This is a genomic window from Dyella sp. AD56, assembly GCF_002878475.1.
Classification (GTDB): domain Bacteria; phylum Pseudomonadota; class Gammaproteobacteria; order Xanthomonadales; family Rhodanobacteraceae; genus Dyella.
This window is the reverse complement of the sequence record NZ_NRDP01000033.1, coordinates 170,189-227,859: the sequence shown is the minus strand read 5'-3', so window position 1 is coordinate 227,859 and position 57,671 is coordinate 170,189. Positions and strand designations below refer to the sequence as shown.

The 57,671-nt window shown below is 61.5% G+C and carries 38 protein-coding genes (2 of these 38 running past the window's edge); 30 read left to right on the top strand and 8 right to left on the bottom strand.

The window, feature by feature from the left end:
• Positions 1–657 carry the 3' portion of an abortive infection family protein gene (locus tag DyAD56_RS20980; RefSeq protein ID WP_158241417.1) on the top strand. It extends 138 nt beyond the left edge of the window, so 657 of the gene's 795 nt are visible here — the last part of the coding sequence; its start codon lies beyond the left edge, outside the window; its stop codon occupies positions 655–657.
• Positions 658–1,359: 702 nt separating this feature from the next.
• Here the strand turns inward: DyAD56_RS20980 and DyAD56_RS20970 are convergent.
• Positions 1,360–2,151: a hypothetical protein gene (locus DyAD56_RS20970; protein ID WP_102304757.1), complete on the bottom strand. Its 792-nt coding sequence runs from the start codon at positions 2,149–2,151 to the stop codon at positions 1,360–1,362.
• A gap of 249 nt (positions 2,152–2,400) precedes the next feature.
• Positions 2,401–2,706 (bottom strand): hypothetical protein, encoded by a 306-nt coding sequence (locus DyAD56_RS20960; RefSeq protein WP_102304755.1) that lies wholly within the window; start codon positions 2,704–2,706, stop codon positions 2,401–2,403.
• 58 nt (positions 2,707–2,764) lie between these two features.
• On the opposite strand from DyAD56_RS20960, the gene DyAD56_RS24390 reads away from it, so the two are divergent.
• From DyAD56_RS24390 to DyAD56_RS24385, 3 genes are all read left to right on the top strand, one after another.
• Positions 2,765–3,187: an SOS response-associated peptidase family protein gene (locus DyAD56_RS24390; RefSeq protein WP_255409234.1), complete on the top strand. Its 423-nt coding sequence runs from the start codon at positions 2,765–2,767 to the stop codon at positions 3,185–3,187.
• A gap of 912 nt (positions 3,188–4,099) precedes the next feature.
• A complete protein-coding gene (locus DyAD56_RS20945) occupies positions 4,100–4,819 on the top strand; it encodes a DUF4145 domain-containing protein (RefSeq protein ID WP_233202784.1) in 720 nt (239 codons plus the stop codon).
• A gap of 272 nt (positions 4,820–5,091) precedes the next feature.
• On the top strand, positions 5,092–5,304 hold the full coding sequence (locus DyAD56_RS24385) for a hypothetical protein (RefSeq protein ID WP_233202783.1): 213 nt from the start codon (positions 5,092–5,094) through the stop codon (positions 5,302–5,304).
• Between the two features lie 165 nt (positions 5,305–5,469).
• Here DyAD56_RS24385 and DyAD56_RS20935 read toward each other — a convergent pair whose 3' ends face one another.
• Positions 5,470–7,278: a hybrid sensor histidine kinase/response regulator gene (locus tag DyAD56_RS20935; protein ID WP_199179072.1), complete on the bottom strand. Its 1,809-nt coding sequence runs from the start codon at positions 7,276–7,278 to the stop codon at positions 5,470–5,472.
• A 17-nt stretch (positions 7,279–7,295) separates the two neighbouring features.
• Positions 7,296–7,904, bottom strand: coding sequence for a response regulator transcription factor (locus DyAD56_RS20930; protein WP_102304794.1), 609 nt, complete (start codon positions 7,902–7,904; stop codon positions 7,296–7,298).
• A 435-nt stretch (positions 7,905–8,339) separates the two neighbouring features.
• Between DyAD56_RS20930 and DyAD56_RS20925 the strand changes: the two genes are divergently transcribed.
• The 10 genes from DyAD56_RS20925 to DyAD56_RS20880 all read left to right on the top strand — a co-directional run bounded on the left by DyAD56_RS20925 (position 8,340) and on the right by DyAD56_RS20880 (position 25,335).
• Complete coding sequence (locus DyAD56_RS20925) at positions 8,340–9,173, top strand: sulfotransferase (protein ID WP_199179071.1); 834 nt, start codon at positions 8,340–8,342, stop codon at positions 9,171–9,173.
• A 378-nt stretch (positions 9,174–9,551) separates the two neighbouring features.
• Positions 9,552–9,710, top strand: a complete 159-nt coding sequence (locus DyAD56_RS24380) for a hypothetical protein (protein ID WP_233202793.1) — start codon at positions 9,552–9,554, stop codon at positions 9,708–9,710.
• Positions 9,711–9,725: 15 nt separating this feature from the next.
• Positions 9,726–18,476 (top strand): autotransporter-associated beta strand repeat-containing protein, encoded by an 8,751-nt coding sequence (locus DyAD56_RS24485; protein WP_304529239.1) that lies wholly within the window; start codon positions 9,726–9,728, stop codon positions 18,474–18,476.
• A 349-nt stretch (positions 18,477–18,825) separates the two neighbouring features.
• Positions 18,826–19,488, top strand: a complete 663-nt coding sequence (locus tag DyAD56_RS20910) for a response regulator transcription factor (RefSeq protein WP_102304750.1) — start codon at positions 18,826–18,828, stop codon at positions 19,486–19,488.
• Positions 19,485–20,666: an ATP-binding protein gene (locus tag DyAD56_RS20905; protein ID WP_102304749.1), complete on the top strand. Its 1,182-nt coding sequence runs from the start codon at positions 19,485–19,487 to the stop codon at positions 20,664–20,666. Before DyAD56_RS20910 ends, DyAD56_RS20905 begins: the two co-directional genes overlap by 4 nt.
• A 199-nt stretch (positions 20,667–20,865) precedes the next feature.
• Positions 20,866–21,531, top strand: coding sequence for a DUF3313 domain-containing protein (locus DyAD56_RS20900; RefSeq protein ID WP_102304748.1), 666 nt, complete (start codon positions 20,866–20,868; stop codon positions 21,529–21,531).
• A gap of 179 nt (positions 21,532–21,710) precedes the next feature.
• On the top strand, positions 21,711–22,250 hold the full coding sequence (locus DyAD56_RS20895; RefSeq protein WP_158241416.1) for a paraquat-inducible protein A: 540 nt from the start codon (positions 21,711–21,713) through the stop codon (positions 22,248–22,250).
• 265 nt (positions 22,251–22,515) lie between these two features.
• Positions 22,516–23,154: a paraquat-inducible protein A gene (locus tag DyAD56_RS20885; protein ID WP_102304745.1), complete on the top strand. Its 639-nt coding sequence runs from the start codon at positions 22,516–22,518 to the stop codon at positions 23,152–23,154.
• 260 nt (positions 23,155–23,414) lie between these two features.
• Entirely contained in the window at positions 23,415–23,582 is a 168-nt protein-coding gene (locus DyAD56_RS24000; protein WP_158241415.1) for a hypothetical protein, read from the top strand.
• A 133-nt stretch (positions 23,583–23,715) separates the two neighbouring features.
• A complete protein-coding gene (locus DyAD56_RS20880; RefSeq protein ID WP_102304744.1) occupies positions 23,716–25,335 on the top strand; it encodes a family 43 glycosylhydrolase in 1,620 nt (539 codons plus the stop codon).
• 15 nt (positions 25,336–25,350) lie between these two features.
• Here the strand turns inward: DyAD56_RS20880 and DyAD56_RS20875 are convergent, their stop codons facing one another.
• Entirely contained in the window at positions 25,351–26,997 is a 1,647-nt protein-coding gene (locus DyAD56_RS20875) for an alpha-L-fucosidase (protein ID WP_233202782.1), read from the bottom strand.
• A 282-nt stretch (positions 26,998–27,279) separates the two neighbouring features.
• Here DyAD56_RS20875 and DyAD56_RS20870 point away from each other — a divergent pair, with 282 nt between their 5' ends.
• The 5 genes from DyAD56_RS20870 to DyAD56_RS20850 all read left to right on the top strand — a co-directional run bounded on the left by DyAD56_RS20870 (position 27,280) and on the right by DyAD56_RS20850 (position 38,612).
• Positions 27,280–30,267, top strand: a complete 2,988-nt coding sequence (locus DyAD56_RS20870; RefSeq protein WP_233202781.1) for a TonB-dependent receptor — start codon at positions 27,280–27,282, stop codon at positions 30,265–30,267.
• 23 nt (positions 30,268–30,290) lie between these two features.
• The gene (locus DyAD56_RS20865) at positions 30,291–32,534 is read left to right on the top strand and encodes a cellulase (RefSeq protein WP_233202780.1); all 2,244 of its coding nucleotides are present in this window, start codon (positions 30,291–30,293) and stop codon (positions 32,532–32,534) included.
• Between the two features lie 80 nt (positions 32,535–32,614).
• The gene (locus DyAD56_RS20860) at positions 32,615–34,471 is read left to right on the top strand and encodes a sialate O-acetylesterase (protein WP_102304790.1); all 1,857 of its coding nucleotides are present in this window, start codon (positions 32,615–32,617) and stop codon (positions 34,469–34,471) included.
• A 59-nt stretch (positions 34,472–34,530) separates the two neighbouring features.
• The gene (locus DyAD56_RS20855; RefSeq protein ID WP_233202791.1) at positions 34,531–36,084 is read left to right on the top strand and encodes a DUF5597 domain-containing protein; all 1,554 of its coding nucleotides are present in this window, start codon (positions 34,531–34,533) and stop codon (positions 36,082–36,084) included.
• An 8-nt stretch (positions 36,085–36,092) separates the two neighbouring features.
• The gene (locus DyAD56_RS20850; protein WP_102304789.1) at positions 36,093–38,612 is read left to right on the top strand and encodes a glycoside hydrolase family 3 C-terminal domain-containing protein; all 2,520 of its coding nucleotides are present in this window, start codon (positions 36,093–36,095) and stop codon (positions 38,610–38,612) included.
• A gap of 298 nt (positions 38,613–38,910) precedes the next feature.
• Here the strand turns inward: DyAD56_RS20850 and DyAD56_RS20845 are convergent, their stop codons facing one another.
• On the bottom strand, positions 38,911–40,077 hold the full coding sequence (locus DyAD56_RS20845; protein WP_102304742.1) for a DNA-binding transcriptional regulator: 1,167 nt from the start codon (positions 40,075–40,077) through the stop codon (positions 38,911–38,913).
• A 248-nt stretch (positions 40,078–40,325) separates the two neighbouring features.
• Here DyAD56_RS20845 and dgoD point away from each other — a divergent pair, with 248 nt between their 5' ends.
• The 5 genes from dgoD (at position 40,326) to DyAD56_RS20820 (ending at position 48,247) form a co-directional block, all read left to right on the top strand.
• Positions 40,326–41,474: a galactonate dehydratase gene (dgoD, locus tag DyAD56_RS20840; RefSeq protein ID WP_102304741.1), complete on the top strand. Its 1,149-nt coding sequence runs from the start codon at positions 40,326–40,328 to the stop codon at positions 41,472–41,474.
• An 11-nt stretch (positions 41,475–41,485) separates the two neighbouring features.
• Positions 41,486–43,000 carry a xylulokinase gene (xylB, locus tag DyAD56_RS20835; RefSeq protein WP_102304788.1) on the top strand — a complete coding sequence of 505 codons (1,515 nt, stop codon included), beginning with the start codon at positions 41,486–41,488 and terminating at the stop codon, positions 42,998–43,000.
• Positions 43,001–43,046: 46 nt separating this feature from the next.
• Positions 43,047–44,384, top strand: a complete 1,338-nt coding sequence (gene xylA, locus DyAD56_RS20830; protein ID WP_102304740.1) for a xylose isomerase — start codon at positions 43,047–43,049, stop codon at positions 44,382–44,384.
• An 82-nt stretch (positions 44,385–44,466) separates the two neighbouring features.
• Positions 44,467–45,900, top strand: a complete 1,434-nt coding sequence (locus DyAD56_RS20825; RefSeq protein ID WP_102304739.1) for a sugar porter family MFS transporter — start codon at positions 44,467–44,469, stop codon at positions 45,898–45,900.
• Between the two features lies 1 nt (position 45,901).
• Positions 45,902–48,247 (top strand): glycoside hydrolase family 31 protein, encoded by a 2,346-nt coding sequence (locus tag DyAD56_RS20820; protein ID WP_102304738.1) that lies wholly within the window; start codon positions 45,902–45,904, stop codon positions 48,245–48,247.
• 67 nt (positions 48,248–48,314) lie between these two features.
• Here the strand turns inward: DyAD56_RS20820 and DyAD56_RS20815 are convergent, their stop codons facing one another.
• Both DyAD56_RS20815 and DyAD56_RS20810 read right to left on the bottom strand, forming a co-directional pair.
• On the bottom strand, positions 48,315–50,054 hold the full coding sequence (locus tag DyAD56_RS20815; protein ID WP_158241414.1) for a S53 family serine peptidase: 1,740 nt from the start codon (positions 50,052–50,054) through the stop codon (positions 48,315–48,317).
• Between the two features lie 670 nt (positions 50,055–50,724).
• Complete coding sequence (locus tag DyAD56_RS20810) at positions 50,725–52,920, bottom strand: alpha-N-acetylglucosaminidase (RefSeq protein ID WP_102304736.1); 2,196 nt, start codon at positions 52,918–52,920, stop codon at positions 50,725–50,727.
• A 193-nt stretch (positions 52,921–53,113) separates the two neighbouring features.
• Here DyAD56_RS20810 and DyAD56_RS20805 point away from each other — a divergent pair, with 193 nt between their 5' ends.
• From DyAD56_RS20805 to DyAD56_RS20780, 6 genes are all read left to right on the top strand, one after another.
• Positions 53,114–53,923 (top strand): class I SAM-dependent methyltransferase, encoded by an 810-nt coding sequence (locus DyAD56_RS20805; RefSeq protein ID WP_102304735.1) that lies wholly within the window; start codon positions 53,114–53,116, stop codon positions 53,921–53,923.
• Positions 53,924–54,129: 206 nt separating this feature from the next.
• Positions 54,130–54,360 (top strand): hypothetical protein, encoded by a 231-nt coding sequence (locus DyAD56_RS20800; RefSeq protein WP_146010587.1) that lies wholly within the window; start codon positions 54,130–54,132, stop codon positions 54,358–54,360.
• A gap of 572 nt (positions 54,361–54,932) precedes the next feature.
• The gene (locus DyAD56_RS20795; protein ID WP_102304733.1) at positions 54,933–55,214 is read left to right on the top strand and encodes a hypothetical protein; all 282 of its coding nucleotides are present in this window, start codon (positions 54,933–54,935) and stop codon (positions 55,212–55,214) included.
• A 62-nt stretch (positions 55,215–55,276) separates the two neighbouring features.
• Positions 55,277–56,215: a PD40 domain-containing protein gene (locus DyAD56_RS20790; protein WP_102304732.1), complete on the top strand. Its 939-nt coding sequence runs from the start codon at positions 55,277–55,279 to the stop codon at positions 56,213–56,215.
• Positions 56,216–56,294: 79 nt separating this feature from the next.
• Positions 56,295–57,296, top strand: coding sequence for a DUF1028 domain-containing protein (locus DyAD56_RS20785; RefSeq protein ID WP_233202779.1), 1,002 nt, complete (start codon positions 56,295–56,297; stop codon positions 57,294–57,296).
• Positions 57,297–57,353: 57 nt separating this feature from the next.
• Positions 57,354–57,671 carry the 5' portion of an STAS/SEC14 domain-containing protein gene (locus DyAD56_RS20780; RefSeq protein WP_102304730.1) on the top strand. It continues 75 nt past the right edge of the window, so 318 of the gene's 393 nt are visible here — the first part of the coding sequence; the start codon lies at positions 57,354–57,356; its stop codon lies off the right edge, out of view.

Here is a 57,671-nt window from a genome sequence, read left to right as displayed (position 1 = left end):
TTCCTCGAAACCACGCCATTTGAACTGCACGAGGGATCAAATTTTTTCAACGACGAGTTTTCGCTGCTCTATTACGCCGCGCCACTTGAGGCTTATGTCTTGCTCGGTGAGCGAGCTGCGAACGATGCCCTAGGCTCTGTGTGCCGAGGCATTGCGGAGACCATGATGGAGCTAAAGCAGCCTGTCCGATTTATCGCAGTTGATCTCCATGCTACGTCGTCGCCGCTGCCTGTATGCACACCTAGCCTGGCCATCACGTCGGATATCGTCGAACGCTCTCTGTCGGAGAGCGAAAAAGCCGTCGTAAGCAGCGGCGGCGTTGCTGGTGTCGATCGCGCCCATACCGCATTGCACGGTTATCTGCGGGCCGTGTGCCTGGAAGCAGGGCTCACCTTCGCAGAGGACGCCGACATCACGGCGCTCTTCAAACAAATTTGGCAGCAACATCCTGCAATGCAAGACCACGGCCCTAGAGGGGACGATGTGGCTCGGGTCGGAAAGGCTATGGCGGCCATGCTCGACGCGCTCAATCCGCTTCGTAACCGGGCAACGTTGGCCCACGCCAACGACGTCTTGCTCCCAAACGCTGAGGCCATGCTGGTGATCAACGGTATTCGAACCGTGCTCCATTATCTCAACGCCAAGCTATCGCCGTGACGTGACAACTTTCCCAATGGGGAGCCCATGTGAATGGTGCACACGAAATGCACACGAACGGGCTCTAGCCCTTACACACCAACGTTTCTGTTTGCCCCCCTTGGGCACCAACAGAAGTTTCAGCGAGTCTCATGAAACGCACTAAACCCCGCATTTTGCGGGGTTTTTTGTGCCTGTCGTTCTCAGGGTGTCTCAGCAGATCCCAGAATGTTGCGTATGCTCTTGTGTATGAATATGGATTTCATACACAAGATGGTCCCTGCTGATGCCTAAGCACGCGAAACCCCTCACGGAACTGGAAGTCCGTAACGCCAGAGCGAAGCAGGGGAGCTATACGCTCGCCGATGGCAAAGGTCTCTATCTGCAGATAAGTAAGGCTGGATTAAAGACATGGGTAGTCCGCTATCTGCTTCCCGGTAGAAAAACGGCGACGCCTGCCAGCATTGGCTATTACCCGGCGATGCCGCTCGCAGATGCGCGAGTGCGAGCCATCCGGATTCAACAGGACGCCTAAGGCGGGGAGAGCAACGCCGGGAGTCCGTAAGGCGCAGCAAATTGCTATTGCTTCCGATACCGCGGATGTTGAGTTGCGAATGCGGGTCGAGGCCGAGGCCGCGCGCTGCACGTTGAAGGCGACAGCTAGACAATGGTTTGTTAAAAACAAGCCTCGTTGGGCTGAGGAAAGGGCGCTGCAGGAGTTTCTCAGGAAGGAAAGGGAGTAGTGCTATTGGGCGTGGACGGTGCGTCGAAATTGACACCAACGACCTTGACGGCGGCGAAAAGGAGTCGCTGGTATCCGCCATCTGGGTTAGCTATCTCCATGGAGCCGTGGAGATAGCCTTGGTATGCAGGTGATGGTTGCAGGGCGGTCGTGACTCTACATACCTTCCCGAGGAATAGGTGTTCCTGCGGCTTGAACGCGTCAAATTCGCCTACTGCCGTAATCATGACCCACGAACCCGCAGGTACTGCTCCTGGTTGTCCGGTACGAATGCTGCCAGGGGCATAGGCTCCGGCAACTCCATAGCCGCCCGCAAGGTATGGGGGCTGCTCTTCGGGGACTCCTGTCGGACGCTCGGTGGCATCTTTCGGGGGCTGCGCTTTGTCACTTTCTTTGGACTCGACGCGCGCATCAGTTGCGGCCTTGTCGATAGGAGATTCCTCCCCGCCCGACGCGATTGCAGCCTCGATCGATGATGCAAGATTTGCTACGTTGTTGGCCTCGATCGCGAAAACGCCTTTGGGCGTTCTGAGCGCCAGAGTAGACAGCTCTGGTTTCAGAAGTAGCGCTACCGGCACGGCGCCAAAGACCAGCAGTGCGATATAGGCGAACCCAGCGGGCTCTTTTTGGAGAACGATACTTATCGCGATCAGCATTGCTATGCAGAACGAGATAAGTCCAGCGGCCTGAGTCGCCGTCATCCGCAGCTTGATGAGCATCGTGTCAAAGAGATTGTTTGACTTCGGCTTCTCGGCCGATTTGCCCTTGTCCATTTCATTGCCCCCGTCTTTCCGTGGGGAGCATAGTAAGCCAAGAGCAGCAAGTCATGGCAAAGTCCTCGATCACCTTCAAAAGGGGCGCCTCCGGTAATTCCGGTGGCTGCTCCCCTCGTATTGGCCCGAACGGCGAGACAGCCGCCGAGCTACGGGCAAAAGGCGCGGGCGATCTTATTGGAAACGCCGACGAAGTCGACGCAACGATAAGGGCGCTGCAAGCGATTCTGCACCGAGAGCGCCAATAAGCTATTGGCGGGTGTACTTGGACTCGCCGTCGGCCGTCAGCATGGACGCTTCTTCACTTGCATAGGCCTCCCGAAGGATCGTAAACGACGTGCCGAACTTGTAGGTGAAAAGGGCCGGCACTTCCAACTTCGGGTGCAAGTCAGTCGATAGGTCAGCCCAAGCCTGATGAATCCTCTGCCAAACCGACTTAGTAATCCGTTGTGTACCGAACCACAGATACAGACTATCCCAACGGGCATTCGCGGCGCCGTTGCAATACAGCGTGTCGATGAACTGCGCGAACTCGATTTCGTGATGGCGATGCATTGGAGCAACCTTGTGTAGTGACGTACAAAAATAATAAGGCGTTCTTAAATTAATAGCAATGGATAAATTCAGGGATGGCAAAGTTTTCCACAACCTTCAAAAAGGGCACCTCCGCTACCGCTGCCGATTGCCGGGCTGGAGGAAGGCCGACGAGTTGGAGAAGCCGGGCACGTACAACGCTCGCAAGGACAAGCTCCATACGGTGTGGAAGAAGTTGTTTGGGTTCAACCATGGCGTCATCGTTGCGAGGCGTTTCTATGAGAGCGTGTCACTCCATCGCCTGCAGCATCGTGAGCTAGTGCCAGGGGAGCGGGATATCCCGGTCGAGATCCGATTTCAGCCCGAACCAGCTCAGGAAATGTTCCTCGCCTGCCTTTGGCGCTACGTTGAGCCCACCGATGGGGAAGAGGGCTTCTATTCCTTCGCCGCCATCACTCGCGACCCACCGCCCGAGATTCAAGTCGCGGGGTACGACCGCTGAATCATTGCCCTGAAGCTCGAGAACATCGACGCATGGCTTGAACCTGATCCGGGACGCTTGTCAGCCATGCACGCGATTCTCGATGATCCCATCGACGCGTGCTATCAGCACGAGCTCGCAAAAACAGGGAGAGGCACGGATGCTTGACTGGATCCATGCGCTGGCCGTTGTCGTTCTTAGCGGCATTGGTTCGCTCGCCGGCGTCTCGCTGGCGAGCTATTTCAAGAAGAAGGGGGAAATCTCGCTACGCAGGAGGATATCAGCAAGCTCACCGAAATTACGGAGGGGTGAAGGACGAGTTCACCCGGGCGACCAGAGCCGCCGACCACGAGCGATCCCTTATTCTGGCGCGCATCAACGGCCTGGAAGGGCTACCGCAGCTCATCGGTGAGCGACGACTGCAGGCCCTCCAAGAAGCTTATGCACTGGCGCGAATTAATGGTCGCCCAGCCTGAGGAGCCCGGACCCTATCCACGTGCATGTCGTTGGTGGCTGGCCAACTCTCTATACCTAGATCCTGGCGCTCGAAAGGCTTTCGCTGGAGCGGTCAATGCCTGGATGGCCATTCGCACGTACACGCGCATGGACGAGCCAATGCTTGGCGACAAGACAGGCGTGATTAAGGGGCACCAGGATGCCTCCCAGAGAATGAAGGATGCAGGCGATGCGATCGTGAAAGCCGCAGGGATTCCCCCTCTCGCCGGGGGCGAGGGGCCCGAACGTAGGGAACGAAAAGACCCCTCCGTATGGCAAACCTCGTGGTGCGTGCCTCTAGTATTGGATAAGGAAGAAAGTGACAAGGAGGAGGCGCGGCCGCAGATTATCGGTGGGTCTGGAGCGAAGGGCGGTTGATTGATCTTTTATGCGGTATCGGCTGCAATATTCGCCGATCAACGCAAGGGGAAAATTGGGATGACTGAATCGCCTTCCACGACGCGCCAAGCGTTCAACTGCCCGCATTGCCATGTATATGCGAAGCAGGACTGGTTTACACCTTACGCCGACCGAATAGCGATCAACGGTGGCCTGCCGTTCCAGCCGAATATTAAGTCAACGGATGTGCCCATGCTCGCCGACGCATGGACGCAGGCGACTGCTCAGCAGGCGTACTTTACCTACTTCAGTCGATGCCACCATTGCACGAGGGTGGCCATTTGGGTTGCTCAGAGGTTGGTATTCCCAGCGACGACCGGGCTAGCAATTGAGCCGAATCCTGACCTAAGTGTAGACATTCAAAGCGACTTCAAAGAGGCGCGCGACATCGCTATAGCGTCGCCGCGCGGCGCAGCGGCGCTACTTCGCCTCGCAGTTCAGAAGCTGTGCTCCGAGCTGGGTGGTACCGGCAAGTCAATTGACGCAGACATTAAGGCCATGGTGATTAAGGGCCTAAGTCCAATGGTTCAACAGGCGCTTGACGCTGTTAGAGTTATTGGCAACGAGCAGGTCCACGGTGGAGTAATGGACTTGCGCGACGATCTGCCTACCGTCGTCTCACTGTTTGAGCTCATGAACCTGATCGCGGAACAGCTCATTACGACGCCAAAGCAAGTCCAAGCGGTGTACGACAAGTTACCGAAAGAAAAGCGCGATGCCATTGCCATTCGAGATGCGGCGGCCAAGTCGACACCGTAGTGCGTTTCATGGCATGCACCGTTGTTCGAGTCCCTGGCGGGGACCGTAAGTGGAAATTGTGTCCACTGCACGCGGATGGCACGCAAAGACTGGTAAATGGCTATACATGTCCATCTGACGTTGCCCCCTTGGGGACCAATAACTAGTTTCGAGACGTCTGAACGAGTCCAGAAACTTCAAAGGAACCAGCTATTTAGCGGATTTTTGTGTCTGAAGTGTCCAGGCGCATCCAGGGGCACCCTTTGTAAGCCGGTAGTCTTCGGGGCATATTCGTGGCATTCGAGCTCGAACACCTTCCCGTCATTCCGTGGATGCCCCTCGTCATTGCCGATACAGCCATCCGGAAAGCTGAACCGCGCGACAAGCAGGCTGATGATGAAGAAGAGCGCAACGCACTCAGTCGTCAGCGCATTGCACATATTCTCTATGAACTGCATCGCTGGGATCGCGACCACGAAGGCTACAAAATCGGGTTCAGTCGTTGATGTAGCAACACTGACGATACAAAGAAAGAAGGCCGGAACCGTAAGGTTTCGGCCTTCTTCGTTTGGAGGTGGAATCGTCCAAGCTAGATCGGTGCGGTTGCGAATCTCGCTCATCATTCTGAGCGTGGCGCCGGACTGACGAGCGAAACAATCACGCCTTGTCGCCTAACCTGGCTGCAGAGTTTCTTCTTCGCGACCGATCACCGGCTCAACCTCTTTGATCATCAGGATACTTACCATCGCGTGATACAGCTGCACGGGCGATACCGGCTTGTGTACCAATGGAATGCCGCTGGAAGTGGCCTCACGCAGTCGCTGCGGTGCGGTGTCACCGGTCACGATGAGCGCTGGCAGTCCGCTGCCGAGTTCGGCTCGCAACGCAGCGATGATTTCCGCGCCCGTCTGGCGCTCCCTTAGGCGGTAATCGCTGATCACCAACTCTGGGCCGTGGCTACGTGCGAGTTGGAGCGCTTCGTCGTATGACTGGGCGACGAAGCAATGGCATCCCCAGCTTCTGAGCAGTTGAAGCATGCCCAGGCGCACCGCTTCGTCATCGTCGATTACCAGTATCCGTCGCCCTGCCATATAGGCCTCAGGTTGAAGCGGCAGGCGGATGGGTAGATCGAAGCTGTCTTCGCTGAAGGCGCCTTGCGCTAATGGCACGCTTACGCGGAACACGCTGCCGCGGTCGGGGCGCGAGGCTAAGGTTACAGCGTGCCCCATCGAGCGGGCTAAGCCTTCGGTAATGGCCAGGCCCAGACCGAGCCCCTTGCGTCGATCTCGCTCGGGATTCCCCAGTTGATGAAACTCGCGAAAAACTTCCTTTTGCAAATGTGGCGCGATGCCGATTCCGGTATCGAAGACCTCGATCACCACTTCGCCACCACGCTTACGGCAAGCCACCAGAATGCCGCCACGCTCGGTGTAGCGAATTGCGTTGGATACGAGGTTGCGCAGCATGAGTTCGAGTAACGCCGGATCTGAAAATATCGCCAGATGGGTTTCCCGACTGCGATAGACGATGTCCTTGAAATCGGCGTGCTGCCCTAGCTCTGTCTCCAGTTTGTTGAAGAGTGGCTGCAAACGGAACGAGCGCATGTTCGGCTTGATCACACCCGCATCGATGCGAGAGAAATCCAGCAATGTATTGAGCATTTCCGCGGATGCCTGACTTGTCGCGCGTGCATTGTCCAACACCTTGCGTTGGCTGTCGGATAGCTCGCTGCGTGCAAGCACTTCCAGAAACATGCCCTGAGCATGCACCGGTTGGCGCAGGTCATGGCTGGCGGCGGCCAGAAATTTGGATTTGGTGAGGTTGGCTTGCTCAGCCTTGTCTCGAGCAAGCTGCGCGTTATCTGATTCCACGCGTAGGAGCTCAAGCAGTTCCACGTTCTCGAAACGCAAGATGATCGTGTTTCTGATCGATTGGTGCGTATTGCGCGCCAAGGCAATCAAGCCGACTGCGTACAGTGTTATCGCAAACGCGAGCCCTCTATAAGGCGTGTCCACCATACCCAATAGCCATAACTTGCTGGCGACGACGCCCTGCATGGCGATGGCCTGGCCGATATAGACAGGTGTTACCGGCGCCAGCATGGACATGGCGTGACCGGCAATGCCGGCCATGGAGGCCATCACCAAGATGCTGCCCGCGACGCCGGCATGATCCAGCGCGATCCAAACGAGTGAGCCCCAGGCAGCTCCGGCAAGGCTGTTTAATATCACCAGGTGCAAAATAATCCTGCGGGTCTGCTCGATCGTGATGCCACGACTGACCAGATGCCGGGCATACCCAATGCCGACCAACCGGCAACCGACGACGGAGGCATACCACGTCAGCAAGATCGGCAGGCTTGTACTTCCACGTAGGAACCAGGCCAGTACGGATGCCATCAGCACACTGGAGACCAGCGAGCTTTTGACGCCACCCAGCAACAGACGAACCTGTTCGACGCGTATCTGTTGTTCGCGCAAGTCAGTGATGGGCGCGCTCAACCGATCAACCCCAAGCGTCGCGACATAAAGGCCGCCTCTGAGCGACTGGATACCTGCAATGCCGCCAAGATGGCCTGTACGTGACCGCGGATCGTGTTCTCTGAAAGGTTCAGGCGTCGTCCGATCATCTTGTTCGACAGCCCCTGGCAAAGTAGATCGAGCACCTCGCATTGACGCGGGGTGAGTTTGGCTGAGCGCACTGCTGATGCGGAGGAGGTGCCCTCCGGCGCCACTGAGTGGTAGTCCAGCAGCGCGGTGATGGTCTCCAGCATCGCATCCGGTGTTTGAGCCTTCGAAATAAATCGATGGGCTCCCCGTTCCAGCGCCTCGCGTACTGCTTCTGAGTCGTAAAGCGCTGACACCACTACGATTTTGGCCTCCGGCCATTTGCGCTTGAGCAACGCAATGCCTTCCAGGCCATTGAGTCCTTGCAGCTGCACGTCGAGTAGTAGCAGGTCGAGCGTATCCGTAGGGGTGCGTAGAGCCTCCGCAATGGAGGCGGCCTCAAAGATCTCGATGTCCTTCAGGCCGGCGGTCAGCACCATGGCAATGCCGGAGCGAAACAGCGTGTGGTCGTCGATAAGCAGGAAACGGGTGGGGCTCACGGCGTACTCATCGAACTCGAAGACCAACACTCTACAGCCGTTTTGGCGTCGATCAATCCAAATGGACTATAGGGGGCACAGAACCCTGCCTATAGTATTTGGAGTGATGTAAGTCAGGTGCAAGTCACACATTTACTCACCCGCAGCGCAGTCCGCCCGGGTGAGTTGCTGAAGTTATCGGGGGGGTTCTTGCGACCTGTTCATGGCGATGCGCTCAACTCTCCCATCGTGACAAGCCGCTTTAGTACGCAGGCGCTGGCTTCCGACAAGCAATGATTGGCTTGGCGCGAGCGAGTGGGGCATGTCGTCGATGTACCGGTTTCGCAACGGTTGCGCGCGTTTCCACCGATGCTCGATGGGACTACGTCTTTCATCTGTTCGTAGAAGGTCAAGGCGACAACGTAACGGGTATGCGCAAGAAGCGCAGCGCAGCGAATGCGCTCAGGGGGATGGATGGAGCGTCGGTTTCACTTTATTTCGGGTCTGCCTAGGTCTGGGTCTACCTTGCTGTCGGCCATTCTGCGTCAAAATCCGCGTTTTTACGCGGGCATGAGCGGGCCGATCGGCGGGGTATTCAATACCTTGCTGGGCGAACTCGGCGGGCGCAACGAATACTCGGTGTTCATCAACGATGAACAGCGCCGCCGCATGCTCAAGGGCCTGTTCGATCAGTACTACGGGCCTGAGTTCAGTGCTGACGTGGTGTTCGACACCAATCGCATCTGGTGCAGCAAGCTGGGCCAGCTTAAGCCGTTGTTCCCGCACGGCAAGGTGATCGCCTGTGTTCGCCACGTGTCATGGGTTATCGACAGCATCGAGCAGTTGATCCGCAAAAACGCCTTCCAGCCCTCATCGATTTTCAACTACCAGCCTGGTGGCACTGTTTATTCGCGCAGCGAAGGCGTTGCCAATGGCGACGGCATGGTCGGCTTTGCCTACAACGCGCTGAAAGAAGCGTATTACGGCGAAGACAGCGAAAATTTGATGTTGCTGCAGTACGAAACGCTGGTCGGCGATCCGGCGCGCGCGATTCAGGCCGTCTACGACTTCATCGATGAGCCAACCTTCACGCATGATTTTGAGCGTGTGAGCTACGACGCTAACGAGTTCGATCTGCGCGCTGGCACGCCTGGTCTACATACCGTGCGCGAAAAGGTCGCGCTGCGCGAGCGAACCAGCATTTTGCCTCCCGATGTTTTTCGACGATTTGAGAACGATGCCTTCTGGCGCGATTCGCAACTCAACTTGCGTGGAGTTCGGGTGATTTAAGTCGAACTGCGCAGCGACTGATTCGCATGCGCGGTTTTCTAAAACGTTTCTAAGTCACCGCATGAAGGGTACGGCATCGCCGTGCCCTAGGACTTCGTGCGCCATTTTTTTGAGCGAGCACGTCTCGCTAGGTCTTTAAACAGGGGATCTTTTCAATGAACCGTATTTACCGTCTGGTTTGGAATCGCTCGTTGCGTGTACTGCAGGTTGCTTCCGAGCTTGCGCATTCCTGCTCGGACAACAGTACTCAGGGTGAATCCTCTTCGCCGACTGGTCCGCGTCGTGCGCTGGCGATCGCTTGTGCAACAGCCTTGCTGAGTGTCGTCTCAGCGATAGCGCCTGTAAGCGCTGCGGCGCAGACGCAGATTGCAGGAGGCAATGGCGGCGGCGTTGGTGGCAATGTTGTTGGTGGCATCGGCGGCAGTAGCACCGGCGCCGTTGGTGTTGCCGGAACGAATGGCGCTGGTGGTAGCAACGGTTATTACGGTGGCGGTGGCGGTGGCGGTGCAGGTGCCGCTGGTGGCAACGGCGGTTTGAGCAGCAGTGGGGGAGGTGCAGCAGGCAGCGCTGGAAGCGGAACCATTACTGCTGGTGCGACGCACACGGGTGGCGCGGGTGGTTCGGGGGGGCAACGGTGCATATCAAGCCTCAAATCCCAGCACCGGCGGTGGCGGCGGTGGCGGCGGCGGTGGTGTGGGTTTTTTCGGGAACGGAGCCACGATCACTACAACGGGCACCTACGTGGGTGGCGCCGGTGGAGGCGGTGGTAATGGCGTCGTGGTCAGCGGCGGCGGCGGTGGCGGCGCCGGCGGCTTTGGAGCCCAGTTCACGACGGGCTCGTCACCTGCGGCCAGCCTGGGAGTGTCATTCCAAGGCGGCAATGGCGGCAATGGTGGTAACGGTTATTCGGGTGGCTCGGGTGGCGCCGGCGGCGTCGGTGTCAGCCTTGGCCAGAGCATCTCACTGACCAATAACGCCGTCATTAGTGGTGGCAGGGGTGGCACGGGTGGCGCGGCTACCGGCGGTGGTGTGAATGGTGCTGGCGGCGCAGGCGGTGTGGGCCTCATCGGCACCGGCAACGACTACATCGCCAATAGCGGCGTGATCCAAGGTGGCGTTGCGAATGGCGGTAGCGGTGCACAGGCGGACGCCATCGACTTCAGTGGTGGCAGCAATACGCTGGAAATTCAAGCGAACTCCCAGATCAGCGGCCACGTGGTCAGCACCAGCGGTAGCGCCAACGGTGGCGATACCTTGGTGCTCGGCGGCGATAGCAATGCAAGCAACGGCAATTCCTTCAACGCTGCGGAGATAGGCTCCGTTGGCAGCGCAGCCCAGTACCAAGGCTTCAATAACTTTCAGAAAAACGGTGCGAGCACCTGGACCTTGACGGGCACGGCGACCGGGCTCACGCCGTGGACCATCAACGTGGGCACGTTGGCTATTTCCGCTGACGCCAGCCTCGGTCTTGGCACGGGCACGTTGACATTGAACGGCGGCGCGCTGGAAACGACCGCAAACGGCACATCCAACCGTGGTGTCATATTGGGTGCATCCGGCGGCACTTTTACAACGGATGCTGGTACGAACTTCACCGTCGGCGGTGTGGTGAGCGGTACGGGGGCATTGGTCGAGAATGACCGCGGCACACTGACGCTTACGGGCATCAACACCTACACCGGTGGCACAACCATCGGCGCTGGCGTGTTGGCACTCAGCGGCGCCGGCAGCATCGCTACGTCGAGTGGTGTGTTCAACAACGGCACGTTCGATATCAGCGGCGCAGTCAGTGGCGCTTGGATTAAGTCGCTGGGCGGTGGTGGTACGGTGAATCTCGGGGCGAGGATGCTGAACCTGACCAACGCGCAGGGCGATACGTTCAGTGGTTCGATCACCGGCACCGGCGGCCTCACGCTGACCAATAGCACCGAGTTTTTGACCGGTAACAACACCTACACCGGCAGTACAACGATCAGCGGCAACTCGCGGTTGTTACTCAGCGGCAGTGGCAGCATCTCCACCTTGAGTAGTGTGATCAACAGCGGCTGGTTCGATATCAGCAACACGACCAGCAGCGGCGTTTCGATCAATTCGTTGACCGGGTTGGGTAATGTGATTCTCGGGTCGCAGACGCTGACCTTGCTCAATGGCTCTGGATTTTCTGGTCAGATCTCTGGCACAGGCGGCCTCACGCTGGCATCGGGCAACCAGTATTTGAACGGCGCCAACCTCTATACCGGCAGCACAACCATCAGTGGCGGCACGCTGTATCTCCAAAGCAGCAACGGCAGCATCGCCACGTCGAGCAGCGTGATCGACAACGGCACGCTGGATATCAGCAACATGACCACCAGCGGCACGTCGATCCAATCGTTGAGCGGTACTGGCGCGGTAAATCTCGGTGGGAAGACGCTGACCCTGACCAACGCAGGCGATACGTTCAGCGGTTCGATCATCGGAACTGGCGGCCTCACGCTGGCCGGGGGGCACGAGACGTTGACCGGCACCAGCAACACCTACGCTGGTGGTACGACGATCAACGCCGGCACGTTGAGTATTGCCGCAGACGCCAGCTTAGGTAGCGGCACGTTGACGCTGAACGGCGGTGCGCTGGAAACGACCGCGAACGGCACATCCAGCCGTGGCGTCATACTGGGTGCGTCCGGTGGCACGTTTACAACGGATGCTGGCACGAGTTTCTCTGTCGGCGGTGTGGTCAGCGGTACGGGGGCGTTGGTCGAGAATGGCGGCGGCGCACTGACTCTTGCGGGTACCAACACCTACACCGGCAGCACAACGATCAACACTGGTGTGTTGGCACTTAGCGGCGCCGGCAGCATCGCTACGTCGAGTGGCGTGATCAACAACGGCACGTTCGATATCAGCAACACGACCAGTGGCGCTTCGATCAATTCGTTGAGCGGTGCTGGTCTATTGAATCTTGGGTCGCAGACGCTGACCCTGACCCATGCGGGCGATACGTTCAGCGGTGCGATCATGGGAACCGGTGGCCTCACGCTGGCCGGGGGCCACGAGACGTTGACCAGCACCAATAGCACCTACACCGGCGGTACAACGGTCAACGCAGGTACGTTGACTATTTCCGCAGACGCCAGCCTCGGTTGGAGCAGGTTGACCTTGAACGGCGGTGCGCTGGAGACGACCGCAAACGGTACATCCAACCGTGCCGTCATACTGGGTGCGTCCGGTGGCACGTTTATAACGGATGCTGGTACGAGTTTCTCCGTCGGCGGTGTGGTGAGCGGCACGGGTTCGTTGGTCGAGAATGGCGGCGGCACACTGATCCTTGCAGGCATCAACACCTACACCGGCAGTACATTGATCAACAACGGTATGTTGGCACTCAGCGGCGCTGGCAGCATCGCCACGTCGAGTAGCGTGATCAACAACGGCACGTTCGATATCAGCAACGTGGCCGGTGGCGCTTCGATCAATTCGTTGAGTGGTGCTGGTGTAGTAAATCTCGGGTCGAAGGCGCTTACCTTGGCCAATGCGGGCGATAGGTTTAGTGGTTCGTTCAGCGGCAGCGGTAGCCTCGCGCTGGCCGGGGGCCACGAAACGTTGACCAGTAATAACAGCGCTTACACCGGCGATATCGCGGTTAACGCCGGCACGCTGACTGTCGACGGCAGCGTCGGCGGTAATGTCGATGTGAAATCGGCTGCCACTGTGGGTGGCTATGGCACGATCGGCGGCAACGTCACGATTGAGGGCGGTGGCACGCTCGCACCGGGTGACCAGAGCGTGACGCCGATGGTCGTGGGCGCGCTGAACGTAGGCGGCAATCTGACCATGCAGCAAGGCAGCGCCCTCAACATAGGGGTTGGCACTCCAGGCGCTACCCTGTCCATGCCGGGCAGCGGCGACAGCGTGAACGTGACGGGCAACCTCGCCATCAATGGGGCCACCGTCAACGTCAGCGGCGCCGCCAACATGGGGCCAGGGATGTATAGCATCCTCAAGTACGGCGGTACGCTGACGGAGACGAATGGTGGTCTTACGATCGGCAACGAACCGTCGGGAGCTGCGCTCTCTGTTCTGACGCTGACCGGCGACCACCAGATCAATCTGCTCAACACCGGATCGATGGTGTTGAATTTCTGGAACGGCAATGGTCTCGCTTCGTCGACACAGATGGGCGGTGGCAACGGCACCTGGTCAGCGATATCGCCGAACTGGACCGATGCCAATGCCGATGTGTCGGCACCGATGTCGCCACAACCGGGTTTCGCCTTATTTGCTGGCGCGGCCGGCACGGTTACCGTCGATAACAGCGCTGGCGCGGTGAGCGCCAGCGGCATGCAGTTCTTCACCAATGGTTATGTGATGAACGGCAGTGCGCTGACGCTCGTCGGCACTAACGGAGTCGCGCCCATCATCAATGTGGGTGATGGCACCGCGGCCAGCGCCAGCGATGTGGCGGTCATCAACAACGTGTTGGCTGGCAGCGCCGGTCTTACCAAGTCCGGTTACGGCACGCTGGTTCTTACCGGCACCAATACGTATACCGGCGGCACCACGATCAGCGACGGCACGCTACAAATCGGTAATGGCGGTACCACCGGTTCCATGGTTGGCAACATCATTGATAACGGCTCCCTCGTGTTCGATCACAGCGACAATGTGATCTTTACGGGTGGAATTAGCGGCAGCGGTAGCCTGACCCAACAGGGCAGCGGCAGCTTGACCCTGGCCGGCATGGGGGCGCTGAACGGCGGAGCCACGGTTGCGGCTGGCACGCTGGTGCTTGGCAGCGGAAACAAGTCTTCGGGTTATTCCATCCTCGTCGGCACGAGTGGTAGTGACGGCACATCAATGGAAGCCACCGCAACGAATGGTGGCACCGGTGTGGCCCTGGCCAGCGGAACGAAATTCACCAACGCCCTGAACGGTCAGGCCTCTGGTGGTGCAGGTGGACAGGGCGGTAGCGCAGGTATTGCCGTCGCCGGCGGCAACGGTGGCGCGGGTGGTATGGGTGTCAGTGGCAGTACGGTCGTTGTGGCGAATGCCGGCAACATCAATGGCGGCAATGGTGGTCAGGGTGGCAGCGGTGGCATTGGCAACGGGCTGCTTACTGACTCGACCGCACTCAGCATCGGTGGTGCTGGCGGAGCGGGCGGTAACGGTGGTGTCGGTGCCGGCTTGGGCGACAACGCCAGTTTCACCAACACGGGTTCCGTGAGCGGCGGCGCCGGTGGCACGGGTGGGGTCGGTGGCGTGGGTGGATTTACGCCCCCCACCGACTCGCAGTCAGGCGCGTTGATGTCGGCGGGCACCAGTGGTGCCGGTGGGCATGGCGGCGTCGGCGTGAGCATGGGCAGCAACGCGACCTTCGACAATGCCAACTACACGACGATCATTGGCGGCACCGGTGGCGCTGGTGGAAATGCGTCGTCAGGCAATGGCCCCACCGGTGCGGCCGGTAATGGTGGCGCGGGTGGCACAGCCCTGATTCTGGGCGCATCGCCGATCGTGGCCACTAATGCTGGCAACCTGCTCGGTGGTCAGGGCGGTGCGGGTGGCGTGGGCATGCCGATGGGCAATCCAGGCCAGCTTAACTCCGCCGAGGGCTTTGCTGGCTTTGCCGGTTATGCCGGCGCCAGCGGCGGTCAGGGTGGTGCCGGCGCGCTTCTGCTGGCGGGTGCGGCACTCACCAATAATCAGATCATCTATGGCGGTATCGGTGGCGCTGGTGGTGCCGGTGGGGCTGGCGGTATCGGTGGTAATGCCGTGGGCACGAAGGCCGCTGCGGGAGGCGCTGGTGGCATCGGTGGTGACGGTGGCATGGGAGGAGTGGGCGTCAGTCTGGGTCAGAACGCATCCCTTACCAACAATGGCGATATCAACGGTAGCCAGGGTGGGTCTGGCGGTACCGGTGGCAATGGTGGCGCTGGTGGTACCGGTGGTGCCCCAGGAGCCGGAGGCAACGGTGGTAACGGCGGTAATGGTGGTGCGGGTGTGAGTGGTACGGGCTTCGCGCTTACCAACTTCGGAACCATCCAGGGTGGCTATGGTGGTTACGGTGGTTTTGGTGGCAGCAACGGCACCAGCGTTGGTAACGGTGGTAAAGGCGGTAACGGCGGCGCGGGTGTGAGCGGTACGGGATTCGTCCTTACCAACAACGGGGCCATCAACGGTAATGGCGGCGGCTCGGGTGGCGACAATGCCTGGAACAGCAGAGATAAGGGCGGTAACGCTGGAAACGGCGGCGCGGGCGTGAGCGGCACCGGCTTCACCGTGACCAACAACGCGAATGCGTCGATCACTGGCGGCTACGCTGGCTCGAATGCTGGCCATGGTGCGGCCGGCCTCGCTGGTGCGGGCATCAGCGGTTCAAGTTTCACGGTTACCAATAGCGGAGCCATCACTGGCGGTAGCGGCGGTTATAGCGGTTATAGCAATAGCAGTAACGCCGCCAACGGTAGCAGCGCGGGTGGCGCCGGTATAAGCGGCTCGAGTTTTGCGCTCACGAATAACTCAAGCGGAACGATCACCGGTGGCGAAGGCAGCGGTGGCCAATACGGTGACGACGTTAATAAGGAATCTGCTGCGCCTGGCATGGGTGGCAACGGCAGCGACGGCGGCGCGGGTGTGAATGTCATTGGTACGGGTACCAGCCTCACTAACAGCGGAGCCATAACGGGTGGCGTGGGCGGTCAGGGCGGAACGGGTGTCAATGCACAGGGGGGCACCACCCGTAGCAATGGCGGTAACGGTGGCACCGGTGGTAACGGCGGCTCTGGCGTAGACGGCACCGGTTTTACCCTTACCAACAGCGCAGCGATTAGCGGTGGCGAGGGCGGTGCTGGCGGGCTGGGCCGTTTTGGCGCCAACGGCGGTAACGGTGGCAATGGGGGTAACAGCGGCGCGGGTGGTTCCGGCGTAAGCGGTACAGGCTTTGCCGTTATCAATAGCAGCGGCGGGACCATCGCCGGTGGTAATGGCGGTGCCATCGGCGTGGCTGGTGGCGGCACCAATGGTCTCGGCGGCAACGGTGGCACCGGCATCAGCGGTTCGGGCTTCACCTTGACCAACAACGGTAGCGTTGTTGGCGGCAACGGCAGCGAGAGCTCCACTAGCAGCAACGTGGGCGCTGGCGGCGTAGGCATCATCGCTACAGGTAACGCCATGGTGATCAACGCCGGCACGATTAGTGGCGGCAAGGCAGGTGTTGTTTCCGTAACTCATCCCACCGGTCCGGCGTTCGTAGTGGCCTCCGTTCCTGTTTCTGCGGCTACCGGCGCTGCGGTAAGTACCGATACCCACGTCGATGCCATTGACTTCTCCGGCGGTGGTAACACGTTGGTGATCGAAGCGGGCTCGATCATTACCGGCAACGTAGTCAGCCGCAGCGGCGCTACGCACGGTGGTGACACTCTGGCGTTGGGTGGCAGCACCAACGCGACCGGTGGCAATAGCTTCGATCTGGCGCAGCTCGGTGCCGTCGGCAGTAGTGCGCAATACCAGGGCTTCAACGTGTTCGAGAAAACCGGCAGCAGCCTCTGGTCGCTGACCGGCACCACTACGGCCGTGAGCGCATGGAGCATCGATCAGGGCACGTTGTCCCTGACGGGTAACGCTGCGCTGGGCGCAACCAGCACCATGACGGTGAACGCCAGCGGTATCTTCGATATCGCCGGTATCAGCGGCTCGGGCACAACGATCGGTGACCTCACCGGTGCGGGTAGCGTCAATCTGGGTGCCAAGACGCTGACGCTGGGTACGTCGAACAACACGACGTTCGCTGGTGTGTTGTCCGGCACGGGCGGTTCCGTAGTCAAGCAAGGCAGTGGCACGCTGATCCTCAATGGCATCAACACGGCCACCGGCGTGGCGACGGTCAATGCGGGCACGCTGGAAGTGGGTGATGCCGAGCACGCCACTGCGGTCTGGGGCGGGAATGTCACCGTCAACAGGGGCGGCACCCTGCGCGGTCACGGCACCATCGACGGCAATGTCACCAGCGATGGCACGGTGTGGCCGGGCGGCTCCATGGGTGTGTTGACCATCAATGGCAACTACACGCAGAACGCCGACGGCACCTTGCAGATCGACCTGACACCGACCGAGGCATCGCAGCTGGTGGTCAACGGCACGGCTAGCCTGGCGGGCACGCTGGATCTGATCTACGCGCCGGGTACCTATACCAACAGCACCTACACCCTGGTGCAGGCCAAAAACGTCAGCGGTACTTTTGCGACAGTGAACAGCACTGGCACGGGCCCCGCGCAGGTGACCTATACCGGTACGCAGGCCAACCTTGTGCTGACAACGACCGCGACGCCGCCGACAACTCCCACCTCGCCGGTGCGTGTGGCTCCGCGTGATGCGGGCCTGTACGGCAACCTGTTGCTGACTCAGAACCTCATCGCTCAGCGAACCTTGAGCTCGGTGCTGGATGCCTCGTTGCTGAGTCGTGCACCGTCGTGTCAGGTACAGAGCGCATCTTCGTCGGCCTGCCAGGAGGGGTTGTGGATGCAGTCCACCGGGTCGAGCCTCTCCGTGGACGGATCGAGCGGTGTGAACGCCACCGGCTTTGGTTTACTGGCGGGGGCGGATCGGGCGGTCGGCGATGTGATTCATCTCGGTGTGGAAGCGGGTGTGGGGCAGACCAACGCCACCGATCCGCTGGGCGGTAGCGGTCGCGTGCAGCAGGCTCACGCGGGCGTGTATGCCTTTGCCGATGCTGGCCCGCTGGTACTCTCGGCCACTGCCGACGTGGCCCACAACAGCTACCGTGTGTCGCGTGAAACCGGGATCGGTCATGCCGTGGCCAACCCGGATGGCAGTGCGACCTCCGCCGGTGTACAGGCCGCCTGGCCGATGCAGCTCGTGTCGTGGCAGGTGGTGCCCAAACTCGGTGCGCTGTATCAGCACCAGAGCTTGGACGGCTTCGATGAAAACCTGCCAAGCAATAACCCGCTGGCACCGGCCTTTGCGGTGCAGGGTTCACGGAGCACGGCTAACACATTGCAACCGTATGCCGCGGTGTCGTTCACAAACACGTTCCGCTTCCAGGACATCACCTATGTCCCGCAGTTCAACGTGGGCTATCGCTACAACACGCGCAGCAACAGTTCGCCGACGGTGCAGATGACTTCCGAAGACGGCACGGTGTTCGCACAGCCGGGTGTCGCGCTGGGTCGTGGGCTGGGTACCGTGGGCGCGCGCATCACGGCAGAAGCGGGGGCGTCGTGGAATGTGTACTTGGATTACCAGGGTATGTTCGCCAGCCATATGCATGACAACGCATTGACGTTCGGCTTCACCAAGCACTTCTGAGTTTAGAAAGCGAAGGGGCCATGGATGGTCCCGTTTTTCGACCGTCAATTCCGCAGTCGATGGCGGCATGCGTTGGGTGTTCGCTGCAATCGTAGTTTTCGCGAGCCGGTGCTGGATCAGCATCTGCTCGCTCGTCTCGATGAAGTTCGTGAGGCAGCAAGTCGTCGATCGCGCTACCTTGAAAAGGTCCCCAGCGCGGCCCTTCATTTGGCTTAGAGTATTGTTCTTTGGGTTGCCTAAATGCTATTTAATATCAGTGATTTAATGGATATTCGCGGCATTAATGAAATCCTAATCCGCGCAGCTCATGCTCTCTGTCCCGAAACCCGTTTCCCAAAGAGCGTTGCCCGTGAATCTGTTGCTGGTCGAGGACGATACGATGCTCGCCGAAGCCATCTGCGATGGTGTGCGGCAGCACGCGTGGGACATTGATCATGTCGGCAATGCTGGCGCTGCGAAAGCAGCGCTGGTGGATCATGCCTATGCGGCGATCCTGCTCGACATCGGCTTGCCAGGTGATTCCGGCTTGACGGTGCTGCGTTTTCTCCGCGAACGCTACGACACCATTCCCGTCATTGTCCTTACCGCGCGTGGTCAGTTGAGCGACCGCATCCGTGGCCTGGATGCAGGCGCCGACGACTATCTGGTCAAGCCATTTCAGTTGGACGAGTTGCTTGCGCGTGTCCGTGCCGTCACACGACGCAGCGAAGGGCAAGTCGTTCCCGTGCTCCGCCACGGCGAAGTGGTGCTGGACCCGATCAAGCGGCGAGTCACGCGCGCCGGTGAACATGTGGCCCTCAGTGCCCATGAATATCAGATGCTCCTGGCACTGTTGAAACGCGTCGGTCATGTGGTGACGCGTGACGATCTTGAGCGTGCGATCTATGGCGATCGCGCCGCGGTGGGAAGCAACACGGTATCCGTCTTCGTGCATCAGTTGCGGCGAAAGCTGGGTGACGACGTGATCGCCACGGTTCATGGCCATGGCTACACCATCGGAGGCGCGCCTTGAAATCGCTGCAATGGCGCATGCTCGCTGCACTCGGTCTAGTCATTGCCCTGGCGTGGGGCATCTCCATTGCGATGTACATCTCCTATCTGCACACGGGGCCTTCCACGTCGTGGCGTTCGGGTCTGTCCTCGCTGGGCGACACCCTGGTCAAGGCCTTGCCCGACGACTGGGTGCGAAAGCAGGACGACGTCGCGACTAGATTGCCTGAGGGAAAGCAGATGCCGACCAGCTCGGCGCAGCCCGTGCCCAGCGAGCCTGGCGGCTTACTCACCGCGATGGTCCTCAACACCGTCGAACTGGCCATCGTAGGCATCCTCATGTGGTGGGCGGTGGTCGCCTCGCTGCGACCCTTGCGCTCACTGTCGGAGAATCTCGCCCGACGCAAGGCATTTGACTCCGAACCGTTATCAGTCAAACAGGTGCCGGATGAACTTAGGCCGCTCATCCTGGCCTTCAATTCGCTATTGGCACGCGTAGACACGGCTATGCGTGCGGAACGTCAGTTCATCGCCGATGCAGCGCATGAGTTGCGTACGCCTCTGGCGGCATTGCATGTCCAGGCCGAAGTGGCGTTGCGTGCAGAGGCGCTGCAAGGGAAGGACGATGCGCTGCGCAAACTGCTGGGCATCTCGCATCGAACGCATCGCCTCGCCGAACAGTTGCTCGACCTGGCGCGGCTAGATGCAGGGCTCCATTCGACGGGTTTGCACGACACCGACCTGCTGGAACTCGCCGGTCACGTGATCAGCGAATTCAGCGTGCAGGCCGATAGTCGTGGCACACGCCTGCTTCTGTCGGGTACTTCGTGCATGGCGAGGTGCGATGTCGATGAGATGGGCATTCTTATCCGCAACCTGGTGGACAACGCGATCCGGCATGGTCGCGATGCCGGTACGGTGGAAATCGTCTGTGGCGATGTGATGCGGGACAAGGTGCGTCATACCTCGCTCGAGGTTCGCGACGACGGACCTGGCGTGCCTGGGGATGAGCACGCAGCGATCTTCGCGCGCTTCTACCGCGCATCGGACAGTGTTGCGCGCGGGAGCGGCATCGGTCTTTCGCTGGTCGCCGCCATCGCCGAACTCCACGATGCCCGCGTCGAAACCGGACAGGGCAGGGATGGCAGAGGTTTCAGCATTCGTATCCTCTTCCCACACACCGGATCCGGCCGCGATTGAGGGGCCGTGCCGCCCATCGGCATCGTACGGCGTCGTTGTCTGCCGGCTTGGTTTGATACGCATCCTGCCGTCACTACCCTAATCAATTCCTAAAAACCGTTCCCTAGCATGGTCGACAAGGAGCAGCGCGGATTGCGTTGTCCTTGCCTATCGATCCCGCGCGGCCACCACCATGCCGCCACAGAATCAGGAACGGACCATGCGCATCACTTACAAAGCCACGTGCTTTTTCTTCATCGGTGCCAGCGTTGCATTGGCCGGTTGCGCGTCGACGCAGCCCAAGCCTTATGCCGGTATCGATTCATCGAGCTATCTGCGCCCCAACGATCAGGCCCGGCGCGGCCACGAACCGTACGCCTACAGCACCAACGTGGACTGGAAGCACTACGACAGTTTCATCATGGATCCCGTTGCCATCTATCGCGGCTCGGACAATCAGTTCGACGCGAAGATCACTGAGCAGGACCGCCAGGAACTCGCCAGCTACATGCAGCAGCAGTTCCAAGACAAGCTGCGCCAGCGCTATGCGTTGGTCTCCACGCCAACCAGCGGCACATTGCGTATTCGCGCAACGCTCACCGGTGCCAAGGGAACGACGGCCTTCTTGTCCACATTCACGCGCATGGATGTTGGCGGTACGCCGATCAACGCTGTGCAGGCCATTCGCGGAAGGGAAGGCCTGATGACCGGCTCGGTGAGCTATGCCGTCGAAGTCTATGACGCCTCCACCGGTCGCCTTTTGAAGGCGTACGTCGACAAGCAGTATCCCAATGCGATGAACATGAAGGCGACCTTCGGGAAGCTGGGTGCCTCCCGGCGCGGCATCGACAAGGGTGCGGATGACCTGCTTGCGGGTCTCCAGTAAGTGATGTCATCCGGGCGAGGCGTCGATAGCCGGCCCCTGCCCATGATTCGTCCCCACGGCCATAGCCATGGCAAGCGCCGGTCCCCATGAAAGCTCTATCTAGCGTCGTTGTATGTACGCGTTGCGATGCGGTTTACCGACGCCCGGTACTAACGCACGGCCAAGTGGCACGATGCTGCGTGTGTGACGCGATCGTCTGGCGCTCGGTACATCCATCCGTCGACAAGTGGCTTGCGCTGACGCTGGCAACGGCCATCCTGTTCGTGCTCGCCAATACCTTTCCGGTGATCAGCATCGGAGTGCAGAACTTCCAGAGCGACGTGACTCTCTGGCAGGCAACGACCTCGCTGGCGCAAGGCATCTGGATACCTTTTGCGCTGCCAGCCACGGTCGTCGCCATCATTGCTCCCTTTCTGCAGATGGTCTTGCTTGGATGGATCCTGGTCTTTGCCTTGCACGGAAAGAGGGCGCCGGGATTTCGTCCACTCATGCGGTTTCTGCAAGTCGTCCAGCCTTGGAGCATGGCTGAGGTAGCGTTTCTCGGTGTGGTCATTGCGTGCATCAAGCTGTCCAGCATGGCCCAGGTGTCGCTGGGTGCAGGTAGCTGGACCATGCTCGGCTCGGTGTGTCTGGCAGCACTCGCCACCAAACGCGATGTGCGCTGGCTGTGGAACGTCACTGATGTGAAAGCGACGAACGTTTTGGCGGGTGCGTTGTGACCATGCGCATGACGCCGTGCGACCCGTACATGGCGGGCTTTTCCACTAACGGGAGCCTTGGTTGGGCGAGTGGATTGGCGCTGGATCATCCACGCTCTGTACGCAGACTGCGCTCACTCCTCATCGTCGCGCTTTTCGTTCTGGCCGAGACATCCCTCGGCTTTGGCACATGGCACGTCTTGCTTGCGATGGGCCGAGGCAGTGTCGTGGCCATGCGCAACATTCGGCAGGTCGCGTTGTCCCGCAGCATCAAGGATGCCATGCCGTGAATACGCAGCCACGAGCCGACCAGTTGGGCGTGATTGGATGCGATGTGTGCGGCCTCGTCCTCGCCTTTCCAAGCGATCAGCACGATGCGGTATGCCCGCGCTGTGGTACGTGTCTTCATCGCAGGCGGCGCCACAGCCTGGGAAGGGCGTGGTTGCTGCTGGTGGCAGCGGCGCTGCTTTACGTGCCGGCGAACCTCTTGCCGGTGATGAAGATCCATTTTCTCGGGCAGGTCGGGCAACCGCTGACCATTATCGGCGGCGTCCTCGACCTATGGCGCGACGGGGCTTATGACGTCGCATTCGTCGTGTTTGTCGCCAGCGTTGCCTTGCCATGTGCCAAGTTCATCGCACTGGCCGGCCTGTTGTTGTCCGTGCAGTGGCGAACCGGGTTTGCGCGCCCTGAGCGTGCAAGGCTTCACCGGTTTCTGGAGATCATTGGATATTGGTCGATGCTCGATGTCCTGGTCGTTGGCATCCTGGGTAGCCTGGTGCAGTTTCAGGCGCTGGGCGAGATCGAGCCGGGTGCGGGCATATTTCTCTTTGGTGGGTCCGTCATCCTGGCCATGTTCGCTGCGCACAGTTTTGACTCACGGCTTATCTGGGATGCAGCCGAAGCGTTGTCGACTCCGCCGTAGGGAAAAATAGCCAGCTTCCGCGAGAGCTCCGTCGCGAAAGGAGCATTAGCGAACGCAGGTGCGTGGCCTTGCGTCGAACGCTTAATCAGATCCTAAAACGGGTCGGTCATCCTCAATCCGTCGCCGCAGGGGCCTTCAGGGCTGCCTTCTGCATGCGCACCGCTCCCTCCCATGGCCGCTTGTGGCAGCCAAGAACCCACGGAAATCAGTAACGATGAAGAAGCTCATCCTGCTTGGTCTTACTTGCATGGTCCTGCTCAATGGATGCATCGCGGTTGATCGTCGCGACGATCACCGTGATCAACGGCGCGATCGTTACGACGAGTGTCGTCGTTATCACGATGCGCGGTATTGCGATGACGGGCGGCGGTGATTTCAATCACCCGCTTGTCTTCAGCCTTGGGCGCGCCATGCGCCCCACTGCTTGATGGCAACGCTGATCAGGCCCGGCGCTGGCGGGCTGAAAAAAAGTAATCGCGTGCGGCGACTTTCATAAGCGGATCATTTCCCCGCGCCATGCACAATCCAGCGATTGTGGATTGGGCATGGTGGAGAGTTTTTATGGTGGATGGTTCTCGTCGAGACGTCATCAAGCTGATGCTGGCAGGAGCGGCCGCTGCGCCGTTTTCCATGGGAGCGGCCATGGCCGCCCCACCAGCCACCCGGAAAGGTGCCCAGCAGCGCGCGGGTATCGAAGGGCAGCGAATGGCTGACCTGGGTGACGGCACCTATGTGAATCCGATCGTTGCCGGGGATCATCCCGATCCGACCATCCTCAAGGATGGCAGCGACTACTACATGACGTTTACGTCGTTCGATTCCTGCCCGGGCCTGGTGATCTGGCATTCCACCGATCTGGTGAACTGGGCGCCGGTCACTACGGCGCTGACCAAACCGTTGGGCACCGTATTCGCCGTCGATCTGTGCAAGCACAATGGGCGCTACTTCATCTACATTCCGGCCAGCGCTGGCGACCGCGGCTGGGCGTTGTATGTGATCTGGGCCGACCACATCGAAGGGCCGTGGAGCGATCCGGTCGACCTGCATATCGATGGATGCATCGACCCAGGGCACGTCGTGGGGGAGGACGGCAAGCGCTACCTGTTCGTCAACGGCATCCGCCGCGTGCGGCTCACTGACGATGGCCTTGCCGCGGATGGCAAGCTGGAGCCGGCCTATAGCCCATGGCGCTACCCCGACGACTGGATCGTGGAGGACTTCGCGCCGGAAGGTCCCAAGCTGCTGCGACATGGCGAATGGTTTTATCTGGTCACGGCCGTCGGTGGCACTGCGGGTCCGCCGACCAGTCATATGGTGATCGCGGCGCGTTCCCGCTCCATCCATGGTCCATGGGAGCATTGCCCGCGCAACCCGCTGGTGCGCACGACCAGCGCCGGCGAGCCATGGTGGTCGCGCGGGCACGCGACGCTGGTGGAAGGGCCGGCCGGCGATTGGTGGATGGTCTATCACGGCTACGAAAATGGATTCCGCACGCTGGGGCGCCAGACCTTGCTGGAGCCGATCGAGTGGACCGCCGATGGCTGGTTCCGGGCCATGGGCGGCGATCTATCCAGGCCGCTACCGAAGCCGAAAGGCGGCGTGAGCGGGCCGAACGGTTTTGCGTTGTCGGACGACTTCAGCCGTCGCAAGTTTGGCGTGCAGTGGAGCCTGTTCGATCCCAAGTCCGAGGAAATGAAGCGGGTGAGCTACGAAGCGAGCGGTCTGCGCCTGGCCGCCAAGGGCAACTCGCCGGTGGATTGTTCGCCGCTGACGTGCCAGCCAGGCGACCGCAGCTATGTGGCCGAGGTCACTCTCGATCTGGTGGGTGACGCCGAAGGCGGTCTGCTGCTGTTCTACAACCCCAAGGCCTTCGTCGGCATCGGCCTTTCGCGGCGCGAGCACGTGCTGAAGACCTTCGAGTACGCGGGGGAGCAATCCTGGATGCGTGTGCCGATGCAGGCATCCAGTCTGCGCATACGCGTGACCAACCAGGATCACGTTGTGACGTATCACTACTCGGTCGACAACGGAAAAACCTGGCAGCTACACGGCCTCCGCATGGAGGTTTCGGGAATCCACCACAACGTGTTTGGTGGATTCCTGAGCCTGAAAATTGGCGTTTACAGCGCGGGTGAGGGCAGTGTGGTGGTGCGGGATTTCACGTACCAAGCCATCGCTTGAAGGTGAACGAGCGACTCAGCGCTTGACGGTGGTGGCGTCAGGCGCTGAGGCGAGGTCGATCTCGTACACCGGGACCGCCATGCCATCGGGTTGCTGCACAGGTCTGATGGCCAGCCCCTGCGGCGTCTGCTGCCAGCGTACCGGGCGGGAAGTGCCAAGCAGGCGCACCGATCGCACGCGTTCACTTGACGCGATGTTCTTGATGACCGCCACGCCGCTCTCGGGCCAAGCCATTTCGATAGCGAAAAGCTTGCCCGGCTTCTGCGTGAAGCGGAAATCGGCGCTGGTATAGGTTGCCGCTCCCTTGTCTTCCGTGAACGAGCCCGAGCGCGGTACGGTGGGGCCTTCACCGTAGACGCGCCAAGGTTGAGTGTCGTAGATCGCCGCGCCGTTCACGGCGAACCACGCGCCGATCTCGTGCAGCACGGCCTGTTCCTGTGCGGTGATGCTGCCATCTGGCTTGGGGCCGACATCCAGCAGCAGGTTGCCATTCTTGCTGACCACGTCCGCGAGCAGGCGCACGATATCCACGGCCGGGCGGTACGTGTCGTGTTCCACGTAGCCCCACGAGCCGTTGCTGATGCTGGTGTCGGTCTGCCAGTGCTGCGGGCGGATGGCGCCGAGCTGGCCGCGTTCCACGTCCAGTGTGGCGCTGCCTTCCGGCAGGGCGTTGAGCTTGTAGTTGACCACCACGCCGCCGCGCGTGGCACCGGCGTTGTAGTAGTACGCAAGCCATTGCGCGAGCGCATTGCGGAAGGATGGATGACCCACCCACCAGTCGAGATAGATCAGATCGGGGTGGTAATAGGCTTCCAGTTCCGCCGTGCGCGCCATCCAGTCCTCGACCCAGGCCGGTGAAACGTAGGTCCAGTCCTGGGCCAGATCCTGGTCGCCGTTCAGTGAGATGTGTTGCTGGGCGGGACCGTAGAAGTCAGCGTAGGCGGGATCATTCACGTCCGAATCGATTTCCCGCCCGTGATCGAAGAACCAGGTATGTTCAGCGCGATGGGTGGACAACCCGAAGCGCAGACCTTCGTCCTTTACCGCGCGGCCGAGCGCCGCCATGACGTCGCGCTTGGGGCCCATCTGCACGGCGGTCCAGCGGGTGAGTTTGGAGTCATACATGGCGAAGCCGTCGGTGTGCTCCGCCACGCCCACGACATAGCGCGCACCGGCTTGCCTGAACAGCGTGGCCCAGGCCTTCGGATCCCAGTGTTCAGCACGAAATTGCGGAATGAAATCCTTCAGGCCCGCGTGCGCCAGGCTGCCGTACGTGGCCACCTGGTGCGCGTATTCGGCGCTGGTGCGGTCGTACATGTTGCGTGGATACCACTCGTTGGCGAAGGCCGGCACGGCATAGATGCCCCAGTGAACGAAAATGCCAAATTTGGCGTTGTCGAACCATGCCGGTTCCCGGTAATTTCGTAACGATGCCCAGTCGGGCCGGAACGGCCCCAACGCGGCACCTTCCTCCACCTTGGCCACCAGCGCGGCCCGTGCCGGCGCATAGCCTTCCGTGGCTTTTCGCCAGATCAGGTCGGCCTGTTGCGGCGTGATGGTTCCCGCTGTTGGCGCGGAGGCAAAGGATGCTTGCGGCATGCTTGCGCACAGCAGGATGAAGGCGGCCAGGCAACGCCGGGCTGGGTTGGTGCGACGGTTCATCTGCAGTTCCGTGGCTGTCGATGGCACGGAAAATTAGCAGGGGAGTACCGGTTTCAGTGCCCGATGTGGCAACCGCAAACGAAGAAACGTTACTCGCGCCCATCAATTTCGTAATTGTGTGGCGCGTGGGCGCAATCCAGCATGCGCCACCACCAAGCAGGACGTGAAGTTGCCAGGGGCGGTGAGCCAGCCTGACGCAACCACCGGGTCGTGGGGGCCTGGGGATACACAGCCTGCGGTTTCGGCCGATGGCCAATAACAAGACGGGGAGAGCTTTTGACCATGATCCAGACTGTGCACGGGAAAATCGCCTGTACGGCCCAGCATTCCTTGCCATTGGCGCGTCTTTCCGCCGCCGTGGCCATTGGCATGGCGCTGCTCTACGCGCCGCTGAACGCACACGCCCAGCAGGCAGCCACCACCCAGGACCAGACGCAGAGCCAGGCCGGGGATCAAACCAAACCTGTCGATGCGAAAGACAAGAAAAAAGCAGAAGACGCCAAAGCCAAGGACGCCAAGAATCTCGATGGCGTCACCGTGACCGGCATCCGCGCCAGCCTGGAGTCGGCGCAATCGCTGAAGCAGAACGCGGACCAGATCATGGACTCGGTCACCGCGGTCGACATCAATGCCCTGCCGGATCGCAGCGTCACCGAGACTCTGCAACGCATCAGCGGCGTCACCATTGACCACTTTCTCTCGGCCAATGATCCGGATCATCCCTCGGCCGAAGGCAGCAACGTGTCCATCCGTGGCCTTACGCAGGTGGAGTCGCTGCTAAATGGCCGCGACACCTTTTCCGCCAACAGCGGCCGCTCGCTGAACTTCGAGGACGTGCCGGCCGAACTGATGGCCGGCGTGGACGTGTACAAGAACCCCTCGGCGGAACTGATCGAGGGCGGCATCGGCGGCACGGTCAACCTGCGTACTCGCCTACCATTCGATGCGCCAGGGCAAGTGATCGGTTTCTCCTATGGCATCAACGAAGGCGACCTGTCGCAGAAGAGCAAGCCATCCACGTCCTTCCTCTACAGCAACCGCTGGAAGACGGAGAACTGGGGTGAGTTCGGCGCGTTGATCGATGTCTCCTACTCGGAGCTGGCTACCCGCACCGACGGCATCCAGCTTGAGCCGTACACCATGCGTTCCGATGCAGCGGCGACCGCCGGCAGCGGCCTGAGCACGGTCTACGTGCCCGGAGGCGCCGATTGGCGCACGCTGGATTTCCAGCGTCGCCGCATCGGTATTTCCGGCGCCTTGCAGTGGCGTCCGACCAAGGATCTGGAAATCACTTCCCAGTTCATCCGCTCGCGTTACGACATGTCCTGGCTGGAGCACGGCGCGATCTTCAGTGACACCAGCTTCGATATCGATCCGGCTAGTGGCACCACGTTCGACTACAACGGCCAGGGCGTGTTCCAGCGTGGCTCGCTAAGCTCCAACGCCTGGAGCAATAACCTGAGCAACGGTGGCGTGCGTTTTGATACGGACACGCGCTATCAGACGCAGACCACCGTCACCACCGATTTTTCGAACGGCTTCAAGTACAACATCAACGACCACATGTTGTTGAGCGGTGACGTCCAGTTCGTGAAGTCCACCAGCGACGAGCTGGATTTCACGGTGTTTCAGGCGACCTACCTGCCGGGCATGTACCTCAACACCACCGGCAGCGGTGGCATGCCGCTGGTGTCGGCCAGCCCGGCCGGCTACACCACCAATCCCGCGAACTATTTCTGGTCCGCGGCGATGGATCACCGCGAGGACGAGGTGGGCATGAGTCGCGCCTACCGTATGGATCTGGAATACAACTTTGAAGACAGCAGTTGGCTGAAGTACTTCAAGGTGGGTCTGCGCGCCACCGACCGCAGCGAGAACAACACCAGCACGCCCTACAACTGGGGCGTGATTACCGATAGCTGGGCACCGGTGAACACGCCAAGCACGGTAGCCAGCGTCAACTATTACCCGGCGAACGCATCGCTGTACTCGTTCTCGAACTTTTTCCGCGGCAACGTGAAGATTCCGACCCCGCTGTACTTCCCCGGCAGTTCGTTGGTGGAGAACTACGGCTCGGCCTACGGCATCTTGCATCCGATGGGCGTGTCATATGGCTGGAGCCCGGTGCAGATCACGCCGGCTGATCTCAATGATCAGGGCGAGAAGACCAAGGCCGCTTACGGCGTGTTGTACTTCGGCAACGAGACGGCGCTTGGCATCCCGTTCGACGGCAATATCGGCCTGCGTCTGGTGCGTACCGACGTGGATACCAGTGGCGTGGTGCAGCTTCTCAACCTCAGCGGCACAGGCGTACCCGATGCCGAGAAGGCGATTTGGAACGGTGGCTACCAGCCGCTTACTGCACGCACCCATTACCAGGATGCGCTGCCCAGCCTCAATCTGCGCTTCAAGCTGACCGACGATCTGCAGTGGCGTATCGCAGCATCCAAGGCGATCTCGCGGCCGAATTTCGCCGATATGCAGTCGTTCGTGCAGTTGGGCTATGTGCTGAACGCAAACAACAACCAGGTGACGCAGTGGAACGGCCTGGCCGGCAACCCGTACCTCAAGCCACAGCGCGCCACCCAGTTCGACACCGCGCTGGAATGGTATTTCTCGCCCACTGGCCTGCTGTACACCACGGCCTTCTACAAAGATATCCACGACTACATCGCGCAGGAAACCGCCCCGGAGACCTATCAGGGTCAGCAGTTCGAAGTCACTCGCCCGTACAACATCGGCACCGGCAAGGTGCGCGGCGCAGAAGTGGGCTACAACCAGTTCTTCGACTTCCTGCCGGGCTGGATGAGGGGCTTCGGCGTACAGGCCAACTTCACCTACGTGGACAGCGATGGTGGCGTCAACAGCGCGACCAATCCGTACACCAACGCCACCGTGACCGGCGTGGATCTGCCGATGACCGGCATCTCCAAGCGCAGCTACAACTTTGTGGCCATGTACGAGAAGGGTGACTGGTCGGCACGTCTGGCATGGAACTGGCGCTCGCGCTATCTGCTGACCACCAGTGATGCATCCACGCATCTGCCGACGTGGTCCGATAACTACGGCCAGTTGGACGCCTCCGTGTTCTATCGCCTCAACAAGAACATGCAGGTCGGCCTGCAGATGAACAACCTCAACAACGCTGTCGTACGCACTCTGATGGGACCGACCAGCTATGGCGACGGCGTGGTGGATTACCGCTTGTACAACCGCGGCTGGTTCGTCGCCGATCGGCGCTACGAGCTCGTGTTCCGCGCCACCTTCTGATCATGGCGAAGAACAGCGGGGGAATGGCAAGCAGCCGGATTCACCGGCTGTCGTTGGGGAAGACGCTGCTTGCGGTGCTGGCGCTGTGCGCCTGCACCGCAACGCGCGCCAGCGATGACGAACTGGCCTACCGCTACGCCAGCGTGCGCATCGGTGGTGGAGGCTACGTAAGCGGGCTGGTATTTCACCCGGCCGAACGCGGCCTGTACTACGCGCGTACCGACGTAGGCGGCGCCTATCGCTGGGATCAGGCCAGCGGGCAGTGGGTGTCGCTCACCGACTGGATCGAGGCGAAAGACACCAATCTGCTCGGCATCGATAGCTTGGCGCTCGACCCTTCCGACAAGGAATGGGTCTACCTCGCCGCCGGCACCTACACCACGCCGACCACAGGCAACGCCGCCGTCCTGCGCTCGCACGACCGCGGTGCCCATTTCGAACGCGCTGATTTGCCGTTCAAGCTTGGCGGCAACGAACTGGGTCGCGGCAATGGTGAGCGCCTTGCGGTCGATCCGCACGATGGCCGAGTACTGTTCCTTGGTTCGCGTGATGCGGGACTCTGGCGCAGCGACGACCACGGCGCGCACTGGTCGAAGGCCGATAGTTTTCCCGCCGTCGCTACGTCGCCCGCTGCGACCGCGACGAACAGCTGGCGCCCGCAATCCATCGGCATCGTGTTCGTGGTGTTCGAGCCTGCCAGCGGCAAGCTCGGTGCACCGACGCCGGTGCTGTATGCCGGCGTTTCCACGCGTGAAACGAGCTTGTTTCGCTCCACCGATGGCGGCCGCAGTTGGAGTGCCATTCCGGGGCAGCCCACGGGCTTGCGACCAAGTCACATGCACCGCGCCAGTGATGGCAGCTATGTGCTGAGCTACGGCGATGAACCCGGCCCGGACACCATGAGTGACGGCGCGGTATGGCGCTGGCAGCCCTCGGGCAATCACTGGACGAATATCACGCCGGTATCGAGCAAGAGCACGCCATCAGGATTCGGCTGGGGCGACGTTGCGGTGGACCCGTCCAACCCTAAGGTGCTGATCGCGAGCACGCATCATCGCTATGAACCGCATGACGTGCTTTTCCGCAGCACCGACGGGGGCAAACACTGGAGCGAGATTTTCGCGCACTCGTCGTTCGATCACACCGCGGCGCTTTGGACCAGCGCGCTTACGCCGCATTGGATGACCACGGTAGCGATCGATCCCTTCGACGCTGATCACGTGATGTTCGTTACCGGCTATGGCGTCTGGGCCTCGCGAGACATGCGCGGGTTCGACAAGGGCGGCACCGTGCACTGGTGGTTCCAGGATCGTGGCCTGGAAGAAGTTGTGCCACTGAGTGTGATCAGTCCTCCCCAGGGCGCGCACTTGCTCAGCGCCGTGGGCGATCTGGACGGTTTCCGCCACGACGATCTCAACGTGGCACCACTCCAGTTCACGCCACCACCGCGCTATGCCAATGGCGAAAGCATTGACTATGCCGAGCAGCGACCCTCACTGATCGTACGCAGTGGACGCCTGCGTCAGCCCTTTGGGTCCGCCGTGCGTGCTGCGTGGTCCGAGGATGGCGGCGAGCATTGGCAGGCCTTTGCCAGCGAACCGCCAGAAGGGGAGGGTGCGGGAAGCATCGCCGTGGCCGCCGATGGTGTTGCTGTCGTGTGGGCACCGAGCAATGCCCGGCACGTCTATCTCACGCGTGATCGTGGCCAGCACTGGCAGGTGGCGCAAGGACTGGGCGAACGCCTGCGCGTGCTTGCCGACCGGATCGATGCACGGCGGTTCTACGCCTTCTCGCCAAAGACTGGCGCTTTGTTCGCCAGCAATGACGACGGTGTGACCTTCATGCCGATCCCAGGTGAATTCGGCGATGCCGCACGCGGCCATGGCGAGGTGCAACTGGAAGCGTCGCCAGCCAAGGCCGGCATGCTGTGGCTTGCTGCACCCGATTTGCCTTTGCTGCGTGGCGACGCGCAGGGACATCTGCTGAAGCGCCTTCCCGGCATCACGGGTGTCGATGCATTCGGCTTCGGCAAGCCAGCCAGTGGCGGCGGCGAACCTACCTTGTTCGTCGCAGGGCGGCGCGATGGGCAGCAGGGCATTTTCCGCTCCATCGATGGTGGCCAGCGTTGGCAGCGTGTCGACGATGACGCGCATCGTTACGGGCACATCGGCCTGCTTATCGGCGATCCGCGCGTGTTTGGACGTTTCTATGCCGCGACCAGTGGGCGCGGCCTGATCTATGGCGAACCGGTGGAGTCCACCCCTTGAAACACATTCATGTCGGCGCCTCACTGGCGCTACTCCTGTCGCTTCCCGTGGCGGCTCAGGCAAAGCTCGAGCTGCCATTGATGTTTTCGCAAGGCGCCGTACTCCAGCGCGACATGCCCATGCACGTATGGGGATGGTCCACGCCCGGCGCGCAAGTCACCGTAGGCTTCGATGGCGCCCATGCCACGGCGAAGGCGGATGCCAAGGGGCGCTGGGATGCAACGCTGCCCAAGCACGCTGCGGGCGGCCCGTACGCGATGGACATCGACGACGGCAGCGAGCATCGCGTGTTGCGCGACATGCTGGTGGGTGATGTCTGGCTGTGTTCCGGACAGTCGAACATGGAGTTCACCATGGCCGACGTGCGCGATGCCGCCGCCGAACAGGCGAGGGCGAACGATCCGGCCATCCGCCATTTCAAGATTCCGCACAGTTGGTCGCTGCAGCCGCAGGATCGCCTGGAAGGTGGCACCTGGGTGGCTGCCAGTCCATCTACGGTGAGTGAGTTCTCTGCCGTCTGCTGGTTCTTCGCGCGTGACATGAAGGCCCGCACCGGCGTACCGCAAGGGCTGATCAACAGCAGTTGGAGCGGCAGCAGCGTGGAAGCGTGGACTGACGCGCACACGGGCAACGTGGACGTGCAGGCACTGGCTGCCACGATCAAGAAGGACGATGCCGTCGAAGAAGCCAAGCTCGATCAGACACGTCAGCGCCTGGCGCGTTGGCCCGCGCAGCAGGGAGATGCACTGGACGCGGTTGGCAAGCCAGCATGGGCTGCGGAAAAGCTCGACATATCCGCCTGGGCGGATATTGCCGTGCCCGCCTACTGGGAAACCGTCGGCTACGACGACATGGATGGCGTGGCCTGGTATCGCACCGAGTTCACGTTGAGCGCGGCGGAAGCGGCGCAGGGCGTGACGCTGGGCCTGGGCGCGGTCGATGACTCTGACCGCAGCTACGTCAACGGTCAGTTGATCGGCGAAACCGAGAAGCAATGGAACAAGCCGCGCGTCTACAAGGTGCCGGCCAGTGCGTTGCATGTCGGCAGCAACAGCATTGCCGTACGCGTGGACGATCTTGGCAACAACGGCGGCATCCATGGCGATGCTGCTGCGCTCTACGTGCAGACGGCGAATGGCGCACGCCGACCGCTCGCTGGCACCTGGCATTTCCACACAGCCAACGTGACCCTGGTGGGCACGCCGACTCGCCACCTGACGCCTACGCTGCTGTACAACGGCATGATCCAGCCGCTGCTGGGTTATCCCATGCGCGGCGTGGTGTGGTACCAGGGCGAGTCCAATGCATCGGCGCCGCACGCCATGGCCTATCGCAAGCAGTTCGGTGCGATGATCCAGGCATGGCGCACGGCGTGGAAGCAGCCGGAGCTGCCGTTCTTCTGGGTACAACTGGCGAATTTCAAGAGCGGCAGCGACACGCCAGACCAAAGCCCGTGGGCGGAACTGCGTGAATCACAGTCCGCGGTGCTGTCGTTGCCGCACACCGGCCAGGCCGTCACCATCGATGTCGGCAACCCCGACGATATTCATCCCACCGATAAGCAGGATGTGGGACACCGACTTGCGCTTGCCGCGCGCCGCGTGGTGCTTGGCGACCACATCGTGGCCTCCGGTCCCGTGTATCGCCAATGGCATGTCGACGGTGCGAAGGCGGTGGTGTCGTTCAATACCGATGGCGCGCCGCTCGCCGTGCGTGGTGGCGGCGATGTCGTGGGTGGCTTCGAGGTTGCCGGTGCCGATGGCCGCTACCAATCTGCGCAGGCACGCATCGATGGCGGGAACGTCGTGGTGTCCAGCGCAGCGGTACCGCAGCCAGCCGCTGTGCGCTATGGCTGGAGCGACAATCCCGTCGACGCCAACCTGACCAATGGCGACGGCTTGCCCGCATCGCCGTTCCGCACCACGCCATCACCGTAAGGACCCTTATGCGCGCGACGCTCTCACGCCGTATCGCCTTGGTGTTGTCTACCGCCCTGATGACCTTGGGTGCACAGGCCGGTGAACTGCCGCGCATCGTCCAGCAGGATGGCCATCACGCGCTCATGGTGGATGGCAAGCCGTATCTGATACTCGGCGCGCAGGTGAACAACTCCAGCGCATGGCCCGACATGCTGCCGGAGGTCTGGCCGGCGATTGAACGCATGCACGCCAATACGGTGGGCGTGCCGATCGCCTGGGAGCAGATTGAACCGAAGGAAGGACAGTTCGATTTCAGTTTCCTCGATACGCTACTCACGCAAGCGCGCGACCACCATGTGCGCTTGGTGCTCGTGTGGTTCGCCACATGGAAGAACAACGGGCCCAGCTATGCGCCGTCGTGGGTGAAGCTGGACAACCAGCGCTTTCCGCGTTTGGTGTCGCGTTCGGGCAAGCTGCTTAATTCACTTTCGCCGCATGCCACCGCCACCATCGAGGCGGATCGCAAGGCGTTCGTGCAATTGATGACGCACCTGCGTGCGGCCGACGGCGACAAGCACACCGTGATCATGGTGCAGGTAGAAAACGAGTCAGGCACCTACAACACCGACCGTGACCATTCGCCTGAGGCCAACAAGCTGTTTGCCGGCGCCGTTCCCGGCGCCTTGCTGCATGCCGTCGGCAAGCCGGCCGGCAACTGGAGCCAGGTGTTCGGCAAGGACGCGGCGGAGTTTTTCCACGCGTGGTCGATCGCGCGCTTTATCGACCAGGTCGCCACGGCAGGCAAGGCCGCCTACAACCTGCCGATGTACGCCAATGCCGCGTTGCGCGATCCCTTCCACCCTGGGGAACCGGGTAGCTACGAGACGGGCGGCCCCACCGACAACGTGTTGGATATCTGGAAGGCTGGCGCGCCGTCGCTCGATCTGCTGGCGCCCGACATCTACCTGCCCGACTACGCGCGCTACATCGCCGTGCTCGACCGCTACGCGCGCAAGGACAATCCGCTGTTCGTCGCCGAAACCGGCAATGCCCACGCTTACGCGCGCTATGTCTATGCGACGCTTGGTCATGGCGGTATCGGTTTCTCGCCGTTTGGTATGGATTTCACCAAGTACAGCAACTACCCACTGGGCGCACGCCAGCTCGATGAAGCCGCGGTGGACGCGTTTGGCGTCAACTACAGCGCGCTGGCGCCGATGGGCAGCGAGATCGCTGCTGCTGGATTGGCCGGCAAGTTGTGGGGCGCGGCGGAACCCACGGATACGCACGCGCAGACGCTCGATCTCGGTGACTGGAAAGTTCAGCTCGGTTACGGGCAACTGCAGTTCGGCGTGGATCCTCCCAAGGGCAATGCCGATACCGATGGCGGCGCCATCGTGGCGCAGCTTGGCGAGAACGAATACCTCGTCACCGGGCACAACGTGCGCGTGAGCTTTCAACCGGGACGGCGAGGCAAGGACGGCCGCTTCCTGCTCGACCGCGTCGAGGAAGGCCATTACGAGAATGGCAAATGGATCTTTCGACGGCTGTGGAACGGCGACCAGACCGATTACGGCCTGAATTTCACCAGCGTGCCGCAGGTACTGCGCGTCAGGCTGGCTACCTACTGAGGATGTTCATGCGCAAGACCATGCTTGCCCTGGCGCTATGTGCGCTGGGGATGTCCACTGCTGCAACCTGCGGCGATGCCGTGCCCGCCGCCGATACCGCCGCTGTGGAACAGCGCGTCGAGAGCCTGCTCGGCAAGCTCACCGTTGAACAGAAAGTTGTCTTGCTCGGTGGCGTCGATAACTTCTACACCCGTGACGTGCCGGCTATTGGCCTGCCGCGCCTGGCCATGTCCGATGGCCCGATCGGCGTGCGCGCACCCGGGCCTTCCACCGCCTACGCCGCCGGCATTGCCCTGGCGGCGAGCTGGAATCCGGCACTGGCCGAGCGTGTGGGCACGGCGATGGGGCGCGATGCGCGTGCGCGTGGCGTGAGCTTCTTGCTGGGCCCGGGCGTCAACATGTATCGCGCGCCGCAGAACGGTCGCAACATGGAGTACTACGGCGAAGATCCGCTACTCGCCGGCAAGATCGCCGTAGGCTTGATCCACGGTGTGCAGGGGCAGGGCGTGGTCGCCACCGTCAAGCACTTTGCCGCCAACAATTCCGAGTACGACCGCCGGCACCTGGATAGCCTGATCGACGAACGCACGCTGCGGGAGATCTACCTGCCAGCCTTCGAGATGGCCGTGAAGGAAGGCCATGTCGGCGCGGTGATGAGCAGCTACAACCTGGTCAATGGCGAGTATCTGGCGGAGAACCGCCGCATCGCTCACGACATCCCCAAACAGGAATGGGGCTTCAACGGCCTGTACATGTCCGACTGGGAAGCCGCGCACGACGGCGTGAAAGCATTCAAGGCTGGGCTCGATCTTGAGATGCCGGCGCCGGATGCGATGAAGCCGGCGCTGATCGAGAACGGTCTGCGCGATGGCTCCCTGTCCACTGCCGATCTCGACGACAAAACGCGCCGCCTGTTGCGCACCGCTGTGCGTTTCGGTTTCCTTGATCGTCCGTTGCGCGACTATGCCATTCCCCTGATGGACCCCGCGTCGGCGCATGCCGCACTCGATGCCGCGCGCGAATCGCTGGTGCTGCTGAAGAACGTCTCGCAGACCTTGCCGCTGGATGCCTTGCACATGACATCGGTCGCGGTGATCGGGCCGATGGCGTATCCGGGCGCGGCTAGTGCCGGCGGTAGCTCGCACATCGATGCGTTTCGCACGCAAAGCATTCTCTCGGGCATCAGTGATCGCGTGGGCGACAAGGTGAACGTGCTCTACAGCCGTGGCCTGCCCAGTACGGCAGACGTGTTCGCGAAGGAAGTATTCGTGACCACGGATGGCAAGACCGGCCTGCTTCGCGAAACGTTCGGCAATGCGGACTTCACCGGAAAGCCGGTCGAGCGCATGGTCAACACCAAGGTGGACCAATGGAAGCCCGAGCTGTGGACCACGCCCGCGACGGAGCGCCAGAGCATTCGCTGGTCCGGTCGCTTCGTGCCTGATCGCAGTGGCAAGTTTCTGTTCCTCACTGCCGCGGCAAGCAAGGACAGCTACACGCTGTACGTCGACGGCAAGCCCGTGATTCAGCAGCCGGTGTTTGAAGGCCAGGCGCCACACTACGTTGTGTTGCCGATGACGGCGGGCAAGGCTGTGGACATCCGCCTCGACTATCGCCCCGACGTGAGCTACAGCCGCATGAGCCTGGGCGCCATCGCCGTGGATGCGATGATCCCCGAGGAAACCCGCAAGATGGCCGCCATGGCCGATGCCGCCGTGGTCGCCGTGGGTTTCGATGGCACCTCCGAAAGCGAGGCCTTTGATCGCAGCTTCCAGTTGCCCTGGGGGCAGGAGGCGCTGATCGAGGCCGTGGCCGCCGTCAACAAGCACACCGTCGTCACTGTGACCTCCGGCGGCGGTTACGCCACCGACGGTTGGCTCGACCACGTGCCTGCGCTGCTGCAGAACTGGTACCCGGGCCAGGAGGGCGGGCAGGCGATTGCGGAAGTGCTGTTCGGTGATCGCTCGCCGGAAGGCAAGCTGCCGATCAGCTTCGAGCGCCACTGGCAGGACAATCCGACCCACGATTTCTACGACGCGCATCCTGCTGCCGACGGCCACCCCACAGTGCGCTACGGCGAAGGTGTGTTCCTCGGCTATCGCTGGTACACCAGCCATCCGCGCGACGCGCAGCCGTTGTTCGCATTCGGTCACGGCTTGTCGTACACGAGCTTCGCCTTCAGCAAGCTCGCGCTTTCCGGCGTGGCGGCGAATGGTGATGTCACGGTGTCGTTCGACGTGCGCAACACGGGCGCGCGCGAGGGTGCCGAGGTGGCGCAGGTGTATGTGGGCGATCCGTCGGCCCGCGTGGCGCGCCCGCAGAAGGAACTCAAGGCGTTTCGCAAAGTGCGGCTGGCACCCGGGCAGACAGAGCATGTCAGCCTGACGCTGGATCGGCGCGCGTTCGCCTGGTACGACGCCGACAAGCATGACTGGCGTGTGGACCCGGGTCGTTTCGTCGTCTACGTGGGCGATGCTTCCGACCAGACACCGCTGAGCGCGGACTTTACGATGGGTAAGCAGCCATGATGCCTTCTTCGTCGAGGCTGCATCGGTAGTCATCAGAAAGAGCCACCGGGTCGACACGCATCTCGGTGGCGTTTAGGAGCCTGTTTACGATCTTCTGGGGACATCGAAAAAGGCGACGTCTCTTGCTCGTCATTCCGGCGTAGGCCGGAATCCAGTGGCCTCTGTATCCGGTTTTCGCGAAATGGTTTCTAGAACATAGCCGACTATCGCGATCAATCAGCGTGGTCGCTACTGGATTCCGGCCTACGCCGGAATGACGGTGAGGAAATGAACACTCACACAAGATTTTGAAACGGCCCTAAGAGCGCGCGTTCTCAATGAACTGCCGCGGCGTGCAATTGAATTCACGACGGAACACGGCGTACATGTACTGCAGCGAGGTGAAGCCGCTGCTCACGGCTACGTCGGCCAGCGGACGTGACGTGTCCTTGAGCATGTTGCGCGCCATCTCCAGCTTGTGCTCCAGGATGGTCTGGTGCACGGTGCGCTTCAGCTCGCGCTTGAAGTGCTCTTCAAGCAGCGTGCGCGAGATGCCCACGTAATCGGCGACCTGTTCGGTCTTGATGCCCAGACACGCGTACTGGCGGATGTAGTGGCAGGCGCGCATCACGTGCGGGCTCTTCATCGGCTTGTGCAGGCTGCTGGCCTGGATGTTGAGGCCAGCCGGCGGTACCAGGATGCGCGTACCCGCAGATACGCCACCATGCAGCATCTGATGCAGCACCTGCGCGGCCATGCGGCCCATTTCCTCCGCGCCCTGGGTCACCGAGGTCAGGGGGATACGGCTCAGCAGCTGCGCCAAGGGGTCGTTGTCGATGCCCGCCACGGCGATCTGCTCGGGCACCGGTACATCTGCCACTACGCAGGCCTGCAGCAGCTGACGCGCACGCGCGTCCGTCACTGCGATGATGCCGATGGGCTTGGGCAATGACTTCACCCACGCGGCCATGTCTTCCTGCGCGCGGCCCCAGCCGCCCGCGCTGGTCGGCGAGCCGCGGTATACGAGGCCCTCGAGCCGATCTGCTTCGATCATTCGCAGGAAGGCCGATTCGCGCTCCTGCGCCCAACGGTTGCCTGGATTGGGCGGCAGCCCATAGAAGGCGAAACGTTGCAGGCCCTGTTCAATCAGGTGGTCATACGCCAGCCGCACCAACTTGACGTTGTCGGTCGCCACGTAGGGCGTTATCGGTGGGTATTGGCTCACGTCCGCATAGGAGCCGCCCACGGCCACCACGGGAATGGGTATGTCGGCCAGGGTTTCGGCCACAACGGGGTCGTCGAAGTCCGCGATGATGCCGTCGCCGCGCCAGTGGTGAATGCCAAGGGTGCGGCTGCGGAAATCCTCTTCCATGAAGAGGTCCCACTCCACGCGCGTGGATTTCAAATACTGGCCGATGCCCGCAATGATCTGCCGGTCATAAACCTTGTTCGCATTGAAGAGCAGGGCGATGCGGTGTGGAGACATGGTCTGGCTATTCGGGCCGTAGTGAAAAGAGCCCAGGAAAGCCGACGCTACCAGCTCTCGCGGCACCGGGCATGACGCAACGCGACAGGGAAAAAAACCTGCCACGTTGGCGGATTTCGCAATTGCGGCCCCCTACGGCCTGATTGCAGCATCCCGGCGTTGTTTGAAGTGGCCCTGGACGCCACTCCCGGGCGCCACGTGTCGCGGCCGGTGTCGCCACTCCGCAGGCTTTGGGCCGGAACGTACGCATGAAGATCACCACCATCACCACTTTTATCGTGCCGCCGCGCTGGCTGTTCGTGCGCGTCGACACCGACGTTGGCATCAGTGGCTGGGGCGAGCCGATCGTGGAGGGCAGGGCGCACACCGTGGCCGCTGCGGTCGACGAGCTGTCCGACTACCTGATGGGCAAAGACCCGCGCCGGGTGGAGGACCACTGGAATGTGATGTACCGCGCTGGTTTCTATCGCGGCGGCCCGGTCCTGATGAGTGCGCTGGCCGGCATCGACCAGGCCCTGTGGGATATCAAGGGAAAGCAGTTGGGCGTGCCCGTGCATGAGCTACTGGGCGGTCCCGTGCGCGAACGCATTCGCGCCTACTCGTGGATTGGCGGCGACCGTCCAGCCGATACCGCACGCGCCGCGAAAGATGCGGTGGCGCGCGGTTTTACCGCCGTGAAGATGAACGCTACCGAAGAAATGCAGTACGTGGACACGCACGCCAAGGTCGAGCGCGTGCTGGAGAACGTGCAGGCCGTGCGTGATGCGGTGGGAGCGGACATTGGCCTGGGCGTGGATTTCCATGGCCGCGTACACAAACCCATGGCCAAGGTGCTGATGCGCGAGCTGCGGCCGTACAAGCTCATGTTCATTGAAGAGCCGGTGCTGTCCGAGCACCTGGAGGCCATCCCGGAACTGGCGGCGCTGTCGCCCGCGCCCATCGCGCTGGGTGAGCGGCTCTATTCGCGCTATGACTTCAAGCGCGTGCTGGACATGGGTGGCGTGGACATCATTCAGCCCGATCCATCCCATGCGGGCGGGATCACCGAGACCCAGAAAATCGCCGCCATGGCCGAGGCCTACGACGTGGCGCTGGCCCTGCATTGCCCGCTGGGCCCCATCGCGCTGGCTGCAAACCTGCAACTGGATGCGGTGTGCCACAACGCCTTTATTCAAGAGCAAAGCCTGGGCATCCACTACAACGCGGACAACGATTTGCTTGACTACGTGGTCGATCGCAGCGTCTTCACCTACCACGAAGGCTATGTGGCCATTCCAAAGGGGCCGGGCCTGGGCATCGAGATCAATCAGGCCTACGTGGACGAGCGCGCCATCGTCGGGCATCGCTGGCGTAACCCGGTATGGCGTCACGCCGATGGCAGCGTGGCGGAATGGTGATGCGCGCGCCCATGAACCTCGTTGCTGGCATCGACGTGGGAACGCAGAGCGTCAAGCTCGTCGTCTACGATATGGATTCGCGGTGCGTGGTTGCCGCCCACGGGCAGTCGATCGAGCTGATCGCCGACGAGGATGGCAGTCGCGAGCAGATCGCCGAGTGGTGGATCGACGCCGTGCGTACCTGCCTCGCCAAACTGCCCAAGTCGCTGCGCACGGAGATTGTGGCTATCGGTGTATCTGGGCAGCAGCATGGTTTCGTGCCGCTCGATGCGGACGGCAACGTGCTGGCACCGGTCAAGCTGTGGTGTGACACGAGCACGCAACCCGAGTGCGACGAGATCATGGCGGCGGCCGGTGGTGCGGAGCGTTGCGTCGAACTGGGCGGCAACCCGATTCTCGCCGGCTATACGGCCTCCAAGTTGCCGTGGACGCGCAAGCATCGGCCGGACGCCTACGCAAAGCTCGCCACCATCCTGCTGCCGCACGACTACGTGAACTTCTGGCTCACCGGCGAGCGCTGGATGGAGTGCGGTGACGCCTCGGGCACCGGCTGGCTGGATGTGCGCACGCGCCAGTGGTCCAAGGCCATGCTCGACGCGACCGATTCAGGGCGCGACCTGTTGGCCTGCCTGCCGCCGCTGGTGGCCGCCGACGCGAGTTTCCCAATCAAGGACAGCATGGCCGACGAGCTGGGTCTGTCGCGCGGCGTGCGCGTCTCCGCTGGCGGCGGTGACAACATGATGGCCGCCATCGGCACCGGCAACGTCAGGCCCGGCGTGCTCAGCATCAGCCTTGGCACCTCGGGCACGCTGTTCGCCTATGCCGATCACCCCGTGGTTGACCAGGACGCGCGCTGGGCGGCGTTCTGTTCGTCCACCGGTGGTTGGTTGCCGCTGATCTGCACGATGAATTGCACGCTCGCCACCGAAAAGGTAGCGCAGGCCTTCGGCTTCAGTGCGCGCGATGGCGACACGGTGATGGCGGGCACGCGGCCCGGCGCGGGCGGACTGGTGATGCTGCCGTTCTTCAACGGCGAGCGCACACCGGATCTGCCGTATGCGCGCGGCAGCCTGCACGGCATGGACCTGGGCAACATGACGCGCGCGAATATGTATCGCGCTGCGATGGAAGGTGCGACCTACGCGTTGCGCAGCGGTTACGACGCACTGCTGGCCACGGGCCTGCGGTTCGATGCGATCCGGCTCACCGGCGGCGGCAGCCACAGCGCCGCCTGGCGGCAGATGATCGCCGACGTGTTCAACCTGCCGGTAGAAGTGCCGCTTCAGGCTGAAGGTGCTGCGCTTGGCGCGGCGCTGCAGGCCGCGTGGGCAAACGACCATGCGCGCGGTGGCCACGCGGATATCGCCGATCTGGCGAGCGAGCACGTTGTCATCGCCACCGGTCTGTCGACGCGCCCGGATGCGGCCAGCGTTGCCGCCTACCGGCAGCACTACCCGATATTCCTGCGACACCTCGATGTGGCCAGGTCGCTACACACCCACCCCATGGTCACGAGCGCCGCGTGACGGCCAACCGGACCTGCTTCATTTCCCCGACAAGGATTCCGACACCATGAGCACTCCCTTCATCGGCAAGCGCGAATATTTCCCCAGCATCGGACGCATTCCGTTCGAAGGGCTGGGCTCGGACAACCCGCTGGCGTTCAAGCATTACGATGCCGGCAAGTTGATCGGCGGCAAGAGCATGGCCGAGCACCTGCGCTTCGCCGTGTGCTACTGGCATACGTTCTGCAACGCGGGCCACGACCCCTTCGGTCCGGGCTCGCGCGTTTTCCCGTGGGACCAGGAAGCGACACCGCTGGCATGCGCCGAAGCGAAAATGGATGCGGCCTTCGAGTTTTTCACCAAGCTTGGCGTGCCGTACTACTGCTTCCACGATATCGACATGGCGCCGGATTCAGATGACATCGGCGAATACGAAGCCAACCTGAAGCATATGGTGGGCCTTGCCAAAGAACGCCAGCAGGCCACCGGCATCAAGCTGCTGTGGGGCACGGCCAACCTCTTCAGCCATCCGCGCTACATGAATGGCGCAGCGACCAACCCGGACTTCGCGGTGGTTGCGCGTGCCGCGGTGCAGATCAAGGCTGCGCTTGATGCCACCGTGGCGCTGGGCGGCGAGAGCTACGTGTTCTGGGGTGGTCGCGAAGGCTATGCCTCACTGCACAACACGAACATGAAGCGTGAGCTCGACCACTTCGCACGCTTCCTCACCATGGCGCGTGACTACGGCCGCAGCATCGGCTTCAAGGGCAATTTCCTCATCGAGCCCAAGCCGATGGAGCCGATGAAGCACCAGTACGATTTCGACTCTGCCACTGTGGTCGGCTTCCTCAAGGCGCATGGCCTGGACAAGGACTTCAAACTCAACATTGAAGCCAACCACGCCACGCTTTCCGGCCACACCTTCGAGCACGACCTGCAGGTGGCTTCCGATCACCGCATGCTCGGCAGTATCGACGCCAACCGCGGCAATGCCCAGAACGGCTGGGACACCGACCAGTTTCCGAGCGATCTGTACGATACCGTGGGCGCCATGCTGGTAGTGCTGCGTCAGGGCGGCATCGCCCCGGGTGGCTTTAACTTCGACGCCAAAGCGCGCCGCGAATCTACCGATGCTGACGACCTTTTCCTCGCCCACATCGGCGGAATGGATGCGTTTGCCCGCGGGCTGGAAGTGGCTCATGCGCTGCTGAACCAGTCACCGCTGGAACAGTGGCGCGCGGACCGCTATACGAGTTTCGACTATAGTGCCGGGCTCGATTTTGCCGATGGCAAGCTCAGCTTCGCCGATCTGCACGATTACGCCGTTAAGCATGGCGAGCCGGCACGGCAGAGTGGCAAACAGGAGCGTTACGAGAACTTGATCAACCAGTATCTGCTGCGTTGACGGTATCAAGGGGGCGGGCAGGGCACACGGGGGTGTGCCTTGCCGGCGGGGAAGACCGGAAACGACACGAGATACCGAAAGCATGAATAGCATTGCGCTTGATAGCCCGGCTGCCGCGAACCAGGCAGAGAACACCCGACTCATCGTGCAGATCAGTTGCGTCGCCACCTTGGGCGGCTTCCTGTTCGGCTTCGACAGCGGCGTCATCAATGGCACGGTGGATGGCCTGAAGCAGGCCTTCCATTCGAGCTCGGCGGCCATTGGTTTCCAGGTGGCGTCCATGCTGCTCGGTTGCGCCTTCGGCGCGTTCTTCGCCGGGCGCGTGGCCGATGTCTGGGGGCGGCGTTCGGTGCTGATCGTTTCGGCGCTACTGTTCTTGTTGTCGGCATTGGGCGCAGGCGCGTCAGCCAGCGCGGCGTTTTTCGTGGCGGCCCGCATCACCGGTGGCTTCGCGGTGGGTGCGGCTAGCGTCATTGCACCGGCCTACATCGCCGAAGTGGCGCCCGCGCGCTACCGTGGCAGGCTGGCCACCATGCAGCAGATCGCCATCATCAGTGGTCTCTTCAGCGCCTTCCTTAGCAACTACCTGCTGGCGAAAGCGGCGGGTGGCTCCACCGGCATGCTGTGGCTGGGCCAGGACGCATGGCGTTGGATGTTCTGGATGCAGGTGCTGCCGTCCTCACTGTTCCTTGTCTCGCTGCTGTTCATTCCGGAGAGCCCGCGCTTCTTGGTGGTGCGCAAGCGTGACCAGGAAGCGACCAAGGTGCTCACGCGCCTATACGGTGAGCAGGAAGCACGGGCCAAGTTGGCGGATATCGGTGCCTCGCTCTCGCAAGACCGGCACAACCCGAAGTTCTCCGACCTGTTGGACAAGACAACCAGACGCGTGCGCCCCATCGTATGGGTGGCCGTTGGTCTTGCCACTTTTCAGCAACTGGTCGGCATCAACGTGGTGTTCTACTACGGTGCCGTGCTGTGGCAGGCGGTGGGCTTTTCGGAGAACGACGCACTGCTGATCAACGTGCTCTCCGGTGCGCTAAGCATCGGCGCATGCCTGGTCGCTGTGATGCTGGTCGACAAGGTGGGTCGCAAGCCGCTGCTGTGGGTGGGCTCGGTCGGTATGACCATCACACTCGCACTGGTGGCCTGGGCCTTCGCGCACGGCGGCGTCGACGCCAGCGGCAAGCTCATCCTGCCCGCCGGACAGGGCACGCTCGCACTGGTGGCGGCAAACCTCTACGTGATCTTCTTCAACATGTCGTGGGGCCCCGTGATGTGGGTGATGCTCGGCGAAATGTTTCCCAACCAGATCCGTGGCTCGGGACTTGCCGTGGCCGGCGCCGCGCAATGGGTGTCCAACTTCACCATCACCGTGACCTTCCCGATGCTGCTTACCAGCATTGGTCTGGCGGGTGCATACGGTCTCTATGCCCTGGCGGCTGCACTATCGGTGGTCTTCGTGCTGCGCTATGTGCACGAGACGCGCGGCAAGGAACTGGAAGAGATGGAGGGCTGACATGCGGACCTCAAAGAAAATCTCACTGCTTAGTCTGGCCTTGTCCCTCGCCACGGCGGTTGCAACCGCCAACGCTGCACCAGCGGTTACGCTTGATCGTCATGGCGCATGGGTAAGCGTCGAAGCGTATGGCCCCAACGTGGTCCATATAACGATTGCCGCCGACAAAGCCCAGGCATTGAAGGCACCCGGTTACGGGATTCTTGCTGATCACGCCGACCATTCCGCATTCCATGAAACCCGCGACGCGAGCGGCGATACCTTTGCATCGCCCGAGTTGACCTTGCATGTCGACGCTGCGCCACCGCCGCATACGCCAGGCATCACGGAGCGTTACTTTGCGCCGGACCTAGCGCCAGTCCGGTTGCAAGTGAAGAACGCCAAGGGCGCGACGGTCGTCAACATGACCGGCTGGGAGATGTATCCGCATGACGTGGCCGGCGAAGCCACCTATCAGGTGGGTGCCACGTTCTCCGCTCCCGTGGACGAACACTATTACGGCATGGGCCAGAATCAGGACAGCCTCGGCCCGCTCGATCTGCGCGGTCGCGTCATCGATTGCCAGCACTGGTACGACGCACCGAGTGGGGAAACCGTCTGCGTGCCCTTCATGGTGTCGTCCAAAGGTTACGGCATCATCTGGGATAACCCATCGGATACACGCTTTGTCGCCGGCATTCGCGGCCGCACAAGCTTCCAGTCGAAAGTGGGCGAGCGCGTCAGTTTCTTTGTGGTGACGGGCGACACGCCCGAGGCGATCTACTCGGCCTATGCACGAGTGACCGGCAAAACGCCGATCCCGCCCAAGGCCGCCTTCGGCCTGATCCAGTCCAAGGCACGCTACGACAGCCAGGCCGAAGTGTTGCGCGTTGCGCATACGTATCGCGAAAAGAACTATCCGCTCGACGTGATGGTGGTGGACTGGTTCTATTGGACGCACATGGGTCAGCTGGACATCAATCCGGCGGAATTTCCCGACCCCGATGGCATGAACAAGCAGCTTCACGATGCGGGCATGAAGTCGATCATATCGATCTGGCCGCGCTTCGAGCGATCCGGGCGTTACTTCAGCGAGCTTGATGCCAAGGGTTATTTTCTGAAGGACAAGAACGGTAAGACGGTTGATGGCCTGCCGTTCCGTTCGGATCGCACCGGCGCGCTGATTGACTCCACCAACTCCGCAGCACGTCAGTGGTACTGGGAACACGCCCGCGACAACATTCTTTCGCATGGCTTCGACTGTCCGTGGCTTGACGAAACCGAGCCGGATCTCGTGCCGGACGGTTACTTCTTCTCGATCGGCTCCGGCGATCGGTACCACAATGTTTTTCCGCTGGTGCACGTGGAAGGCGTTGCGCAGGGCATGCGCGCATGGAAGCCGGACGAACGTGTATTGATACTCTCCCGTGCAGCCTACCTGGGCTCACAGCGCACCGGCGCGCTGTTCTGGTCGTCGGATATCGACCCCACCTGGGAGGCGCTGCAGCGCCAGATTCCCACGGGCCTCAACATGACCGCCTCCGGCATTGCGTATTGGGGCAACGACATCGGCGGTTGGCAATACTTGCCGCAGACCACCAACGCCACCAAGACACCGCTGCTTGATCCTTCCGATGCACGCGACACGGTGGGGCAGAACAACGACTATCCGGAACTGCTCACGCGCTGGTTCGAGTACGGCACTTTTCTGCCGACCCTGCGTTTGCACGGCGATCGTAAGCACACGGAAATCTGGGCGTTCGGTCATCAAGCCGAAGCGATCATGGCGAAGTACGACAAACTTCGTTACCGCTTGATTCCGTATATCTACAGCCAGGCCAAGAAAACCTATGACACGGGCGCGCCTTTCATGCGGCCGTTGTGGATGGATTTCCCGGGCGATGCCAACGTTGCCAACTTGGGTACCGAATATATGTTCGGACCGGCTTTCCTGGTGGCGCCCATCACCGAGCAAGGCCAGACGGAGAAAGACGTCTATCTTCCCGCTGGCAGCGATTGGTACAACTTCTGGACCAACGAAAAGCTGACAGGCGGGCGGTGGATCAAGGTAGCCGCCCCCATCGATCAGATTCCTGTGTTCGTTCGCGCCGGCTCCATCGTGCCGCTGGGTTCGGACATTCAGTCGACTGCATCGAAGCAGTCGATCACCGAGATCCGTGTTTATCCGGGCAGCGATGCTGGCTTTGCGCTCTATGACGACGACGGTACGTCGTACGGCTATGAAGCGGGCAAGAGCACCACGACCCAACTGCATTGGAACAATGCATCCGGCGTGTTGAGTGCCACCGGCGGCGATGCGGCGTTCAACAAAAAGGTCTCCGAACTTGCCAAGGTCATGGGCAGGTAAGGGGACTGAATTAAATGACATGGGGCGGACGCTTGCGAAGCGCCCGCCCCATATCTGTGCCTTCCGCTTACGGAGTCGTCAGCGCGTTGATGAAAGCTGCGCCGATCGGGCTGCCCCAGCCGGTGACCAGGTCGAAGCCAGCCACGGCCTTGAACCCCGAGCCGCTACCTGCCTGAGGCGGGTTGCTGCCGCTTGTCACGTCGTGCAACAGGCTGTGATAAGTGGAGCCCAGGCCGAGGGTGTACAGCTTGGTGTTGACGAAGCCAACCGTTCCATTACCGGCGGCCACTGACTGCTGGTTGGCTAGGGCCAGCAGACCGGCCCAACGCGGTGCAGCGAAGCTGGTGCCGCCATAACCGGTTTCGAAGCTGCCGTTGCTCACCGTCGGGTTGTCGAAGTTGGCCTCCGCCGACACGTCAGGATCGTTGCGCAGCGTGGTCGAACCCTTGTTGGTGGTGGTGATCACACCGGCCGTCTTCTGGTAAGCCGGAATCGAATAGCCGGCCGCCTTGTAGTAGCCGCCGCTGCTGCCACTCCAGCCGGTTTCCGAACTCCAGGCGCCGCCAGGGCCCGTGGTGTTCAGATCGGTGCCACCGACATCAAGAATATTCGGGTCGAGTGACGGAGCTGCCCACGTCTGGCTGTTATAGGCGCCGGAGTCACCCGTGGCGTTGAGGAAGGTCTGGCCTTGCGCAGCGAACTGCTTGTAGATCGGATCGTCAGCGCTGCCGAAGTCACCGCCACCCCACGAGGAGCTGATCACCTTGGCGGTGTTGTCGGTGGCCATCTGGTTGAGGATGTCGGTGGCGCTGGAGCCCTCGTAGAACAGCACCTGGGTCAGGCCCGGCGCCATGCCGATGACGTTGACGATATCCAGCACCTGCTCGCCGTCGTCGCAGGGCGAGGTGCCACTGCCATCACCCGCATCGCAAACGCCGCTATAGCCATTGACCAGCACGTTATTGACCGGCACCGACGAACTCATGCCGGTCTGGCTGTAGTAAAGGGCGACGTCACTGGAGTAGTAGCCATCATAGGAAAAGATCGCCACTGTCTGACCCGCGCCAGTCAGCGAGCCTGAGCCGTAATACGCTGCACGCATATCACTGGGCAGATACTCGCCCGAGGGGCCCGAGCCATTGGCATGCTTCAGCGCATTCGCATGCTGCTGGGCATTGCCGTGGATCAGATGGTTGACTCGCGGGTTGACGTCGGTCAGGCCCGTGATCTTCAACAGCGGTACGCCCAGATCCACCGTGGGCTCACGGTTCGGCGCATAGAAATTGCGGTTCTCGGACAGATGGTGATACGTGGCCAACTGCATGTGTAGCGCGCGGTTGATGGTGTCCACCGAGCCTTCGACATCCACCAGGCGGCGGTTGGCGGTGGTCTTAACTACGGTGAAGCCGTTGGCTTTGGCCCAGGCGACGACGGTGTCGTAATCCTGCTGGGTCGGCCCAAAGCGGTCGGTAAACTCCTGGACACTTAGATATTTGTGATAGCCCGGGCTCTGCGGGTCATACAGCTGCTGCAGCACGCTATCCAACTCGTCTTCGTTGCGCAGCGGCAAGTTGAGCGCCAACTTCAAGTGTTGCGATGCGGCCAGCGCGCCAGTAACGGCGGCTCCACCGGAAGACACGATCTCGGGCACTTGAGTTCGCAGGATATGCACCTGGCCCGTACTTGCGACATCGGCGGCGTGTGCGCTGGTGCCTACGGCGAAAGCGCAGACGAACGCCATGGCTGGCATGGCCAGTTTGAGGCTGAAAGAGCGACGAATTTCCTTGCTGAGCGGTAGTAATTTCACAGTCCATTTCTCCCTTGGGAAGTGAAGGTGCAGCACCCTGCTGGGCTGCACTCGCTGTCTACTTGCATGACCTGCGGCGCCGTAGGAACGGCTCATTGCTAACGCCGTCGCTTTCGAAAAAAGACACGGTTACCTCCCCGTAAGGCCGGCCGGAATGCAGTCAAAAACTTGGGAGGCAGTGCGATGGGCGGTAAGGCGTGCCCTGGCGTAGCGGGTTATTTGTAAGGGCGTGGCGTGGCCCATGACAACCGCATGCGCGAACTTTCGAATGGCAATTACTTGCGATCACCTAAGTGATACTGGCGTGATGAGCTTGCGATATTCGTAGGGTTTTGGTGCCGCATGTCACAAGTCTCAGGCAACGAGATCTTTCGTTTCACATGGCCGCGACGAAGCGAATGAATCGTCAATAAACTTCCCATCGAATAAGTTAGACAAGCCATCAATAAACCGTGTGTCGCGTTGACAGGTTTATCACGACGGCCGTCACACATCATCGGGTGAGTGCACGCGCATTGAATGGTGTGCCGCCGTTTTGAACGTCCATCAAACCCATGCAGGGCGACACCATCGGCAGAGTGGATGTGGCAGGCCATCGCTACATGCGCAAGCCGATGGATGGCATGGTTCGGCACGCGAGCCACTGCTCTGGTCCGCGCATGTGCGCAACTCAATAGGGGGTGCGGAGCACTTCGGCTATCCGTGCTGCCACGGTGTACGCGTCGCCCGTGGGTTGGTCCGCATAAGGGTCCCTTGCGTGGTTCCAGGCATCGCCCAGGGCGAACCAGTCCACCGGCTTCGCAGGCACACCCGCACGAAGCTCCTGATCCAATCCATTGAAGAACGTTGCCCACCGCACGCGGTAATAGTCGTGCGTCAGTCCCGCCCAATCCTTGTTGCCGTAGTCGTGCAAGCTGGCACCCTCGCTGGCCTTGCGATCACCCCAGGTGGTGAGGATGGAGCGGGCGTCATAGTCGAGCCGCGTGCGTTCCTCAGGCGAGGAGGCCCAGCCATCGACGTGCGCCAGCCAAGTTCCCACGAGGAAATAGCGGTTGGTCGAAAGCAACTGATCCTGTAAGTCCATCAGTTGTAGCCATCGCTGTGTGAGGCGTTCGAACTGTCCACGGTCCTTGGCGTCATACGCGGACTTGATGCGCGGCAATAGCAGGCGACTTTCGTTGGCGAGCGTCTGCCGGGCGATATCCACAAGGTCGTACTGGTAGGTATCGCTGCTGCGTAACGCCGGATCGATCTTGAGCATCTCGGGCAGGGCCTGCTTGAACAGGGTAGCGTCGTAGCGCATGCCCTCGGGAGACCAGTTCGAGGCACGGTTCGCGGTCAGGCTGGGCTGGGCGTTGAACAGTGACTCCTGCGCGGCGTCGCGCTCGCTGTTGAACGCCACGCTGTCGATGCGAATGTCGTAGGCGGTGGCGAGCAACACTTTCCAGGCAGCGAGTGCATGCGGATCGGCGGCACCGTAGCGGCGCCGTACATAGTCGGTCGTCCAGGGGCCAGCGTCGACAGCTTCGCCGCGCCAGGCCATTTCGGTGAACAGGTCGAAAGCGAAGGGGTTGGTATCCATGCCTTCGGTGAAAACTGCGGTGCCGACCATATTGCGGTTGGTACGACCAAGACGTTGCAACCGTTCGGTGATATTGCGCGTGTTGGCGCCGAGCGTGGTGCGGCCGCCGAACTCCCAGATGCCGCCGAACAGGAATGGTGCGTCCTGAAAATCCTTCTGGCGATCGTCGCGCGGCACACGGTCATGGTCGATATCGATGATCAGCAGGTGCCGGCGATCGACGCCGCTCAGCAGGTCCTGGCGTGGATTGCCTTGCCAGGCCAGCATCATCCAGAGGGCATCGGGATGCGCATCGTGCAGCGCGTGTTGCACGGCTCGGGCTGCTTCCGGCACCGGTACATCGCCAGACTCGCCACCTTCCTGGAATACCTCCATGTCGTAGATGGCGCTCTCGCCGAACAGTGCGCGTTGGTGCTTGTAGAAGGCTGCAGCCAGCCGCTTGAACAGCGTATCGCGCGGATCGAGCCAACCCGGACGCGTGAAGCCGGCCCATTCGCCTTGAGGCACGACATGTGACTTGGGGAATTTCGTCTGGAAGTCGGCGGGCACGATGCCATAGAAGCCAGGTAGCACGGGCGTGATGCCGAGCTCACGCAGGCGGGCGATGATCTTCTGCGCGGACACAGCGCGCTTCTGCATCAGGTCCGTGCTGATCGGGCCATTGAAGCAGCAGAGATTCCCCATCAATTGCCAGTTCTGATGGGCGGGTTGAGTAATCCACTGGCGGATCTCGGCATCCGAATAGCCGACATCGCGGAAGGTTTGGTAGAGCACGCTATCCATGCCGCGCTCGACCAGCATGGCATTGATGCCGGAAAGTGCGAGGACGTCGATTTCCCGCTCCCAGCGCGTCCAATCCCAATAGGGGGCGGTATAGCCATCGACGTTCTCGTTCAGCGCATAGCGATGCGCATACTCAGCTTCGCGTTCGATGGTCTTCGCCGGTAGCGGAAACGCTTCGGTGCCCACCCGGTCACCGTTGGGCGATATCTGCACGTTCGCCACGTACTTCAGATACCAGTTCACGCCGAAGAGCAACGCGCTGGGCGTGCTTCCTTCCACCCGGATATGCCCGTTCGCGCTACTGATGCGGAAATGTTCGCGGTCGCTCCCGCCAGGGAGCGTGCCTAGCTCGAACTGCGAAGCCTGATGCGGCAGCAGGCGATGGATCACCGCTTGTTGCGGGCCCGTATCAAAGCCAGGCAAGTCCGTAGCGCGAGAGGTTGCGCTCCACCAAAGGCATACGGCGATGGCCAGCCAAGTCCATGTGGCGGATGGGCGCATAGCGTGTTCCGTGCGGTGTGGGTGCCGGTCATCGTATACCGTCGCGAAGGAGGCAAGGTTTGTCGCCGTCGATCCCTGGTGCCCCTGGGCGCTGGTGCTTGTGTTGCTTGTCGGCCGCCGTGGTAAGCGAAGTTCTTCCCGCGACTTGTTTTCGGCGTAGGCTTGATGGCCTCATCGCCAGGAGGGTCGAACCATGTTCCACCGAACCTGCAAGCGCTTGCTTCTGCTTCCCGTCCTGCTTTCACTCACAGCCGCGGCACAAGCGGCCGATACCCGTCCGCCGGCAGCGGAGATGTCACTACAACAAGCCGTCAACGGCAGTTGGCGTTCCGATGCCAACAAAGCGCGCGACGTCTATCGACATCCGGTGGAAACACTGCAGTTCTTTGGCATCCAGCCGGGCATGACGGTGATTGAGCTGTCACCGGGCGGCGGTTGGTACACCGAGATACTGGCGCCGTACCTTGCTGCGCATGGTCAGCTGATTGAAGCGGCACCGCCGAAGGCCGAGAAGTTCAACGCCAAGCTCAAGAGCAATCCTGCCGTGTTCGGCCATATCGCCAAGGTGATTCCGTTCGCGCCGCCCGACCAGGTGAGTCTGGGCGCTAGCCAGTCGGCGGATATGGTGCTCACGTTTCGCAACACGCACGACTGGTTGATCAACAGCCAGGACACGCTCGCGGCGGTGTTCAACGCCGCGTATGGCGTGCTTAAGCCTGGTGGCGTTCTCGGTATTGAGGAGCACCGCGCCAAGCCATTCGCCGATGGGCAGGCCACGGCTGGCGCGCTGCATCGCATCTCCGAGGATTACATGATTTCGCAGGCCACCAAGGCGGGTTTCCGGCTTGCCGATGTGTCGCAGGTCAATGCCAATCCGAACGATCCCGAAGACATCAATGTCCATCGCCTGCCGCCCGATCTGTCGGGCCCGGAAAGTGAGCACGCGAAGATGAAGGCGATCGGCGAGTCCGACCGCATGACGTTGAAGTTCGTGAAGCCATAGCGGCGCTCGATGCCTTCGGCCATGCGGGTGTGCCTTATCCGATGATCGTCCGGGCAGGGTGACTGGCTTGTTCACGCTTCGCTGGCACGATCCTTGATTCTCTCCCAGTAGAGAACAACAACATCCCCGCATGGAGCATCGACGTACCGGGCACTGCCGTTTAACGCGGTGACGGGGCGGCTTTGCCTGGATCTGTGGTTGCCACGATGGAAATGAACTTCACTCTTGTTGATGAGCTTGGCCAGCCGATCGAAGTCTTCTGTGAAGTCTTCGAGCGCGGTGAGTCGGTGTACTGGCGTGCCTGGCTGTATGGGTTTGCCACCCTGTTGGAGGAACTGGACGGCCATGCGTCCGACGATGCCGTCATTGCGGGACAGATCCAGGCGGAGATCATGTTGCGCGGCATCCGCGCACATGCTGACCCAGAAGGGCAATAACTGACCCAGCATTTCGACCGCCTCGTGATGGCTTCCGCTTTGTCCGGTCGAAAGCATCATGGTTCGATGTGGCGGGTGATCTTCCGCCAGACCCGGAATGGCCGGATGGATAAGAAAAACCCCGCGTTGTGCGGGGTTTTCGTTTCAAGCGCTGAGCGTGGCCAGTGACTGGAGGCGGCTGTGGTAGGTCGCATCCGTTTCCCGGTACAGACCGGACCACGGGTCCAATACGTAGCCCTCGGTGGGCTCGGGTGAAACTCCCCGGGCGTGGGGGTGTTCCGCGCTGGCAATCGGCGCATCAAGGGTCATGGGATCCATATGCACTCCTAATGGTTGTCGCGTGGGAAGTTCAGCCTAGCGAGGCGTTCGTTGGCGGGTGGTTAAAGAGTAGGGCCGTTTCAGCGAACGCATTTCTTATGAAATTCCTAGGAATTGCGGGGTATTTGACGCATTGATGACGACACGATGGCAAAGCCGTCGCTGCGTGACGAACGTTCACTGGCGCTGTGTTTCTCGCTGGTTGGTGAGGCGTGCGAGAATGGCTGCCCTTCCGCGCCGCGACGGCTGTTGCGATGGCTATGAACAAAGACGCTTACCGCCAGTTTCAGGAAGAACTGGCTGCACTCGATAAGGCGCAGGACACGCGTCGCAAGGAAACCGGCGAAGCCCCGATGGAGCGCGCCCGGCGAGAGTTCCTGGCCCTGCGTGAGCGCTACCACCTGAGCGTTGCGGACGTAGTGGCTTTCTTCCCCGAGGAAGACGGCATTGCCTACCTCCAGAGCCTGATTGCCGCCTCGGCCGAGAAACCGGTTCGCAAGCGTCGCGTCAGCCGGAAGGCGGAGCAGGAGGACTAATCGCACTGTGCCGGCGGAAGCGGGAAGGCTAGCATCCGCCGATCCTTACGCGAGGTGTCCCGATGTTGCGCTGTGCGTTCATTGCCTTGCTCGCCCTCCTGTCCGCCGATATATCTGCGCAGGACGCCACCCCCACGGTTTTCGCTCCCGGCATCATTTCAGGGCCGTTACACGACAGCGCGCCGGCGTTCACGCCGGATGGCCGCACGGTGTACTTCACGCGCAGCGATGGCGCGAATTCCAGCATTCTGGTCAGCCACCTCGACAACGGGCATTGGTCCGCGCCGGTAACCGCGCCGTTTTCGGGGCAATGGAGCGATATGGAGGCCACCATGTCGCCGGACGGGCGCTTTCTGGTTTTCGTATCCAATCGGCCCAAGGCGGTGGGCGGCAAACCGTTAGACGGGTTCTTTATGGGGCGCAGCTTTCCGGGCCACGGCGGCAATCTGTGGAAGGTGACGTGGGAGAACGGCAAGTGGAGCGAGCCCGTACGGCTGCCGGACATCGTCAACCGCAGCGACTCGACGTTCGCGCCCGCCGTGGCGGCTGATGGTAGCCTGTATTTCATGCACCCAGCCGCTGACCCGAAGCATTTCCAGCTGTTCCGCGCAGGTTGGCATCGCAATGCCTATGACGAGCCGCAGGCGCTGCCCTTCAGCGATGGACATGTCACCGACGTCGACCCCGCGGTGGCGCCGGATGAGTCCTTCGTGGTGTTCGGCTCCAGCCGCTCGCCGGCTCGGCAGATCGATCTGTTCATCGTGTTTCGTGACCAGGGTGAATGGGGTACACCCATTCATCTGGGCAATGATGTAAACAGTGCCGGCTCCGATGCGGAGGCACGCCTGAGTCCGGACCACCAGACGCTGTATTTCGCCAGCGATCGTCTGGTGGATATTGCACCTGGCACCGTGCGAGCGGACTGGGACAACGGCAAGTACAACATCTGGGAAATCCCGTTGAGCTCCTGGTTGGAGGCGCACGCGAAGGCGCTCCACTGAGGCGGGCATCCCGGACGCAACGTTTTCGTTAGCGGGGGCATCCAAGCGGAGACGTTTCAACCCGCGTTGGGGGTGCTCCGTGCGCGTATACCTGGGGTCATGGATGGGCGTGCTTTGCCTCGCCCTGTGGATCATGCCGTTGCCGGCATCCGCCACCTTCTCCATCGTTGCTTGCGATCCGGCGGGCAATTGCGGCGTAGCCGTCGCGACCGACAACCTGGCGGTGGGGGCCACTGTACCGTACGCGCAAGCACGTACTGGGGCATTGGTGTCGCAGTTCGAGACGAACCCGAGCTACGGGCCCAAGGGCTTGGCTTTGTTGGCAACGGGCATAGCGCCCGACGCGGTGATCCAGCGGTTGCTGGACGGCGATGGCGATTTCGATGGCACCACCATTGCGGAGCGTCAGGTGGGCATCGTGGATGCGTCCGGCCGCTCGGCGAGCTATTCGGGAGACGCGGCTTTGGCCGCGAGTTGGTCGGGGGCGCGTCATGGCGAGGGATACGCCGTGCAGGGCAATGGATTGGCGGGGGCGTCGGTGCTGGAGGCGATGGAAAAGCGCTTTCTCGCTGCACATGGAGCCCTCGGCGCGCGCTTGATGGCCGGCCTGGAGGCAGCGCAGGCCGCCGGTGGGCAAACCATCGGCAGAATGTCTGCCGCACTGCTGGTGCGCACGGTAGACGGAGGGTGGCAAGACATCGACCTACGCGTGGACGGCTCGCCGGAACCCTTGACGGATCTGCGCCGACTGCTGGATCAGCACTATGCATGGCAGGCGATCGTGACGGCCGAACGGCAATGGCGCGAGGGCCACGCGGCCGATGCGCGTGCATCGATGGCGCTTGCGTTGCAAGGTAGCCACGGCTGGGATCGCGTGTGGCGGCGTGGTGCGCGTCTGGCGATGTCGATGGGGGATACCGAACGCGCGCTCGATTGCCTGGCTACGTTCGTGGCGACGGACCCGATTTGGGCGCGCAGCGAGCTGCAGGATGAACTGTACGCACCTCTGCGTGGCAATCGCCATTTCGATGCCTTGCTACGGCACGCGCAATCAGGTGCCAGGCCTGTGTTGCAGCCGTGACGCCTCCGTAACGCGTAGTTTGCGATACAGATATCTCACGTCATCGGGGCGTTGATCATGATTGAACAGATTCCCGGATTGCCGGTGGGTGCGTTGGGATTCCGTGCGAGCGGGCAGGTCACCGCGACGGATTATTCGCGCATATTGGTGCCGGACATCGAAGCGGCCTTTGCGTTGAATCGCAAGTTGCGCCTGCTCTACCACGTCGGCCCCGAGTTCACGGGGTTCGACGCGGGTGCCATGTGGGAAGACGCGCAGCTGGGTTTCCGCCACTTTAGTGGGTGGGATCGCGTGGCGCTGGTGAGCGATGTGCAGTGGTTGCGTCTTGCGGCTTCCGCCATGGGTTTTGCCGTGCCCGCTGAGTTCAGGCTGTTC

What these genes read in the sequence shown, in the direction of transcription:
- DyAD56_RS24380 (WP_233202793.1), top strand. Translation starts at nt 9,552, where the DNA reads ATGGCGGCGGCGTTGGTGGCAATGTTGTTGGTGGCATCGGCGGCAGTA.
- DyAD56_RS20855 (WP_233202791.1), top strand. Translation starts at nt 34,531, where the DNA reads ATGACCTTGGGTGCACAGGCCGGTGAACTGCCGCGCATCGTCCAGCAG.
- DyAD56_RS20790 (WP_102304732.1), top strand. Translation starts at nt 55,277, where the DNA reads ATGTTGCGCTGTGCGTTCATTGCCTTGCTCGCCCTCCTGTCCGCCGAT.
- xylB (WP_102304788.1), top strand. Translation starts at nt 41,486, where the DNA reads ATGAACCTCGTTGCTGGCATCGACGTGGGAACGCAGAGCGTCAAGCTC.
- DyAD56_RS20875 (WP_233202782.1), bottom strand. Translation starts at nt 26,997, where the DNA reads ATGAACCGTCGCACCAACCCAGCCCGGCGTTGCCTGGCCGCCTTCATC.
- DyAD56_RS20880 (WP_102304744.1), top strand. Translation starts at nt 23,716, where the DNA reads ATGGTGGATGGTTCTCGTCGAGACGTCATCAAGCTGATGCTGGCAGGA.
- DyAD56_RS24000 (WP_158241415.1), top strand. Translation starts at nt 23,415, where the DNA reads ATGGATGCATCGCGGTTGATCGTCGCGACGATCACCGTGATCAACGGC.
- DyAD56_RS20925 (WP_199179071.1), top strand. Translation starts at nt 8,340, where the DNA reads ATGCGCTCAGGGGGATGGATGGAGCGTCGGTTTCACTTTATTTCGGGT.
- DyAD56_RS20865 (WP_233202780.1), top strand. Translation starts at nt 30,291, where the DNA reads ATGGCAAGCAGCCGGATTCACCGGCTGTCGTTGGGGAAGACGCTGCTT.
- DyAD56_RS24390 (WP_255409234.1), top strand. Translation starts at nt 2,765, where the DNA reads ATGGATAAATTCAGGGATGGCAAAGTTTTCCACAACCTTCAAAAAGGG.
- DyAD56_RS20795 (WP_102304733.1), top strand. Translation starts at nt 54,933, where the DNA reads ATGGCTATGAACAAAGACGCTTACCGCCAGTTTCAGGAAGAACTGGCT.
- xylA (WP_102304740.1), top strand. Translation starts at nt 43,047, where the DNA reads ATGAGCACTCCCTTCATCGGCAAGCGCGAATATTTCCCCAGCATCGGA.
- DyAD56_RS20945 (WP_233202784.1), top strand. Translation starts at nt 4,100, where the DNA reads ATGACTGAATCGCCTTCCACGACGCGCCAAGCGTTCAACTGCCCGCAT.
- DyAD56_RS20970 (WP_102304757.1), bottom strand. Translation starts at nt 2,151, where the DNA reads ATGGACAAGGGCAAATCGGCCGAGAAGCCGAAGTCAAACAATCTCTTT.
- DyAD56_RS20860 (WP_102304790.1), top strand. Translation starts at nt 32,615, where the DNA reads ATGTTTTCGCAAGGCGCCGTACTCCAGCGCGACATGCCCATGCACGTA.
- DyAD56_RS20800 (WP_146010587.1), top strand. Translation starts at nt 54,130, where the DNA reads ATGGAAATGAACTTCACTCTTGTTGATGAGCTTGGCCAGCCGATCGAA.
- DyAD56_RS20820 (WP_102304738.1), top strand. Translation starts at nt 45,902, where the DNA reads ATGCGGACCTCAAAGAAAATCTCACTGCTTAGTCTGGCCTTGTCCCTC.
- DyAD56_RS20805 (WP_102304735.1), top strand. Translation starts at nt 53,114, where the DNA reads ATGTTCCACCGAACCTGCAAGCGCTTGCTTCTGCTTCCCGTCCTGCTT.
- DyAD56_RS20960 (WP_102304755.1), bottom strand. Translation starts at nt 2,706, where the DNA reads ATGCATCGCCATCACGAAATCGAGTTCGCGCAGTTCATCGACACGCTG.
- DyAD56_RS20900 (WP_102304748.1), top strand. Translation starts at nt 20,866, where the DNA reads ATGCGCATCACTTACAAAGCCACGTGCTTTTTCTTCATCGGTGCCAGC.
- DyAD56_RS20845 (WP_102304742.1), bottom strand. Translation starts at nt 40,077, where the DNA reads ATGTCTCCACACCGCATCGCCCTGCTCTTCAATGCGAACAAGGTTTAT.
- DyAD56_RS20850 (WP_102304789.1), top strand. Translation starts at nt 36,093, where the DNA reads ATGCGCAAGACCATGCTTGCCCTGGCGCTATGTGCGCTGGGGATGTCC.
- DyAD56_RS20825 (WP_102304739.1), top strand. Translation starts at nt 44,467, where the DNA reads ATGAATAGCATTGCGCTTGATAGCCCGGCTGCCGCGAACCAGGCAGAG.
- DyAD56_RS20870 (WP_233202781.1), top strand. Translation starts at nt 27,280, where the DNA reads ATGATCCAGACTGTGCACGGGAAAATCGCCTGTACGGCCCAGCATTCC.
- dgoD (WP_102304741.1), top strand. Translation starts at nt 40,326, where the DNA reads ATGAAGATCACCACCATCACCACTTTTATCGTGCCGCCGCGCTGGCTG.
- DyAD56_RS20810 (WP_102304736.1), bottom strand. Translation starts at nt 52,920, where the DNA reads ATGCGCCCATCCGCCACATGGACTTGGCTGGCCATCGCCGTATGCCTT.